44 protein-coding genes, 1 rRNA gene and 1 other RNA gene (1 of these 46 running past the window's edge) are annotated in these 57,671 nt (G+C 24.2%); 17 read left to right on the top strand and 29 right to left on the bottom strand.

Going from position 1 to position 57,671, the window contains the following annotated elements:
- The 6 genes in view from ACR34G_RS00230 to ACR34G_RS00205 are tightly spaced (at most 24 nt apart) and all read right to left on the bottom strand, a layout consistent with a single transcriptional unit that may run on beyond the window.
- Nucleotides 1–868: the 5' portion of an ABC transporter ATP-binding protein gene (locus tag ACR34G_RS00230; protein ID WP_436358780.1), read on the bottom strand. 332 nt of this gene lie to the left of the window's left edge; 868 of the gene's 1,200 nt are visible here — the first part of the coding sequence; its start codon is at nt 866–868; the stop codon falls past the left edge of the window.
- 1 nt (nt 869) lies between these two features.
- Entirely contained in the window at nt 870–1,823 is a 954-nt protein-coding gene (locus ACR34G_RS00225; RefSeq protein ID WP_436358779.1) for a sugar ABC transporter permease, read from the bottom strand.
- A 1-nt stretch (nt 1,824) separates the two neighbouring features.
- The gene (locus ACR34G_RS00220; protein ID WP_436358778.1) at nt 1,825–4,959 is read right to left on the bottom strand and encodes an ABC transporter permease subunit; all 3,135 of its coding nucleotides are present in this window, start codon (nt 4,957–4,959) and stop codon (nt 1,825–1,827) included.
- The gene (locus ACR34G_RS00215; protein ID WP_436358777.1) at nt 4,959–5,447 is read right to left on the bottom strand and encodes a hypothetical protein; all 489 of its coding nucleotides are present in this window, start codon (nt 5,445–5,447) and stop codon (nt 4,959–4,961) included. The genes ACR34G_RS00220 and ACR34G_RS00215 overlap by 1 nt, the downstream gene beginning before the upstream one ends.
- A gap of 2 nt (nt 5,448–5,449) precedes the next feature.
- Nucleotides 5,450–7,780: a hypothetical protein gene (locus ACR34G_RS00210; RefSeq protein ID WP_436358776.1), complete on the bottom strand. Its 2,331-nt coding sequence runs from the start codon at nt 7,778–7,780 to the stop codon at nt 5,450–5,452.
- 24 nt (nt 7,781–7,804) lie between these two features.
- Nucleotides 7,805–8,200 carry a hypothetical protein gene (locus ACR34G_RS00205; protein WP_436358775.1) on the bottom strand — a complete coding sequence of 132 codons (396 nt, stop codon included), beginning with the start codon at nt 8,198–8,200 and terminating at the stop codon, nt 7,805–7,807.
- Nucleotides 8,201–8,536: 336 nt separating this feature from the next.
- On the opposite strand from ACR34G_RS00205, the gene ACR34G_RS00200 reads away from it, so the two are divergent.
- The 7 genes from ACR34G_RS00200 (at nt 8,537) to ACR34G_RS00170 (ending at nt 14,563) form a co-directional block, all read left to right on the top strand.
- Entirely contained in the window at nt 8,537–9,526 is a 990-nt protein-coding gene (locus tag ACR34G_RS00200) for a DHH family phosphoesterase (RefSeq protein WP_436358774.1), read from the top strand.
- Nucleotides 9,513–10,484, top strand: a complete 972-nt coding sequence (locus ACR34G_RS00195; protein WP_436358773.1) for a DHH family phosphoesterase — start codon at nt 9,513–9,515, stop codon at nt 10,482–10,484. Before ACR34G_RS00200 ends, ACR34G_RS00195 begins: the two co-directional genes overlap by 14 nt.
- 45 nt (nt 10,485–10,529) lie before the next feature.
- A complete protein-coding gene (locus ACR34G_RS00190) occupies nt 10,530–10,934 on the top strand; it encodes a hypothetical protein (RefSeq protein ID WP_436358772.1) in 405 nt (134 codons plus the stop codon).
- 1 nt (nt 10,935) lies between these two features.
- Nucleotides 10,936–11,547, top strand: a complete 612-nt coding sequence (locus ACR34G_RS00185; protein ID WP_436358771.1) for a 3'-5' exonuclease — start codon at nt 10,936–10,938, stop codon at nt 11,545–11,547.
- A 254-nt stretch (nt 11,548–11,801) separates the two neighbouring features.
- Nucleotides 11,802–13,181 carry an FAD-dependent oxidoreductase gene (locus ACR34G_RS00180; protein WP_436358770.1) on the top strand — a complete coding sequence of 460 codons (1,380 nt, stop codon included), beginning with the start codon at nt 11,802–11,804 and terminating at the stop codon, nt 13,179–13,181.
- A 72-nt stretch (nt 13,182–13,253) separates the two neighbouring features.
- Entirely contained in the window at nt 13,254–13,574 is a 321-nt protein-coding gene (locus ACR34G_RS00175) for a hypothetical protein (protein WP_436358769.1), read from the top strand.
- A gap of 5 nt (nt 13,575–13,579) precedes the next feature.
- Nucleotides 13,580–14,563, top strand: a complete 984-nt coding sequence (locus ACR34G_RS00170) for a lipoate--protein ligase (protein WP_436358768.1) — start codon at nt 13,580–13,582, stop codon at nt 14,561–14,563.
- A 44-nt stretch (nt 14,564–14,607) separates the two neighbouring features.
- Here ACR34G_RS00170 and ACR34G_RS00165 read toward each other — a convergent pair whose 3' ends face one another.
- The 3 genes from ACR34G_RS00165 to ACR34G_RS00155 form a co-directional block, all read right to left on the bottom strand.
- Complete coding sequence (locus ACR34G_RS00165; RefSeq protein WP_436358767.1) at nt 14,608–20,586, bottom strand: beta-N-acetylglucosaminidase domain-containing protein; 5,979 nt, start codon at nt 20,584–20,586, stop codon at nt 14,608–14,610.
- Nucleotide 20,587: 1 nt separating this feature from the next.
- Complete coding sequence (locus tag ACR34G_RS00160; RefSeq protein WP_436358766.1) at nt 20,588–25,813, bottom strand: MGA_1079 family surface serine endopeptidase; 5,226 nt, start codon at nt 25,811–25,813, stop codon at nt 20,588–20,590.
- 142 nt (nt 25,814–25,955) lie between these two features.
- A complete protein-coding gene (locus tag ACR34G_RS00155) occupies nt 25,956–26,561 on the bottom strand; it encodes a hypothetical protein (RefSeq protein ID WP_436358765.1) in 606 nt (201 codons plus the stop codon).
- Between the two features lie 139 nt (nt 26,562–26,700).
- On the opposite strand from ACR34G_RS00155, the gene ACR34G_RS00150 reads away from it, so the two are divergent.
- Nucleotides 26,701–27,525 carry an alpha/beta fold hydrolase gene (locus ACR34G_RS00150; RefSeq protein ID WP_436358764.1) on the top strand — a complete coding sequence of 275 codons (825 nt, stop codon included), beginning with the start codon at nt 26,701–26,703 and terminating at the stop codon, nt 27,523–27,525.
- Nucleotides 27,526–27,554: 29 nt separating this feature from the next.
- On the opposite strand, the gene leuS is transcribed toward ACR34G_RS00150, so the two are convergent.
- The 3 genes from leuS to ACR34G_RS00135 are packed head-to-tail and all read right to left on the bottom strand — an operon-like array spanning nt 27,555 to nt 32,724.
- Nucleotides 27,555–29,933 carry a leucine--tRNA ligase gene (gene leuS, locus ACR34G_RS00145; RefSeq protein ID WP_436358763.1) on the bottom strand — a complete coding sequence of 793 codons (2,379 nt, stop codon included), beginning with the start codon at nt 29,931–29,933 and terminating at the stop codon, nt 27,555–27,557.
- A 39-nt stretch (nt 29,934–29,972) separates the two neighbouring features.
- Nucleotides 29,973–31,118 carry a tRNA uracil 4-sulfurtransferase ThiI gene (thiI, locus tag ACR34G_RS00140; RefSeq protein ID WP_436358762.1) on the bottom strand — a complete coding sequence of 382 codons (1,146 nt, stop codon included), beginning with the start codon at nt 31,116–31,118 and terminating at the stop codon, nt 29,973–29,975.
- Between the two features lies 1 nt (nt 31,119).
- Nucleotides 31,120–32,724 (bottom strand): hypothetical protein, encoded by a 1,605-nt coding sequence (locus ACR34G_RS00135; protein ID WP_436358761.1) that lies wholly within the window; start codon nt 32,722–32,724, stop codon nt 31,120–31,122.
- A 184-nt stretch (nt 32,725–32,908) separates the two neighbouring features.
- On the opposite strand from ACR34G_RS00135, the gene rpsD reads away from it, so the two are divergent.
- The 3 genes from rpsD to ACR34G_RS00120 all read left to right on the top strand — a co-directional run bounded on the left by rpsD (nt 32,909) and on the right by ACR34G_RS00120 (nt 36,280).
- Nucleotides 32,909–33,508 carry a 30S ribosomal protein S4 gene (gene rpsD / locus ACR34G_RS00130; RefSeq protein ID WP_436358760.1) on the top strand — a complete coding sequence of 200 codons (600 nt, stop codon included), beginning with the start codon at nt 32,909–32,911 and terminating at the stop codon, nt 33,506–33,508.
- 332 nt (nt 33,509–33,840) lie between these two features.
- Nucleotides 33,841–34,875 (top strand): Mbov_0400 family ICE element protein, encoded by a 1,035-nt coding sequence (locus ACR34G_RS00125; RefSeq protein ID WP_436358759.1) that lies wholly within the window; start codon nt 33,841–33,843, stop codon nt 34,873–34,875.
- Between the two features lie 106 nt (nt 34,876–34,981).
- Nucleotides 34,982–36,280: an IS3 family transposase gene (locus ACR34G_RS00120; protein WP_436358758.1), complete on the top strand. Its 1,299-nt coding sequence runs from the start codon at nt 34,982–34,984 to the stop codon at nt 36,278–36,280.
- Nucleotides 36,281–37,213: 933 nt separating this feature from the next.
- Here ACR34G_RS00120 and rrf read toward each other — a convergent pair.
- Nucleotides 37,214–37,319: ribosomal RNA gene (gene rrf, locus ACR34G_RS00115) — 5S ribosomal RNA — on the bottom strand.
- A 166-nt stretch (nt 37,320–37,485) separates the two neighbouring features.
- Between rrf and ACR34G_RS00110 the strand changes: the two genes are divergently transcribed.
- Nucleotides 37,486–39,240, top strand: coding sequence for a ribonuclease J (locus ACR34G_RS00110; protein WP_436358757.1), 1,755 nt, complete (start codon nt 37,486–37,488; stop codon nt 39,238–39,240).
- Between the two features lie 31 nt (nt 39,241–39,271).
- Here the strand turns inward: ACR34G_RS00110 and ACR34G_RS00105 are convergent, their stop codons facing one another.
- Genes ACR34G_RS00105 through ACR34G_RS00095 form a run of 3 tightly spaced genes read right to left on the bottom strand, consistent with a single transcriptional unit; the run spans nt 39,272 to nt 40,634 of the window.
- Entirely contained in the window at nt 39,272–39,658 is a 387-nt protein-coding gene (locus ACR34G_RS00105) for a hypothetical protein (RefSeq protein WP_436358756.1), read from the bottom strand.
- Nucleotides 39,659–39,660: 2 nt separating this feature from the next.
- Complete coding sequence (locus tag ACR34G_RS00100; protein WP_436358755.1) at nt 39,661–40,143, bottom strand: DUF4231 domain-containing protein; 483 nt, start codon at nt 40,141–40,143, stop codon at nt 39,661–39,663.
- Nucleotides 40,143–40,634 carry a hypothetical protein gene (locus ACR34G_RS00095; protein WP_436358754.1) on the bottom strand — a complete coding sequence of 164 codons (492 nt, stop codon included), beginning with the start codon at nt 40,632–40,634 and terminating at the stop codon, nt 40,143–40,145. Before ACR34G_RS00095 ends, ACR34G_RS00100 begins: the two co-directional genes overlap by 1 nt.
- Before the next feature lie 99 nt (nt 40,635–40,733).
- Between ACR34G_RS00095 and ACR34G_RS00090 the strand changes: the two genes are divergently transcribed.
- Together ACR34G_RS00090 and ACR34G_RS00085 are read left to right on the top strand one after the other, a co-directional pair.
- Nucleotides 40,734–41,837 (top strand): AEC family transporter, encoded by a 1,104-nt coding sequence (locus ACR34G_RS00090; protein ID WP_436358753.1) that lies wholly within the window; start codon nt 40,734–40,736, stop codon nt 41,835–41,837.
- Entirely contained in the window at nt 41,837–42,835 is a 999-nt protein-coding gene (locus ACR34G_RS00085; RefSeq protein WP_436358752.1) for an NAD(P)-dependent oxidoreductase, read from the top strand. The genes ACR34G_RS00090 and ACR34G_RS00085 overlap by 1 nt, the downstream gene beginning before the upstream one ends.
- A gap of 34 nt (nt 42,836–42,869) precedes the next feature.
- Here ACR34G_RS00085 and ACR34G_RS00080 read toward each other — a convergent pair whose 3' ends face one another.
- From ACR34G_RS00080 to ACR34G_RS00070, 3 genes are read right to left on the bottom strand one after another with little or no spacing between them, the layout of a single operon-like run.
- Nucleotides 42,870–43,790: a hypothetical protein gene (locus ACR34G_RS00080; protein WP_436358751.1), complete on the bottom strand. Its 921-nt coding sequence runs from the start codon at nt 43,788–43,790 to the stop codon at nt 42,870–42,872.
- Nucleotides 43,771–44,163 (bottom strand): hypothetical protein, encoded by a 393-nt coding sequence (locus ACR34G_RS00075; RefSeq protein ID WP_436358750.1) that lies wholly within the window; start codon nt 44,161–44,163, stop codon nt 43,771–43,773. The genes ACR34G_RS00080 and ACR34G_RS00075 overlap by 20 nt, the downstream gene beginning before the upstream one ends.
- Nucleotides 44,153–44,839 (bottom strand): hypothetical protein, encoded by a 687-nt coding sequence (locus ACR34G_RS00070; protein WP_436358749.1) that lies wholly within the window; start codon nt 44,837–44,839, stop codon nt 44,153–44,155. Before ACR34G_RS00070 ends, ACR34G_RS00075 begins: the two co-directional genes overlap by 11 nt.
- A 158-nt stretch (nt 44,840–44,997) precedes the next feature.
- Here ACR34G_RS00070 and ACR34G_RS00065 point away from each other — a divergent pair, with 158 nt between their 5' ends.
- Complete coding sequence (locus tag ACR34G_RS00065; protein WP_436358748.1) at nt 44,998–45,645, top strand: hypothetical protein; 648 nt, start codon at nt 44,998–45,000, stop codon at nt 45,643–45,645.
- Nucleotides 45,633–46,241 (top strand): transposase, encoded by a 609-nt coding sequence (locus tag ACR34G_RS00060; protein ID WP_436358747.1) that lies wholly within the window; start codon nt 45,633–45,635, stop codon nt 46,239–46,241. Before ACR34G_RS00065 ends, ACR34G_RS00060 begins: the two co-directional genes overlap by 13 nt.
- Nucleotides 46,242–46,417: 176 nt before the next feature.
- On the opposite strand, the gene ACR34G_RS00055 is transcribed toward ACR34G_RS00060, so the two are convergent.
- The 3 genes from ACR34G_RS00055 to ACR34G_RS00045 are packed head-to-tail and all read right to left on the bottom strand — an operon-like array spanning nt 46,418 to nt 49,004.
- Nucleotides 46,418–47,095 carry a hypothetical protein gene (locus tag ACR34G_RS00055; protein WP_436358746.1) on the bottom strand — a complete coding sequence of 226 codons (678 nt, stop codon included), beginning with the start codon at nt 47,093–47,095 and terminating at the stop codon, nt 46,418–46,420.
- Nucleotides 47,096–47,130: 35 nt separating this feature from the next.
- A complete protein-coding gene (locus ACR34G_RS00050; protein ID WP_436358745.1) occupies nt 47,131–47,970 on the bottom strand; it encodes a hypothetical protein in 840 nt (279 codons plus the stop codon).
- Between the two features lie 23 nt (nt 47,971–47,993).
- Nucleotides 47,994–49,004 (bottom strand): TMEM164 family acyltransferase, encoded by a 1,011-nt coding sequence (locus ACR34G_RS00045; RefSeq protein ID WP_436358744.1) that lies wholly within the window; start codon nt 49,002–49,004, stop codon nt 47,994–47,996.
- Nucleotides 49,005–49,079: 75 nt separating this feature from the next.
- Here ACR34G_RS00045 and ffs point away from each other — a divergent pair.
- An RNA gene (ffs, locus tag ACR34G_RS00040) (signal recognition particle sRNA small type) lies at nt 49,080–49,176 on the top strand.
- On the opposite strand, the gene ACR34G_RS00035 is transcribed toward ffs, so the two are convergent.
- From ACR34G_RS00035 to dnaA, 7 genes are all read right to left on the bottom strand, one after another.
- Nucleotides 49,174–50,532: an aldehyde dehydrogenase family protein gene (locus ACR34G_RS00035; RefSeq protein WP_436358743.1), complete on the bottom strand. Its 1,359-nt coding sequence runs from the start codon at nt 50,530–50,532 to the stop codon at nt 49,174–49,176. The genes ffs and ACR34G_RS00035 overlap by 3 nt on opposite strands.
- Nucleotides 50,526–52,433 (bottom strand): M13 family metallopeptidase, encoded by a 1,908-nt coding sequence (locus ACR34G_RS00030; RefSeq protein WP_436358742.1) that lies wholly within the window; start codon nt 52,431–52,433, stop codon nt 50,526–50,528. Before ACR34G_RS00030 ends, ACR34G_RS00035 begins: the two co-directional genes overlap by 7 nt.
- 15 nt (nt 52,434–52,448) lie before the next feature.
- The gene (locus tag ACR34G_RS00025; protein ID WP_436358741.1) at nt 52,449–52,883 is read right to left on the bottom strand and encodes a 23S rRNA (pseudouridine(1915)-N(3))-methyltransferase RlmH; all 435 of its coding nucleotides are present in this window, start codon (nt 52,881–52,883) and stop codon (nt 52,449–52,451) included.
- A complete protein-coding gene (gene mnmG, locus ACR34G_RS00020; protein ID WP_436358740.1) occupies nt 52,883–54,700 on the bottom strand; it encodes a tRNA uridine-5-carboxymethylaminomethyl(34) synthesis enzyme MnmG in 1,818 nt (605 codons plus the stop codon). Before mnmG ends, ACR34G_RS00025 begins: the two co-directional genes overlap by 1 nt.
- A 61-nt stretch (nt 54,701–54,761) precedes the next feature.
- Entirely contained in the window at nt 54,762–54,971 is a 210-nt protein-coding gene (locus tag ACR34G_RS00015) for an RNA-binding S4 domain-containing protein (RefSeq protein ID WP_436358739.1), read from the bottom strand.
- An 11-nt stretch (nt 54,972–54,982) separates the two neighbouring features.
- Nucleotides 54,983–56,083 (bottom strand): hypothetical protein, encoded by a 1,101-nt coding sequence (locus ACR34G_RS00010; RefSeq protein WP_436358738.1) that lies wholly within the window; start codon nt 56,081–56,083, stop codon nt 54,983–54,985.
- A gap of 133 nt (nt 56,084–56,216) precedes the next feature.
- Nucleotides 56,217–57,614, bottom strand: coding sequence for a chromosomal replication initiator protein DnaA (gene dnaA / locus ACR34G_RS00005; protein WP_436358737.1), 1,398 nt, complete (start codon nt 57,612–57,614; stop codon nt 56,217–56,219).
- Nucleotides 57,615–57,671 lie beyond the last annotated feature (57 nt).

Below are 57,671 nucleotides of genomic sequence, written 5' to 3'. Positions count from 1 at the left end.
TATTATTGTTATTTGTTCCATTTAATAAGTTAATTGTTGGTGAACCAATGAATTTGGCAACAAAAACGTTTGCTGGTCTAAAATAAAGATCTTTGCTTGTTCCGTTTTGTTGAATTTTTCCTTCATTTAAAACAACAATTTGATCACCCATTGTCATCGCTTCCAATTGATCGTGTGTTACGTAAATTGATGTTGTGTTTAAAAGTCTATGAATAGAGACAATTTCTCTACGCATTGATTCTCTTAATTTAGCATCTAAGTTAGATAAAGGTTCATCCATTAAGAAAATTGAAGGTTTTCTAACAATGGCTCTACCAATTGCTACCCTCTGTCTTTGTCCTCCTGATAAATCACGAGGTTTGTTATATAGATAATTATCGATTTTTAAAATTTTTGCTGCATCTTTAACTCTTCTATCAATAATGTCTTTTCTTTCTTTTGCAATTCTTAATCCAAAACTCATATTATTATAAACATTCATATGTGGATATAAAGCATAAGATTGGAAAACCATAGCAATATTTCTTTCAGATGGTGAAAGGTTATTAAATCTTTTACCATTAAAAAGTAAATCACCTTTGGTGATTGAGTTTAATCCTGCAATCATTCTTAATAAAGTTGTTTTACCACAACCAGATGGTCCAAGGAAAATACAAAATTTTCCTGCTTCAATTGTCAAGTTAATGTCTTTTAAAGTTCACTTATCGTTTCCTTCGTATTTTTTAGATAAATTAACTAATTCAATTTTTCCACCAGCTGTTTTTTGACCAACTTCTCCAATTTCGTTTAAGAATTTATCAAATTCTAAATCATATGAATTAATATCATCAAGTTGATTATCTAAAATATTATCAATTTCTTTTTTCATTTTATCCTTTCACCGCTCCTTCAGAAAGACCACCAACAATGTGTCTTTGTGAGAACATAAATAGTACAAATGGTGGTATAGAAGCAAGTAAAGCACCTGCTGAATAAGCACCAACGTTAATTTCTTTATCTTCTGCTGTAATAAAACTATCTAATCCAACAGCAAGTGTAGTTTGATCTCTGTTTGTAATTGCAAATTTTGGTAAAATTACATCTCCAAAAGGAATTAAGAATGATCATAAAGCAATAATAGCAATCATTGGTCTAGCAACCGGTAATAAAATTTTTGTAAATAATTTTCAGTTTCCACAACCATCTATTTTTGCAGAATCATCTAATTCTCTAGAAATAGAATCTAAATAACTTTTGAAAACAAAGGTATTTCCTGCAATTGCTCCACCAGAATATATGATTGTTAATGTGATTCTAGGATCTATTCCAAGTGAATCTCTACCAAGAGCAACAATAATATAAAGTGAGATTAATGAAGCTGTTGATGGAATCATTTGTAAAAGCATAATTACAGAAAGAGAATGTTTAGAACCTGCGAATTTAAATCTTGAATATGCATAACCATTAAAGGCAACAAATACTACAGTTATAAGCATTGTGCTTACTGCTATTGCTAAAGTATTTATATATCAATTTACATATTTACTTCTTACATTTGTAAATAAATAAGTAAAATTATCAAAACCAAATTTATATAACTCTGGTGATAATGATAAATATTTTTGGTTAAATGTATTAAATGAAGCTAATATCATTGAAACAACAGGGAATAAAATAACAAATGTTCATACAATTAATATTAAATAATTGAAAAATAAGAATATCCCTTCTGAAACAGTTAAAGGTTTGGAGTCTGAAGTATGAATTCTAGTTTGTTTATTTTTAAAATTTTGGAATTTTATTTTATTTTCTGGAATTCTGCTTTTTAAAGAGTATTTTCTCATTTTATCTTCCTCCTTTTGCTGCGTTTTTAGCAAATCCATAAGCTGCAATAGATACTGAAAATACTGAAGCTAGAATAACAAGAGCTGATGAGAAAGCAACGTTTCCATCTATTTGTACTGTTGTTGTTAATTTATAAATTCAGGAAATTATAATATCTGAACCTGATTCACTAAATGTTGTTTGATCTGCATAAGCAGGTCCACCATTTGAAAATAGTGAAATAATTGTGAAATTATTGAACATAAAAGTAAATTGCCCAATTAATAATGGAGCTAATGAAGAAACTAAAATTGGTAGTGTAATATGTCTAAACAATTTAGAACGTTTAGCCCCATCAATTTCTCCAGCTTCGTAAATATCTTTTGGAATTGACTGTAAATTACCTGTAATTAATAAGAAAATGTAAGAGTGCCCAAGTCATGTTTGAATAACAATTAACAGGAATCTTACTCAATGAACACTTCCAAAGAAGTTAATACTATTTTCAATAAGACCTAATTTAATTAAAATATAGTTAATATATGAATTGGCATCTCCTTGGAAAGCAGATTTTAAGAAAATTATTGTAACAAAGGCAGGAATAGCTCATGGAATAATATAGATAAGTCTAAAGAATTTTTTACCTTTAATTTTTTCCATATTTACTAAAACAGCAAATAATGTTCCTACAATTATTACGGAAAATGCTGCTGCGAAGGTTCAAATCAATGTTCAAGAAATAACCCTTGATAATGAAGTTAATAATCCGTTGTTTCTAAATAATCATCATTTTCCATATTGAGTAAATCCTACTCAATCAACTGTTTGTGAAGGTGGTGTATGTTGAAATCCTGTATTTGATAAAGAAATGAATAATGAAGTAATTAAAGGAACAACAACTATAAATGCAATTAAAAATCACCCCGGAATTGATATTAATCAAGGAAAACCTTGCTCTGAAAGTCATTTTTTAGTTTGTGTTCAGTTTTGAGGTCTCATTCCTTCTTCTAAAAATTTTCCTCTTCTATAAGCGCCTATAGCACTAGAAATAACATAAGCAATAGTTATTCCTAATAAGATAAACGACGCTGCTGCTCCAAACATCCAGAATCTTGCATCGGGTAAAATTCCAAGATCAATATTGTGAACACTTTTACCTAAATCCACAATTCCTTGAATTCCCCCTATTTTATTTCATGTAATACCTAAAGAAAAGGGTACAAATACTAAATATAAAAAGGCACTTAGTAAAGTTAATAAAATTCCTTTTTTGTATTCTTTAAATAAAATAAGTTGTGCTAACCCCGGAAATAGTAAATTCAAGAATAATCCTTTATATTTAGCACCTTTTTTATTTTCAGTAGGTACTTGTTTAATAGCTTCAACAACTTTTGATTCATAAATCTTTTTAGTGATTTTAAGTTGAGAAGAAAGTCTACTATATTGAGTTTTTACTATAACTTTATTTTTTTCTTTTTCGTTGTGTAATTTAAGAGTAACTAATTTTTCTTTATAAAGGATTTTCTCTTCTTTTAGTTTAAAAGCAAAAGCTTTTTTAGTTAAATCTTTATTTTTGAAACGTTGTTTTAAAATCACGATTTTTTCTTTATATTCTTTTTTTAAAGATAAAATTTGATTTTTATATTTAGTTTTATCTTCTGCTGTTTCATTTAAATTAATTTTATGTAATTTTAATTTTGCATCCTTTATTTCACTTGCAGAAGAATTTAATTGTTTATTAGAATCTTTAGCATATTCATATAATGCTTCAGATTTTTTAAGTAGAAAATCACCATCGTAAGAATATTCTTGCTGTAATTTTCCTAATTTTTTATAATAATTAGCTTTAACTAAATTTTTAACATTTCTGTTTTTTTGATTTTTTAAAATTAAAGGTAAATTAGTATTTAAAATTATTTTTAATTTTGAGTTTTCTTCTTTATTTAAATCTTTAGTTTTATTATTAATTTCTTGTACTAAAGAATTAAAGTGATTTTGTATTTTATTTTCAATATTTTGTCTATAGTCTTTTTTATTTAAAAACTTATTAATTAATTCTTTTTTATATAAAGAATAAATAGTTTTTAAATGTTTTTCTTCTTCTAATTTTAAAAATTTACTGATTAATAAAACTTTATTGTATTCGTTATGAATTTTAAAGAGAGCTTTTGCTAATTTTAATTCTTGTTTATATTCTTGCTTTAAAATTTTAGCTTGCTCTTCTTTTGTTTTAACATACTGAGCATATTTTTCTTCTTTTTCTTTACTTAAAGTAATTATTTCTTGTTTTTTCGCTTCTATTTTTTCTTTTTTAGTTTTAAATTCTGCTTTTATTAAAGCTAATTGCTCATCATATTCTTTATTATAAGAAAATTCAGCTTCTAAAATTCTTTCTTTGTATTCTTTTTTAATTCTAGATACTTCTTGTTTATATTCTTTTTTAGATTCTTCTTTTATAATAGGAAATTCTTTTGTAATTTCTGCTTTTTTTGTTTGAAATTTTTCTTTTTTAGTTTTTAATGTTTTAAAAAGATTTTCTATTTTTTCTTTTTCTTCTAAAACTGATTTAATTTCTAATTCTGAAAACATTCCTGTGCGTTTTTGTACAAATTCTTCTAATTCAGAATAAATTAAATCTTCCTTTTTAGTAAATAATAAATATTTATGTAAAATTACTAATTTAGCTTTATGTTTGAGTAACTTATTTTCATCTGCTTTTGCTTTATTTATAATAGAAGTCATATTCTTTTCTTTTACTTCTACTTCATCAGCTGTTTTTAAAAGCATTGCATAATAATTTTTAACATAATTAGCAGATTCGTTATTTTGCTTATCTATTTTTTTAATTTCAAAAGCAATAAAAGAAGTTAATTTATCTGAAATTTTTAATTGTTTATAAGTTTCTTCTAAAACTTGTATTTTATTTTTGCTAGATATTTTAAGTGTTTCTAATGCTTTTTCTTGTTCAAATTCTAAATTTCTTTTTGCTTTAATAAAAAGTTCTTTATTAATTTTTTTCTTTAAATCTAATTCTCTTTTTTGTCTATCAAACACATTTTTTGCTTGATTTAAAAAAGAAGAATAATTTAATTTAGAATCATTGACTTTTCTATCAAAAGATTCACCATATCAATTTCACATCTTGACTTTTTCCATTATCTACCTCCTTTATGTATTTTTATTTTTTCATAATAGTAATTTTGTCTTTTTAATCTTAATTGAAACATCAAATAGATATTAATTAATATTAAAAACGGGAAAATTATGCTTCATATAATTACTAAAGTTAATCTAATTCAATTTTCAGTAATAAAACCGCTTGAAAAATAAGGAACTAGTAAAACTCCTATAAATAAAGTTATTCAAACAAAACCAAAAAGATAAGCTACACCGTTTCTTCGAGAAACTAATATATTTACTAAATAACCTACTAAAATTAATGAATTACTAATATAACCAACATACCTAAGTGTTAAGAAATTATTTATACTTTCTTTTTGTGAATTAATTGCTAAATTATCATATGCATTGGTTCCTAAAATTAAACCATCTAATAATCATAAAAGTAACAATATATTAGAAATAGAAAGAAGAATAATTAATGTGTAAAAAATTCTTCTTTCTATTTGTATTTTGGGTTTCATTATTATTTAATGTAATCTAAAGCTTTACTACTATCTAGAGCATCAACTGCTTCTTTGAATTTTTTACTAAACTGATCTTTTAATTTAGTTTGGAAAGCTTCTAAAGTTTTAACACCTTCAGTAGCTAAATTTTTATAAAATTCTTGGTTTCCTAAAATATTGTCATTTCATGTTCCTCAGAATTTACCAAATTGTGGATTTCCTCTATCTAATCTTTCTGATTGTAATTTAAGAATTCCGTATCCACCATCTTTTAATTCTGTTGTTGAAGAAATAACATCAACAACTTTTTTAGCAACTGATGTACCTGTAGCTTCTAAAATAATATCTTCTACTTCTTTGATTGTAGCTTCTGATTTAGTACCTGATAATTGTTGTCCTTCTGCAGGGAATTTTTCTGTTGCTTTTTTCTCGTTAAACACTGCTTTATATTCATCTTGTCATTTTAATCAATCTGCTTCATTGAAGAAGTTATTCATATATAACTCTACTGCTTTGTTAATAATATCATCTGAAACTGTTGTTTTAGCATATTTATTTGAAAAATCTTTTGCACGTTTTTTAGCTTCTTCTAAAGCTTTTGTTTGTGCTTCTTTTTCTTTTCATTTAGAAGCTGTTTCAATCATTATATTTTCTGTTGATCCACCAAAAATATAATTTTCTACTTTTCTAACATGTGCATTTCCTGTTTGACCTTCAAGTCAAGATTTGTCAAATTCAACACCATCCTTAACTAAAGTAGGAGCAATTTGTCAAGGTTGTCCCCCACCTTTTAGTAAATCAACATTTTGAATTCCTAATAATGCAGAAAGAGCATTTCTTAAACCAGTAGCTTCTTTTAATTCTCCTAATTTTCCTATTAATCCATCACTAACAAAAGGATATTTGGTTTTATCTTTAACATATTCTTCTTTATATTTATTTTTATCTCCTAAAGGATTTGTTTTATCTGTTTCTTGACTTCAAGATTTTTCAGTTCCATAAACTTTAGCTAAGTTTTTATTAACTTCTGATAATAAATCATTATATGCTTTTAATAATTTTTCTTCACTTGTATAATGTGTTTTTGTAACTAAATCTTTTAATTTTTGATTTCCAGCTGCTGCATCTCTATCTGAAAGAACTCTTAAAGCTTTTTGTGATTCGGTAAAGTAAGGAATTTTTGTATCTCCTTTAAAGTATCCATAGTATGAATCTGTTTTAAAAATTAATTTTAATACTTCTTCAATAGCTGCTTGTCTATCAGCAACTGCACCATTATTTCTTGAGTTAATTGCTCATGATCATGTTCCTGGAGCTTGTGTATATTTAAGTTCGCCTTTTAATTTTGGAGCATTAAAGAAAGTAGTAATTCCTTGTTTAGAAACTGTACCAAAATCTCATGAACCTACAAATGCATAGTCTAATTTTTTATGACTTAATAACTCAACAATTTTATTTTGAACAACACCTTGATCATTTTTTAAAAGATCTTTTAAAGCACCTTGGTCAATTCCTTTTGTAGCTCATTTTGTAGTTTTAAATTCATCAGCAGTTTTAACAAAAGCTGCTTCATAAACTGGGAATAATAATTCTCCAACAACATCTAGTGCTTTAGAAAAGTCGCTATTATATTGATCTCCTTTCATAAATCCAGAAGATCATTTGTTTGCTGTTGTATCTTTATAAATGATTTTTCCCATTTCCTCTGTGCTAAGAATTGATGCTAAAACCCCATTACCATATCAACCATCTTGAATTCTAAAGAATGCTTTACCTTCTTTTACTAATTCAACCATTTCATCAGTTGATGTATTAGCTAATTCAGTTTTCACTTCATCAAGTGTTTTGCTTGACATTACAACAATACCTTCTTTATTGTGGGCAAAGTTATAGAATTTTCCATTATCTTTTTTAGATCTTCCTTTAAATGTACCAAAGTCATTTACAAATGCTTTTTCGTCATCTGTTGCATTAACTTCATTTAAAATAGCATCTTTTAACTCTGGTTTTCAAGATGCAAGTGTTCTTTTACTTAATAAGTCTGTAATTCTATCATTTGGTGCATAAATTAAGTCAGGTGCATTTTTATCTGTGTTACCAATATTTGTAATAGTATCGATTGCTCCGAAAACATCTTTTTCTACAAATTTAATTTTGTAACCTTTTTTTGCTCATTCGGTTTTGTTAAATTCATCTTCAACTGCTTTTCAAAATTGATCTTGTTTTCCTTCTTTTGCAACAATAATTTCTTTAGAATCTGCAAATTCATTTGTAGCTCCACAAGCAACAAATGCTGCTACTGGACTTGCAAAAACAGTTAAACCTAAAAATTTCATTAATTTTTTCTTCATAATATATATTATATTTCTCCTAAGTTATTCAAAAACAATTTCATTATATTTTAAACATGCAATGGAAACAACTATGTTTAATGGTGATAAGACAAAAAATAATAAAAAAGTGATTTCAATCCAAACTAAGGCATGTCCCACTTCAGTTTTGGGTAAAATTCTAATTAACCTAATAACATAAATAACATTAGCAAAAAATACAAAAACAAAAGCTGCTATTGTTAATCTAAATTCTGTTTTTAAAAGCAAATCAGAAAATTTCTCACTTATATTTTCTTTATTATTTAAAGTTATTAATAAAATAAAACTAAGTAAAGAAACACTAAATACAATTGCGCTAAAAAAAGAATATAAATGTTCTATAACTTTTGGTAAATATTTTCTATCTAATGGTTGTTTTCCTAAAAATAAATTTCTCATTGTTTTTTAATTTCTACATAAAATATTGAAAGTAAAATAACTTCCAATAAAATTATAATACAAATCTTCAAAAAATTTCCATTTTTTCATTATTTTTTTGAATAAAAAGCAAAAAATCAAAACTTTTTCCCCTTAAAATAGGGAAAAAGGCTTGATATATAATATTTTTATATCAAAAAACACGCTTTTTTACTTATTTTTAGAATTTCCTTTTTATTTTGCTTGATATTAATAGAATTTTAATTTTTGGCATTTTTTTAATAATTTAAGCAACTCAAAAAATATAAAATTATAATTATTTTTCAAAAAACAAATTATTAAAATATAATTAGAATTATGAAAAAAGGAACATATAAAATAATAAAAGAAGCGATTGAAAAATTTGATAACATTTTTATTTTTCATCACATAAGACCAGATGGTGACTGCCTTGGTTCTCAATTTGGTCTTGGACAATTAATCAAAGATAATTATCCAAACAAAAAAGTTTTCTATATTGGAGATTCAACTGGCATTTTAAATTTTCTTGAATTTAATCATTTTGACGAAAATCAATTAAAAGAAGAAGATTTTGAAAATTCATTAGGAATTGTAGTTGATGCTTCCAGTTCAGATCGTTTAGAAAAAAAAGAAATTATACTATCTAACAAAATTACCAAGATGACAAGAATTGATCATCATCCAAATGGAGCAGATATTAACTATGAATTTAACTGAATAGATTCTTCTTATTCTGCAGCAGCTGAAATGGTTGCTTATTTAGCTAAAATGGCTAAATGAAACATTTCTTTAAAAGCTGCTCAATATATTTACACTGGAATTTATACTGATTCAGGCAGATTTTTTTATAGCAACACAAGTAAAAGAACTTTTAATGTAGTCGAACATTTAATAAAAAAATCTAATTTAGATATTCACTTTATCCACAAAGCACTTTCAGGTAAAACCATGAAAGAGATTAAATTCCAAGGAAAAGTACTCTCCAATTTTAAAAATCAAGATAAAGTAATTTGATTCCACGTTACTCAAAAATTACAAGATGAACTTAATTTAAGTTATGAAGAAGCAAACCAAGTAAATATTCTCTCAAATATTGAAGATAATAGAATTTGAATTTTCTTTATTGATCAACCAGATAAAACAATAAGAGTAAGACTAAGATCTAATGGTCCAAAAGTAAATATAATTGCCAGAGAATATAATGGTGGTGGTCACGATAACGCTTCTGGAGCAATGATAAAAAATAAATCCAAAATCCAAGAAATAGTTAATAAAGCAATTAATCTTGTTAAAGAATTTGAAAAGGAAGAAAATGAAAATAGGTAGTTTAGAAACAATCATAAACGAAATTGAAAATCATAATTCAATTGTTATTTTCCATCACATTCGCCCAGATGGTGATTGTCTTGGTTCTCAATTTGGTTTAAAAACACTAATTGAAGAAAATTTTCCAAACAAAAAAGTTTTTGCAGTTGGTGATTCTAAAAATACTTTAAATTTCTTGGATTTTTCTTTTAATAATGATCTAAGTGATGACATTTTAAAAGAGTCTTTAGCGATAATTGTTGATGCAAATTTTAAAGAAAGAATTGAAAAAAGAGAGTTATTAGACAAAAATATTTTTAAAAGTGTAATTAGAATTGATCATCATCCAAACGAAGATGATTTAAATACAACAACTAGATGAGTTGATTCTTCTTATATCGCTGCAGCTGAAATGGTTGCTGACTTAGCTTTTAGCAGTAATTGAAAGGTTTCAACAAAAGCAGCAAAATACATTTATACAGGAATTTACACAGATTCTGGACGTTTTTTATTCTCCAATACAACACCAAGAACCTTATCTCTAGCTGCTAAACTTTGAGAAACAGGCTTAAATATTGATGAACTTCATACAAACCTAACAAAAAACAGTGAAAGCGATTTACGTTTTCAATCATTTATTTTTAGCACTTTTAAAACATTTAAAAATGTTATTTACTATTCAATAACTCTTGAAGAACAAAAACAATACAACAAAACTCCTGCTGAAGCAACTAGACCAAATACTTTAGCTAATATAGATAATTACAGAATTTGACTTTCTTTTACAGAAGAAGAAACAAACAAATGAAGAGTAGAATTTAGATCTAATGGCCCAGTTGTAAGAAATGTTGCACTCAAATGAAATGGCGGTGGTCATGAAAGAGCTTCAGGCGCTATTATAAACAATGCAAAAGACATAATAAAAATAGTTGAAGATTGTCAACAAGAATATGAAAGATGAATCAAATTAAATAATTAAAGTCTTTATTAATTAATAATTATTTAAAGATAGGAGAATAATTTTATGAGTAAGTATGATGAATTCATTAGATCATTAATAGATCAAAAAGAAAAGTTAGAAGACAATAGAACTTTTACAATTAAATTTCCAATAAGTTTACATGAGTTTTATCTAAATATGTTAGTAAATGATGACATTAATGGATATAGTATAAATTCTAAAATTGCTAAATGTTTGAAAATTTATATGTTAAAAGATCATTATGGTAAATATAATTCAACTAAATTAAAAAATTTATCAACTAAAATAATAAGAATTAATAAACCTATTATTGATTATAGTAAAAAACGAGAATTTATAAAACAATGAATAATTGAACAAAAGATTTATTTATCTTTACATAAAAATTTTACTATAAATGAATTTGAAGAACTTATGAGACAAGGAGAAATTTTAGTTAGTGAATAATATGATAAAAAGTTTAGAAGAATTTAATAATAAAACAGATGAGCAATATAAAAACAATTTTATGAAAAATTCTTTTGTTATTTTTGATTTAGAAACTTGTGATAATAATAAATCTATTATTGAAATCGGTGCTATCAAAATAAACAACGGAGAAATAGTTGAACAGTTTAACGAATTAGTAAAACCAAAGAATTTTGAAATTAATAAATGAGAGCGTTTTAACAACATTCCTACGAAGTTAGTCAAAGAAAAAGGTAGAGATACAAAAGCAGTTTTAGAAGAATTTAATGCTTTTATAGGTGATTTAGACTTATATGCACATAATGGAGAAACTTTTGATTTTGTTGCATTAAAAAGAGCTTATAACCAAGTAGAACTACCTTTTCCCACTAATAATTTTATTGACACTAAAGATTTTTTTCAAAACAGAAGTTTTTATTTATGACAGAGTGAAAAATGAAGTTTACAATTTCTTTCTTCAATGCTTGGAGTAGATTATTTAAAAGCACATAGAAGTGTTCAAGATTGTAAAATTTTATATGAAGTGTATTTAAAAATACAAGATAAAAAATATATTTTAAACTCTTTTAAAAAAAGAATAACCCCACTATAATAACAAAGAAAATAAGATAAAAGAATATAACACAAAAATAATTAGTGAAGCAGAATTTTTATTAATAATTAAAGAAAAATTAGAAAAAAGTAAGTAATTAAAGTCTTAGCAGACTTTTTTTATTTTTCCAAAAAGTTGATTTTTATAACAAATTTACCCCTATTTTCAATTTGTTCCACAAAAAATGAATTTTTATAAACATTTAGTATAAAAATATTATAATTATAATGTTAATTAAAAAACGGAGGACATTAATGAAAATTATATCAATAGGAGCAAATCACGCAGGAACTTCATTTTTAAGAACAATGAAAAAAGTTGCTCCAAACGCTAAATTAGTAGCATACGACAGAAATACCGATATTTCCTTTTTAGGTTGTGGTATTGCTTTATGAGTTGGAGGAGAATTCCAAAACCCAGATGGTTTATTTTATTCAAGCGTTGAAGAATTAAAAGGACTTGGAATCGATGTTAAAATCGCTCATGAAGTTATCGAAGTAAACAGAAAAGAAAAATATGTAGTTGTTAAAGACTTAAGTACAGGAAAAACTTTTAAAGACACATATGACAAATTAGTATATGCTGGTGGTACATGACCAATTATTCCACCATTTGAAAACATTAACTTAGAAAACATTTTAGTTTCAAAAATCTTTGCACATGCTAAAGAAATTAAAGCAAAAGCAGAAGACAAAAATGTTAGAAATGTAGTTGTTATTGGTGCTGGATACATTGGAATCGAATTAGTTGAAGCATTCCACAAATACGGAAAAAATGTAACACTAATCGATATGCAAGACAGAATTATTCCTAACTACTTTGATGAAGAATTTACTAAAAAAGTTGAATTCTCAATGGAACACCACGGAATTAAAATGCAACTTGGTGAAAAAGTTCAAAAATTTGAAACAAAAGATGGTAAAAAAGTATCAGCTGTTGTTACAGACAAAGGAACATATGAAGCTGATTTAGTAATTTTAGCTATCGGATTTAGACCAAATACAGAATTAATTCAAGGTGTTGAAAAAACAGCTAACGGTGCTATAAAAGTAGATAAATTCCAAAGATCATTAAGTGATGAAAACTTATATGCAATCGGTGACTCTGCTTCAATGATTAATAGTGCTACAAAAGAATATGCACATATTGCTCTTGCTACAAACGCAGTTAAAACAGGAATCGTTGCAGCATTCCACTTAGCAGGAAACGAAGGAATTCCTTTCCCAGGATACTCAGGAACAAATGCAATTAATGTATTTAATTTCAACTATGCATCAACAGGTTTAACAGAAGTTGTTGCTGCTAAAACAGAAGGAATTAAAGAAAACTTTGCAGTTGAATACTTTGAAGACAATGACAGACCAGAATTTATGAAATACCACTTTAAAGTTTGATTTAAAATTACATATGACAAAAAAACTTTAAGACTATTAGGGGCACAAATCGGTTCTGAAGGTAGAGCAGCAAATCACACTGAAGTAATTTACATGTTATCTCTTGCAATTCAACAAGGATTAACATTACCACAAATCGCTTTAATGGATTTCTACTTCTTACCACACTTCAACAAACCATTTAACTTTGTAATTCAAACAATTTTAAATGCATTAAACTTAAATTACAGCAAAAAATAATTAATTTTTAATTTTTTCCCGATTTTTTCGGGTTTTTTTATTTTCCAATTTTAAAATTGTTATAATTAAAAAATGGAAACAATTTTTCAAATTAAAACAAGTAAAGAGTTAGATTTATCTTTTGACTTTCAAATTTTAAATCATGAAAATAGAATATTAGATATCAAAGTAAATGGTCTTTTAAGAGATATTCAATATAATGATAATTTTTTTGATTGATTTATTGAAGATTTATTATTCCTATTAGATAATAATAGATATCAAAAAAGATGAGATTATGGACAAATAAACATTTTAGGTATTAAAAATTTAAATCTTAATGAAAAAGATTATCATTCTTTTATAAAACTTTTCAAAAGTGTTACAAACTTTGATTTAGTAGTTAAGGAGTAAAATATATGAAAATTTATATTAGTAAAAATTATTCACCTTTTTATAATTTAGTTCTTGAAGAAATAATGACAAAAGATGAATCAAACACAGAAGACATTATCTTTTTATATCAACACGAAAATGCTGTTATTATAGGTAGAAATCAAAACGCATATAAAGAAGTAAAGTTTGATGTTTTAGAAAAAGAAAACATTGAACTTTATAGAAGACTTTCTGGTGGTGGTGCTGTTTATCATGATTTAGGAAATTTAAATTTCTCTTTTATCACAACAAACAAAACAGAAAGAAGTTACACTAAATTTTTAGAACCTGTTTTAGAGTTTCTACATACTTTAAATTTAAATGCTGAATTTAAAGGAAGAAATGATCTTGTAGTAAATGGTTTTAAATTTTCAGGAAATGCACAATTTATTTATAAAAATAAAATCGTTCATCACGGAACTATGCTTTTTGATGCCAACTTAAGCAAACTTTCAAATGTATTAAATCCAAGCAAACTCAAAATGGAATCAAAGGGAATTAACAGTGCTAAACAACGTGTAACAAACTTATTAGAACAATTAGAAAATAAAATTTCTATTAATGAATTTATAGATAAATTCGCTTTATTTTTAAAAGAAAAATATAACGGAACAATAGAAGAAATTCCTTCTAAATATTTAGAACAAATGGAAAGTATAAAATCAATTCGTTCTTCTAATGATTGAGTGCTTGGAAAAAATCCTGAATTTTCTTTTTTTAGTGAAAAGAAAACCGAAGGAGGAATTTTACAAATAAGTGCAAACATAAAGGAAAATAAGATAAATTCAATCAAATTTGAAGGAGATTTTCTTGCCAAAGTTGGAATAGAAGAAGTTGAATCTAAATTAATAAATCAATCTTTTGAAAAAGAAACAATTATTAAGATTTTAAATTCTATTAGTAATCTTGAAGAATATTTTGGAAACATCTCAGTCAAAGAAATTATAGAAGTCTTATTTGGTACTTAATCTACATATAAAGAAAAACACAGAAATAAATCTGTGTTTTCATTTTATCTTTTGCTTTTCTTTTTCTTTAAAATCAGTAATATTGCTAAAATAATTAAACCAATTACAGAAATAGATGATATTATTGGAACTCCTATTTTTAAAAAAGGATTAGTTTTGTTTTCTTCTTTAATTTCATCATTAATTTTTAATTGAAGTTCTTTTAATTCTTGTTCTGATTTAGCTTCTTCTTTTTGATTTGAAAATTCTTGTTGTTTAATTGGATTTTTTAATTTAGAAATTAAATCTTCTGTTTTGTTGATTTCTTCTAATATATTTTGTTTTTTATCTTCAAGTTCTTTAACAAAAGAAAGAAGATTATCTTCATTTTTATCTAATGTTTTTAGTTTATCTTTATAAAAAGCAATTTCATTTATTAGTTTTAAATCATTAATTTTTTTATTAATAGATATAAAATCAAATTGTGATTTCAACTTTGTTAAATCTGCTTTTATGCCCGAAATTTCTTTATATTCTAAAGTTTTATTAGAAATTTTTTCATCAGTACTATTAATTATGTTATTAATGTTGTTAAAAACTTCTTCGCTATAAATAGGCTGATATTTTACATTAAAAATTAATTCGCTTTTTAATAATTTTAATTCTTTTGCTTTTTCTAAACTGAAAGAGTCAAATAAGTTTTTTAAGAAATTTAAATTAGTTTCTTTATCTCTTAAATTTATATTATCGCTCATTATAATTTCATCTTTTTTATTAAATTCACTTTGTAATTCTTTAGATAATTCTTCTCATTTAACTCATTCATTAGTTAAAATATTTTCAAAATTAGGTCTAATTTCATTTATGTATTTTTCATTAAATTCACCTAATTTGTTATATTCTAATTTATTGTAATTATCAATAAAATTTAAGTTTAGTTCTTTATATTTTTCTTCATCATTTAAATTAATAGTTAATTGATGTTTAATTGCTTCACTAGAAGTAGCTAATCTATCAACACTTTCTGTTGTGTAAACACTTTTGTAAAGAAAATGGAATTTTCTTACATTTATTCTCGCTTCTTCTAGTTGATAAATAGAAGCTTCTAAATCAATTTTTGCTTCATTATATAAAGAAACTAACTGTTCTAAAGTTTCTTGAGTGATATCTTGGTTTTCACTTATGATTTTATTTATATAAGAATAAATTCTATTGTATTCTTGATATGAAAGTGATGTATACTGATGATTACTATTATCAATTTTTTCTGAAATTAAATTAGATAATTGACTTAAATCTGCTTTTAATCTCGCGCTTGCTATAACACTGTTTATTTCTGCAACAATGCTATCAATGGTGCTTTGATTTATGTTTGCTGAATCTTTAGTTAATTGCCCTTTTGCAATAACTTTGTCGTACAATTCTTTATCTTCTTGAATTCAATTATTGTAGTTATTGTTTTTTTGCAATACTAAATTATCTAGTTCTATTTTATTTGTTTCTGAATTAGTGTGTGCATTATCTAAAAAGGTAATTTCCGCTATTTTTGGTTTTTTATTAGTTCACTTAATTGATAAAGAAATTATTTTATTTTGATCATCTATTGGCAGGTTAAAACCTGAGTTTAAAGCAACTAAATGTCCTAATACAACTTCTTTTGTTTGATGAGTCTCTTCACTATAAATAGTTGCAGACACTTCTGCTAAACTTGGTTCTTGTACACTAACAATGTTTAAATATTTGTTGTTATATTCATTTTTAGCAAATGAATATTTTAAAGTACCATTTTCATTTTTAGGTTCATAGTATGTTCTTAATTTTTCATCAATAAGATTTAATACAGAAGTTTCTGGATTTTTAGATTCAATATTAGTTCCGCTAAAACCTGCAATGTTATTATTTGTTTGATCGTTACCATCATTAATTAAAATTTCATTTATAAATAAACCTCTATTGTTAGGATAATTGTGATTAATGAAAATTTTTAAATATCTTGCTTTTTTATTTTCTAAATCACTAATTCCTCAATATCTATAATTTGGATATTTAGAGTCATAGAAACCAAAATTTGTATCAAAAAGTTTTTTGTAACTAAATTTTGAACCATAATCATCAACAGTATAAACAGTTTCTCAATTCGTGTTATCTTGTGATATTTGAATATCTGCACTTCTTAGTCAATTTATATTATTAATATCTGAAAAGATTTTAATTGAATTAATGTTCATTAGTGAACCTAAATCATAAGTTAAAAAGTCTCTAGGTCTTAAACTTTTACTTATTTTAGAAACTGTTGTAAAATCTCCATCAAAAGCAAAATTTTCTTTAAAATTATCGTTTTCTAAAGGTGTAATATTTGTATCTATTAATTTACCAAAAACTGTTTGTTTTTCTGTTTGTATAAACATCTTATTAAAAGTAATATCTAAAGCATTTACTGATTGATTTCTAAAAATAATATATCTTGCCTGAGTTGGCGAACTTGCAATTGAATCAACATTTAAATCATATCAATTAACTCCATCAATTGAACGGAAAATACTGATGTTTTCAGTTTTTTCTCAATCTAAATCAATACCATTTATAGTTTTAGTTTCTTTTAAATCAATACCAATAAATTCACCAGAATTCATATGATATTGATTTTTAGAATTTTCTTTATCTATACTAAACAATTTATAAAGATTATCAACATGAGAAGTGGTTAAATTTTCTTTATTTGCAATATTAGATAATAAAAATTCATTAGTGTTAATTCCATCGAATTTAAAATTCACACTTTTTACTTCTCAATAACTTGTAGTATCTTGATTAGAAAGAATTTTAATTCCAGTGAAAACTCCGCTGTTTTCAGGTAATTTAATTGTGGTTCAATCATCATTTAACTTAACATCGCTTAAAAGTTCAAATGTTTCGTCATTAACTAATTTTAAAATTTTTACAGAAGGTATTTTATGTTTATTAGATTGTAAAATACTGATTTCACGAATAGCTCTTGGGTATTTGAAATCTACTTTAAATCCAACATTATTTTTTACAAAACTATTATCACTTGATGCTATAACAGTTGATGTGTAATCTGTATTATCAACTACATAATTTATAGAATTATTATATTCTGAGGCCCTAATTTCTTCTCTACCAAGAATTCTTGCATTATCCAAACTTGCTGTATATTCTTGTTTTTTCTCATAATCATCATAACCAACTCTTAGTCCTGCTATTCTTCATCAAGAACTATTAACCGTTGCATTATTATAAAATCTAAATTTATCTGTAAAAGCATAACCATGAACAACATGATTAAATTGATTTCCTAAATTATTTTTAGAACCAAATAATTTTCAACTAGAACTTGTGTAATCATAATATTCAATTTTAAAATTATTAAGTCTATCTCTTCCGTTTTCTTGACCTTGATCTAATTCTATTCTTGTAATTAGTCTTTTAGATGGAAATTTAAAGGCTACAATTTTATCTTGTGAAATTTTAGAACTACCAGGACCTGTTGCACTATCTGAGAAAGTTCATTGCGTAGCGTAATTATTATCTTTTACTGATTCAATACTTCCAGCACGTACTGCAATTCCTGCTGTTGAATCTTCCATATTTGCCTGTAAATCGGTGTAATTTAATTTATTTGTAGCAATTTCATTTTGATTAATTAAAAAATTAGTAATTCTTAATCAAGCTGCTTCTGGATTGCTTCTATTTGCAATCAATCTTACACCAGTTACATTTTTTATATTTAAATTATTTACAGTTATTGGTCGAATATTATCATGAAATCTTTCATAGATTTCTCCGTTTAAATCCTTTCAAACCTCATCATTTTGCTTATATTGAATACGTGAATAGAAAAAATGATCTCTTCCACCACCCATTTTTATATAAATAGAATTTAATTTTATTGGTTCTGAAAATTCAACACCAAAATAGTCATCTTTAACTATGGCATCTGGATTTGTAAATAATTTTTCTTCCCTATTATTAGCAAGGAAAATATTTCCTTTATCACTTTCTGGTGTATCTCTTCTATTGCTAATAAAGGTTAAATTAACTTTATTAATATCTACTTCTGAAAAATTTAATTTTTTAGTTTGTTCTTCTTCTAAAAAACCAATAACCTGTTCTATAAAAGGTTGAATATATTTTGTTCCTACTTCTGGTTTAACAAGAAAATTCTGAAAATCAATTGAATGATTTTCTTTTGAATTATTAACATTAAATTTTCCTAAGTATAAATTATCACCCAATTCTCCTACTTGATTATTTTGAAGATTATTTAAAGCATCCAGTAAGTAAATAACTCCTTGAGTTAAATCGTAAAAAGAATCAATTCAAGGGGAAAATTCCTTTACAAAAGAATTTTTAAAATAATAATTTTTAAGTTTTAATAACTTATTTTTTAATTCTATAAAGTCAGTTTTAAGCGAGTTAACTTGATCAATAGTATATGTTTTAGAATTAAGTATGCTTTGTAAATTTAATATTTTATCTTTAATGTTTAGTGATTCATCAATTTCATTTGGAACTGGAATGTTTTGATATAAAGAATGAGAACTAAAATTCTTAAATACCTCGATTAATTCTTTATATTCAATCTCACTACCAATTAAATTTTTGAATGATTCATTATATAATCTTTCTCTTTCTTCGTCTGATTTAATGTTATTTCACAAATAAGAGCTTAAAACATAAAGTGGTATTTGTGAATGTTCAAAAAATAAAGAAGGATTAAGAAGGACTCCATCTATTTTAGTTTCATCAAAGTTGATATCTAAATTCTCTTTAACACCACCTAAAATTAAGTTATTTTGCTTGTTTGACAAATTAATTCAATTGCTTCATAAATTAACTTTATTTCTTCCTGTAACTTCAATAAAATCACTTAAAAACTGATTGTTAACTTTATTAAAAGTTTTCCCTGGGTTAGTAATGATTTCGAAAGTGTTTGGAATAGTGTTGATAAATTCTTTTAATTTATTAACACTTTCTGCTTGATTTTTATCAAAATTATTTATAATTTCAAAATTATTTAAAGCAATAAAGATTTCTTTGTTTTTTGCTGGTAAATTATCAAATCATTCTTTAAATTTAGTAAAAAACTTTTCTTGAATAGATAAATTAATATCACTATTTTCGTTGAATATGAATCCAAATTTAGAAATTTTTAAATTTATTAAATCTAAAACTTTTTGTTTAAAATTCTCTAAATCACTATCAAAAGACTCAACCCTAACTTTGTTTGTCTGAAAAATATTAAACATAAAAACAGGTTCAATATTATTTTCTAAACTTTTGTTTATAAAAGGAACAAGAAAGTCTTCTTTTTCTTTGTTAGAATATTTTAATTTTCAATCTGCGTTTGTTTTTTTATCAAATCAGTTTCAATAAAAATATTTATTTAATTTTTGTTTTTTAGCATAATCAAGATATTTAAATCTTTGCTCGTTGCTTCAATTTGTGTTTTGTGAACCTTCAATAATTCCTCTATTTTTTGTTAAAGAAAAGTCCTTAATAATAAATTCTTCTATTGTTCTGTTTTTAAGTTGATTAAAAATTTGTTTAAATGTTTCTGATGCATAAAATTCGGAATTTTCCTTTAATCCAAAAGCACCAATTACATTATTTTTGCTGGTTAAAATGTAAGAATCATTTTTTTGAACAATATCATTACTTCGATTTATTTCAGAAAGTAATAAATTATCCACTGTTGTATCATTATTCAGTTTATTTCCAATAAGAATATTGGTTTTACTTTCTATAATTTTCTTTTGAGAAGTAAAACTATAATTTTTGGCAGATAATATGTTTTTAATGTTATTTACTGTATTTTCAGAAATTCCATCTTCTATAACTAAATTGATTTCGGAACTCAAAACATAATTTTTATCCAAATAATTAATGTTTTTTACATAAGGATTTATATTGTAGTTTTCGTGATTTTGCGAAACACTATTTTCAAAAGAAACTGATACAAAAAATGCAGGAGATAAGGTAATTAAAGGTATAAATTTCTTTATTTGTTTATTTTTTTTCATACTATTTCTCCTTTATTTCTTTCATAAATCATGGTAAGTCGTATTTATTTGGATTTACTGCATTTGCCCTTATTATTTGTGAAGCAAAAGAGTGTTTATTTTTAAGTTCAAAAGGGTGCTCTCCTTTTCAGTTAACACCAAAATAGTTATAATCTTGCCCATCATAGTTTCAACTTATAGAATATTGAAAACCAACTCCCGAATTTCATAATGATGCTAATGAATTATCGTCTATGAATCTCCCTGTTCCTGAAGCTCCCGCCCCAGAATAAAAAGGTGCATAATTAGTTTCATTTGCTATTATAAACCCTCATTTTCAACCACTTCAATAATTGCTTATTGGTCTATGATCAAGAATGGCAGTTTGATTTCCGCGTGGATAACCAATAGAAACAATGTCTTTTACTGTTGGTGAATTCATATCATTATATCTTCAAGTATAATCAATATTTGAATTACTTAATTTAAATCAGTTTTCTAAATAAAGTGCTAAATCAAATTTCCCTTCTTCTCTTGCTTTTGCAATTCCTGGATTAATATCAATAATTATTATTGATGAATCCAGTCTTTCTGGAGTTTTTCCTGTATTTTTTAAAGGATCTCCATTTAAATTGTATTGTTGAATCCCTATTCAAATAGTGGTTGATTCATTTCCCGATGTACTTGTATAATCTGTTCAACCATATCTACCTCTTGAAGCATAAGTTCTTGCTTGTAAAAAAGGTGCTGATATTGTTTTATCACTTGATTTAAAGAATAAATTATCGCCAGATATAAGGGAAAAATCGTGTATACTAGAAGATTCAGCATGGTGATTAGTCATTACATAAAATCTACCATCATTTGGATCATCATTTACTTTCCCTATCATAGAAGCGGTGGCAATTGCTCCACCTGGACTATAGGCAATTGCTCTTCCTATTACATTTCTAACAGATTGACTATATTTTCCATATTCTCTAAGTCTTAAAGGTTCTAGTCTCATTTTATAACCTTCATGGAATTTAAAAGCAACATTAGAATTAGGATTATAAATGCTATGATCAAAAAGATATTCCGGTTTATTAAAGAAAATGGTTGGTTGACTAAAGGTGTTAGGTTCCACTTTAGAATAATCAAAGAGATTAGTTTCTCAACCAAAATCTTCAGTTTGTTTAGTTGAATCATATTTAACTTTTAAAGTAGCGGCTCCAGCAGCAAATAAAAAGTTATAATTACTTAACTCATGAACTACTGATTTTGCTTCTTCTCTTGGATCAATAACTATTTTGATTTCAGGATTTTTAGGTCATACACTAAATTCAATATCTTCATTTTCCATTCATCTTGCTTGGATTTTAAAAGTAAAATCAGTATTATTTTTTGTTACTATTTTTTCTATATTAATTATTTTTTGATCTTTAATTTCATCATAATCTAATTCTATATCGAAAGCAGGATTTGGGGAAATTGTAATTTCTGTATCTCCGTGATTTATTGCTCCACCATTAAAACTTAGATTTAGTTTTCTGTTAGATGTATATGAGTTTTTAAAAAGAGGGTCTAAAATCTTGTGTTGTAGAGTTCAAGAAAGAATGTTTGCTTCTTTATCTACAGATCATAGTGCATCTTTTCAATATAATTCTAATGTTCTTTCTCTATGGATTTCATTTTCAGAATTATAAATGGTTCTTAACGAATTTGTATCTCTTCTTTCATCATATGAAGGAGCTGTTCGTTTATTTGTTATTGAAGATGGTTTAAAACCAGTGATTTTGTATCAACTATTTGCATTTTTATTTCAAGGTCTTACATATTCTGGGTCTTCTACTCCAAATTTTACTAAAGAAAATCTTATATAAGCTGATGTTTCATCAATTTGTTGAATTTCGTTTATTTTTATTTCACTAACAGCTAAATCATAGTTTTTATACGAAATAAAACCATCTTGATTTTTTATAGTAATTATTTGTCTAAGTTCGTTTTTGTGACTATTAAAATAACCAACTGTATTAGTTGCCAGTCTTTCTTTATCAATTTGCAAATCATCTAAAGTTAAATTGTTCAGCATAATTTCAGGATAGTGAAGTTGTTGATAATCATTTACAAAATTAACCATAGAAAATTTTTGTTTAGTAGAAAATCTTTTATTTTGATGTTCTTTTTCAATAAAACCAATTTTGAAATTTAATCCTCTTTTACCAACAAGTTCAAAATCATAATAGTAAATGAAATATTTATTTTTAATTCTACTTACATCACCACTACTAATAGAAAACGGTTGTACATCCTTTGAATAGTTTCCTGTTCCAAAAGGAATATAAGCTAAATTATCTTTGTTATCTGTTTTATTGTTTGTTCCGTTTGTAATTTGAAAGAGATAACTTGCTTTATAAAACTGTTGTTGCTGCACAAAATCTTTAGCATTTATAATACTAAAATAATTTGAAGGGTTACCATTATCTTGAATTTGCCCATTAACTCTTACTTGTTGAATATTGGATTCATTTAATTGTCTTAAAATATTTAAATCATTTTGATCAATTTGGTCAAAACCATCAAAGTCTGCCTCAGTTAAATTATTTCCTGTTTTAGGTTTTATATCTTCTAAATCAAATAACCTAAAATTTATCATTTTAATTGGGTGATTATATAAATCACCTAATGCTTGTATTGGTGCTTCTTCTCCATTTATTTTATATCAAAGAATTAAATCTGCTGATCCATTATAGTTATCAATATTATTAACATCTTTAACAAAAATTTGATATTTACCAAATTTAGGTAGGTCATAAATTTCTTCCATTGCTTTTTTAGCATCTGCTGCTAAAAACTCAGAGTGTGTATAAAATATTCCTGGTTTAAATTTTAGTAAACTTCAGAAATGCTCTTTAGTTCCTTTTAGTATATTTTCAATTTGAGCAAAATCTTTAGCATCTTTTTCACTTTGAGTTGCATCTGTGTTTAAAAAATCTACAGGATTTAATGTTGGTAGAATTTTAGACTTAATTATTTGTTTGTTAAATAGAACATTAAATTGGAAATATAAACGATTTTCTTTATATGTTTCAAAAGAAGTGATGTCAAAACTAAAAAAGTTTTCTATCCCTTTTGTTCTTGGTTTGAAGAAAATTTTCTTATTTTCTATTAAATTAAATTCACTATAAGATAGTTTAGATAATGCTTCATAATCGACTTCATAAAATTGATCTAAATTATTTAAAACTACTTTATTTATAAAAGGCATTACATCCTTTTGAAAAGGAATTTCCTTTTTAATAGTGGATTTTAGTTTTCTATTACTTTTCAAAAATACATCTAGTGTTAATACTAAAATGTTTTTATTGTCTTCTTTTAACTCCAAATTAACTACATCAAAATCAAAAGTTTCATCATCTCCTTCATTTATAAATACTTTATAATTATTTAAATTTATAGAAGCAGAATGTAAATAACGTTCTACATCATAACCATTTGGATCTTTAGAAAGGGAAACGGTGTTGTGTTTTTGAACTTCTGACAATAAAGAAGACTTAAGCGATGTTTCATCATTTGTAGTTGTTGTAATATTTTGTTCATTAAATTCTTTTAACTTACTATAAAAATCATTAATTTTTGTCTTAATGGCAGGTAAATCTTTTATGTCAAAATCTAAAAGTTTATATTTTTCATTATCATAAATCTTGCTAAAATCCAATGCTTCTTGTTTTAAAAAGAAAGGAAGAACAGCATATGCATTTATTTTATTTTCATCAATTGCTAAATTAGTTTTTAAAAACTCTTCTTTAACTTTGTTTAGCAGTTCAAAAAAACTATTTATTTCATTTTTAAAAGAATTAAAATCTTCTAAATTTTCTTTTGTATATGTCTCTACTTTTAAATAATTTTTAAAACTTTGACTAATTGATGAATTCTCATTCACAATATCTAAAAAAGATTTAATTTCATTTAAAAATTCACTATTTTTTGACTTAAGTTCTTTTTCAAAAGAAGAAAGTTGATCTTCTGTTATAACTTTATTTACTCCAGAAATTAAATCGGTTTTTTGTTGTTGACTTAAATGTTGATTGCTATTTATTTTTTCAATTAAGTTATTAATTTGTGAAGATAACTCATTTGAACGATTATTGTTAGAAATTATATGATTAGTTATGTCTTCTATTAAATTTATAACCGTATTTTCTATATTGGTTAATGAATTTAAAGTAGAAAAATTATTATTTTTAATGCTTTCAAAATTATTAATTTTTTCTTTAATTTCAGTGCTTAATTGATCATTATAAATTTCTTTTATTTGGCTAATTTCCTTTATTTTTCCGTTTATTTGTTGAATTTGACTCAAGAAACCATTTTCATTTTCTATAGTATTAAAAACATTTTCTATATGGTTTTTTACAAAAGTAATTAAATTAACATCAAATTCTTGATTTTTTGATAATTGCTCAATTAAATTTTTGAAATCTTCTAAATCAAACACGAAGATTTTTTCTTTTTTTTCTAACACTTGTTTAAGTTGATTATTTAAAGTAGAGAATTCATTATTAAAGTTTTCAAAAGAATAATTTTCTTTATTTAAAAATTTTAATAATTGATTATTTATGTCAATAATATCAGAATCTTTTTCGTATGTATATTTACTCAATTCTTTTTCTTTATCTTTGTTTTTGTTAAATGACTTTAAGTTGTTTAATAATTCACTTTTAAAAACAGAAGAAGAAAATGTTTTATAGTTTGTTTCTGTTTTATTTAAAATAATTTCTTTAATGTTTGCAAAAGCAGAATTAATATTATTCAAAAAAATATTACTTATCTCTTTTTGTAGGTTTTCTACATTATTTTTATGCATTTTTTTTGCAGAATCTATATATTTTTTTAATATAGTTATATAGTTATTTAAATTTGTTATTAACTCTGAAAAGTCAAAGTTTTCTGAATTTAAAAAAATTTTTAAATTCTTTAAGCCTTTGATTACAAAAATATCATTTTTTATTTCTTCTTTTTCTAAAGAGGGTTTTAAATCGGCATATAAATTTAAACTTTTAGATAAAGAATCTATAAAGTTTTTATCAGAAAACAAATTTTTATTGTTGCTAAAATTCTTATTAATTTTTTCTTTTAAATTTTTAAATTCTGGCAAGTTTAATGCTTCAATTTTAAAATCTTCTGTGGATTTATACTCATTAGAGCATGATGCTAAAAACATTATAGGAGTTGCTCCTAATATTATTGTTGGAAATCTTTTTTTCATATTTACTCCTCACAATTTATTTTGATATTATTTTCTTATATAGAATTATAGATTTATTTTTTTTTTTTTTTGTAAAAAAGGCAAAAATAACACAAAAAAAGAAAAAACTGCATTTTTTTATGCAGTAATTTTTTTGCTTTATTTATTTAAAATAAATTATTTGTTGCTTTGATGGTAATTTATTTTTGTAAGTTAAATATTTATTTCTTGTTCTTATTTCATTAATATTAATAGTTTTAATAACAGGAATTTTAGTTTTTTCTATAAAAATAATATATTGTCTTGGATAAACGGCTTTTGTATTGATATTGTAAGTTATAAAATTAATATCAAGATTTTCAGAAGTTACTTTAATTGTGTCTAATGATTCACCTGAAGAGTAGTTAGAGTAGTAAACAACATGATATTTTTTAAATGTTTCTGAATTAAATATTTTTGAATATGTTTTGATAAAATCATTTCACTCTGTATTTATTTTGTTTTTTACTTGTTCAATTTTTATTTGAGATAGTAATTCTTTTTTGAAGGAATCTCCATCTTTTATTTCAAATGCATTCTCTCTTTTTTCAAAGTCTGAAGGACTTCATATCTTGTTAGAATTTAGTAAAAATACATTTTCTTCTAATTCATTTTCATTATTAAATTCATTGATTTGTTTATTTTCAATAGTTTGACAAGAAACAATTGAAAACACAGGTATTCAAACACTAGAACTTAATAATAGATTATTTACTATTTTAAATTTCACTTTTTTTCCTTTCTAGAAAACCAATAAGTATTATTTTCTTGTATTATCTGTCCTTATTATAATATATTTTAAAAATAAAATCTATTAAAATCCGAAACATAAAATGTGATAAAATAATTTAATAAGATATAGGAGTTATATGCAAAAAAAAGAAATACTAATAAAAAATGAAAAAATATTTTATATAGAAGAAAATAGTGGAAAACCAAAGGTTCTTTTTCTTCATGGCTTTAATTCATCACATAGTTTTGCACAACAAGTTTACAAAATAACAGATAGAAATTATGATGTTGTTGCTTTTGATTTTCCTGGTTGTGGATTGAGTTCTAATAATGAAACTATAACCATTGAATATTATCAAGAAATTGCAGCGGAATTTGTTAAACAAACGGGAATTTCCTTTAATTTAGTAATTGGTCACTCTCTTGGTGGAGCAAGTGCTCTGCACTTATTAAATAATAATTTAATTCCTAAAGCATTACTTGCTGCTCCAATAAATTATAATATTTTAGGTACTATTGCTAAAGAAACTTTGAAACAATCAAAAGAAAGACTTAATAAATGACTTTTGCCAAAAAACTATGAAGAAGCATACGAAAGTTCAAATAACTTAGTTTATGAAAATAAAAATAACTACAAAAAGAATTTAGAAAAAATAGCAAATGTCTTTTTAACTGTGACTAAAAATAAATTCGCTGTTTTCAATAATTTAGTAAGAAAACAAATTATTAATCCTTCTTATTTACAAAAAGATATTAAAAATCTTTACTCTGTTAATAAAGATTATGAATTCATAGTAGGAACCAAAGATATGTTTGTTCCTTTTCTTTCTGTTGCTAAAATAGCTAGTGATTATAATAAAAATTTTATAGGATTAAAAAATTGTGGCCATGCTTTATTCTTTGAAAAACCTTATGAAATAAACAAGAGAATTGAAGAAATTATTAAAACACAGACTAATTAACTTTATGTCTGTGTTTTTTTATAAAAATACTATACATTAAAAATTATTATTTTATCTTTTATGTAGATTTTCTTTTTAATTTCTTTATTATCAATATTTTTTATTACATTAGGTTCGCTTAAAGCTTTAGTAAAAAGAGAATCTTCTGTATCGGTTTCTTCTTTTTCTATTACTGCTCTAACTTTTCCATTAATTTGAATCGGTAATTTAATTTTCTTATTTAAAATTAAATTCTCTTGCAAAATTGGTCATGATTGCTTGCTTATTTCATTTGCTTGTAATCTGCTTAACAATTCTTCTGAAAGATGTGGTGCTAAAACAGAAAGCATTATACAAAAATCAATTAACATTTGTTTGTTGGAAATTTTTTCAATTTTATATAAACCATTTATGAAAACCATAAGTTTACTAATAGCAATATTGAATTTTAAATTTTCAATTGCGATTGTAACTTCTTTAATAGTTTCCTGTCATAAAGAAATCATCTCTGAATCATCAAAATTTGCATCAATTAAATCATTATTTGCGAATTTATCTAAAATAACTTCAACTCTATCTAATCATCTTCTTATACCTTGGATTGCATCTGTACTTCATTCTTTTGTATCAGTTAATGGTCCCATAAACATTTCATAAACTCTTAAAGTATCTGCACCATATTCGTTTACGATATCATCTGGGTTTATAACATTTCCTCTACTTTTAGACATTTTTTGCCCATCTGTACCTAAAATCATTCCTTGATTTACAACCTTAAAGAAAGGTTCATCATTAGGTAAAATCCCTATATCATAAAGGAATTTGTGTCAAAATCTAGAATAAATTAAATGTCCTACAGCATGTTCTTGACCACCAATGTATAAATCTACAGGAAGTCATTTTTTAAATCTTTTATATGCTTCTGGACTATCTATATTTAAATATGATCCATCTTCATTTTTAAGAATAAAAGCTAAAAAGTATCAAGAACTACCAGCTCACTGTGGCATTGTATTAGTTTCTCTTCTGTATTTTTTGCCATTTTTTTCAAAGTATAATCACTCTTTGTTATTTGCTAAAGGAGACTCTCCTGTTTTAGAAGGTTTAATATTTTGCATATATGGTAATTCTACAATTCCTTCATCTATGTAAATATTATCTTCTTCATCAAAATAAACCGGGAATGGTTCACCTCAATATCTTTGTCTTGAAAAAATTCAATCTCTTAGTTTGTAACTTATTTCTTTTTCAGAAATTCCCTTTTCATTTAATAATTTATAAATTTCTTCTTTTGCTTTTAAAATTTCTAAACCATTAAACTCTTCCGAATTAATTAATTTATTATCTTGCACAACTTTAATTATCTCTAAATCATATTTTTTAGCAAAATCATAGTCTCTTTCGTCTTCTCCAGGAACTCCCATAACAGCACCCGTTCCATAAGAATTTAAAACGTAGTCAGCAATTCAAATTGGAATTTTCTTATTATTTAAAGGATGGATAGCATATAAACCTGTAAAAATACCGTGTTTTTCTTTATTATTGGAAACTCTATCTCTTTCACTTAAAGTTTTAGTAAAGTCAATAAATTCTTTTATTTTTGGATTATTAATAATCACATCTACTAATTTGTTTTCTGGAGAAATAGCAATAAAAGTAACGCCAAATAATGTATCAATTCTTGTTGTAAACACTTCTATAATTTCACTATTATTTTCGATATGAAACTTAATTGTATGACCTTCAGATTTTCCTATTCAATTTTTTTGTAATTCTTTTAATGAATCCGAAAATTCTAAGTCATTTAATCCTTCTAACAATTTATCTGCATAATTAGTAATTTTTAAAACTCATTGTTTCATTGGTTTTCTAATAACTGGAAAACCACCTCTTTCACTAACTTTATTTCCTTCGTTATCAGTTATCACTTCTTCATTAGCAAGAACGGTCCCTAATTCTTCACACCAATTAACATCAACTTCTTTTATTTCTGCTAAATTATGTTCATATAATTTTTTAAATATTCATTGTGTTCATTTGTAAAATTTAGGATCAGTAGTATCCACCTCTTTAGATCAGTCATATGAAAAACCTAAACTTTTTAACTGTTTTTTAAAAGATTGAATATTACTTTGTGTAAAAGAAGCAGGGTGATTTCCTGTTTTTAGTGCATATTGCTCTGCTGGTAAACCAAAAGCATCTCATCCCATTGGATGAAGAACATCAAAATTATTTAGTCTTTTATATCTTGCTATTATATCTGTTGCTGTGTAACCTTCTGGATGTCCAACATGCAAACCTGAAGCGGATGGATATGGAAACATATCAAGAACATAAAATTTTTTTTCTTTATTTTCTGTTGTTTTAAATGAATTATTAATTTCTCAGTGTTTTTGTCATTTTTTTTCTATTTCTTTGTGATTATACATAATATTATTATTATATAAAAAAAACAATTTTGAAAAAATTTATTTTTGTGTTTTAAATCTTTTCAAAATCATTTCTTTTTCAATTGCACTTATTTCCATTTTTTTAATTTCAGATAACTCTTCTTCATATTTTTGTGCAAATTCTGAAGTTGGTTTTATAACTGGTTTTTTAGGAGCAAATAATTCACAAGCTTCATTTGCTTTTTCAATAGAAATTTCATAAGTACCTATTTTGTTAGCTAATTTAATAGTATCATTTTTGTTAAAAGTTAATAATGGTCTATATATTTGTAAACTTGTTTGACTACCAATAACATCCATTGATTCCATAGTTTGAGATGCAACTTGCCCTAAATTTTCTCCATTAGATATAGCTATGTAACCAAATTTTTTAGCTAAAATATCTGCTATTCTATAAAAACTTCTACGCATTAGATTTATTTTATAAGACTGGTCAGAAACTAAACCGATGTAATTCATTAAATCTGTATAGTTTATTTGAAATAATTTAGAACCACCTTGATAATTAGATAACAATTGAATAATTTTATCTACTTTTTGAACTGTTTTTTCATCAGTGTGTGGTGGTGTTATAAAAGACAAGAAATCAATATGCACACCTCTTTTCATCATTTCAAAAGCTGCAACTGGAGAATCAATTCCTCCAGAAATTAAATGTAAAACTTTACCAGAAATACCAACAGGTAAACCATCTAATCCTTTATAAAATTTAGAAAAAACATAAGAATATTTTTCTCTAACTTCAATATTGATTTGTTGATCAAAATTTTCCAAATCTACCTTTATTTCCTGTTTTTTTGCAAATAATTCGGTAGCAACTTCTTTTATAATTTCTTGTGAATTTAAAGGGAATTTTTTTCAGTTTCTATGACAATTTAATCTAAATTTTAAAAGATTATCATCAAATTGTCTTAAAACTTCTTCTTTTATGCTTTCTATATTAGTTTCTACTCTTTTTACAGGAGAAAAAGAAGAAATACCAAAAACTTTAGATAAATTTGCTAAAGTTTTTTCGCTATAAGGTAAATACATTCTATCAAAACTTACTTCTGGAATTTCCCCTGTAATTTTTATTATGTTTTGCTTCAAAGTGTTTATAAATTGTTTTCTATTACCACCTTTTAAAACTAATTCACCATATCTTATTAAAATTAAATCATACATATTATATTATTTCCTTTTCTAAAAATTTTACTATATTTTCTAATGCTTGTGGATAGTTTCCTTGTCTATGCATTTCTTCTGCTATTTTAAAACTGGCATCCAGTTTGTTTTTAGAACTCCTAAAAACATTCATATTTTTATATAAAAAATTTAATATTTCTTTGTATAAAAAATCAGTAAATATTTCTATATTATTTGTCAATAAATCATTTAACTTTTTAATATAAATTATTTTTTGGTCATTTTTTTCTTCATTTTCTATCAATAGAAACAAATTCAATATTTCTTTTTTGAAATTTTCATTTATATTTTCTTTATGTTTATTTACCAAAAAATCAGTAATTATTTCTTTTTGTAAAGAAAAATTGTTTAATAAATTCTTTTCTTTTAATTCAAAAAAATAAATATTTTTTAAAGCGATTAACTTAAAATCTATAATTATGAATTTTTCAAAAATACTTTTTATTTTTTCTATTTGTTCAAGATAAGTTTCCTTGTTTAATAAAATATTTTCTAATAATAAATTTATATTTTCTAATTCTTGTTTTGCTTCTATAAATGCTGTATTTTCTTTATTTTCTATGAAAAGAAGTAATTCATTTTTTTTGCTTACTATTCTATTTTTTATAATCAAAATGTTTTCTATTACTATTTCTTTAGATCTTTTTTCTTTTTCTATTTTTTCTTTGTTTTCTAATGTTAGTTTATAAATTGATTTTAAATTAAAATTAACTTTTTCAATATCAATTTCTTTGTGTGCTTTCTTGACATTATTAAAAAGAATTTCTACTTGCTTTTTGTATTCTTCAAAAGAAAAAACTCTTTCCAATTGAAATTCTTCTTTGTTTTCAAAATAAAAATTTTTTAATGATTCAAAAATATTTGTCAAATTGTTGTCTATTTCGTTAGTAAATTTAACTACATAATTTAAAATTTTAAATAAATGAATTATATTTTCTTTATTTTCAATTAGTTTTTTGATATTTTCTTCTTTTTTATAGTTTAAATAATAATTTTGAGAAATAAAAACATTGTTGTTTGATATTTTTTTAATTAGTTTATCAATTTTTGCATGAATATATTTTATTTTGTCTTCATTGTTTTTAACAAATGTATTAGCTTTATGAAGATCTTGAGTCATTTTATTATAGTATCCTAAAAAAAACTTATTATTCTCAAAAATATAGTTATATTTTTCTTTTAGTTCTTCTAATATTTGAACTCTGTCTGTAAAATAACTGTTAAGTTTTAACTCTATTGCTGCATAAGAATGATTTATAATATTTGCTTTTTCAATTCTGCTTAAAAATTTAGTTTCTTCTTCGTTTTTATCTTTATGTTTTTTAATTATTTCTTTTAATTCAACTTCTTTTTGTTTTTCTTCTTCGTTTTTTAAATGTTCATGCTTAAAATAAATTTTTATTTGATTTATTAAAATATCAATTTCATTTTTTATAGAATTGTTTCTTTCGTTTTTCTTAACTTGTTCTTTTTTATTTATTTCTTTTTCTTTTCTTCTTTTTTGCAAAACAAAAATAAGGATAGTTAATCCAGTTATTAATAATAAAACTAAAAATCCTAATAAAAAAAATAAAAAATATTTCATTTGCTATTAAATTATACAAAAATGATGTAAAATATTAAAGCAATAAACACAGCTAAATAATATATATTAATATTTTTTAAATTTGTTTTAAATTTGGAAGTAAACTTTGCTGGATGTCGAAACCATTAAATTTAAAAAAATAATATGGAATTATTTCTTAACGTTTTTTGCAGAAAGAGGAAAAATGTCAAGATATACTGGTCCAATTTTCAAAAAATCAAGAAGATTAGGATTTTCAATTTTAGAAACTGGTAAAGAATTTGCAAAAGGTAAAAAAAGAACTTACGCTCCTGGACAACACGGACAAAAGAAAGTTAAATTATCTGATTATGGATTACACTTACACGAAAAACAAAAGGTTCGTTTTATGTATGGTTTAAATGAAAGACAATTCAAAAACACTTTCTTTAAATCTTCAAAACGTAAAGGTGTTGCTGGAACAAACTTCTTACAAATGTTAGAAACAAGGTTAGATAATATTGTTTACAGAGCAGGATTTGCTACAACAAGAAGACAAGCAAGACAATTAGTAAATCATGGTCACTTTACTTTAAATGGAAAAAAAGCAGATATTCCTTCAATGCAAGTTTCAATTAATGATGTAGTTGAACTAAAAGAAAAATCAAGAAAAAACGTTCAAATTACTGCAGCACTTGAATTAAAACAAAAAGCAGAATGAATTGAATATAAAGATTTTAAAGCTACTTTAAAAAGATTACCAGAAAGAAGAGAATTAAGTCAAGAAATCAATGATGCTTTAATTGTTGAGTTCTACAACAAATAATAATTTCAACACAGGAATTCTCCTGTGTTTTTTTGTCAAAAACTTGCTTTTTTTTTTTTTTTTGTAAAATCTAATTGGTATCTAATAATTAAATTAGATAGAAATTAGATTTAATTAGTTAAGTGGCAAAATTAGCTAATTATAGTATTCTTTTATATATTTAAAATTATTAGATACAACTAAATGCTCCTAGTATTTATATTTGAATTGGAAAATAAGCACAATCTGTATGTGAGAAAAACAGGAACATAATTATTTAGTTCCTGTTTTAATATTTCTTTTTTTCACTTTTTACTATTAATAGCACTATAATTAAAATATAAGGAATTAAAATGAAAAAAGATAAAAATCACATTGACACAATGAAACCGTTTTTTCCGGAAGAATCAATAACATTTGATAGATTAGAAGATGATTTTCACAAACATCCAGTCATTATTTTTTATAACGAATGGGAAGAAATATATTATTACTTAAAATGTCGCAGTTCTATAAAACATAAAAATTTCAGACACGAACTTAATGGTGAATATCTAATTAAAAAGGCAAATAATGGATTATTAAATCACGATAGTTTTATAGATACTGCTCAAATTTATAAAATTTTTGAAAAAGATTTATTTAAAGTTTTTGATAAAAATAATTTACTTTATTTAGATACCAAATTTCTAGATTTAGATGATATTAAAAACATTTATTTTATGCTTTGAGATAATCTCAAACAAAATCCACCATATGTTTCTTTAAGTGAAATTTCTATAAAAAATGACCAAATTTATTCTAAAACACTTTATTGCCATAAAGATTTTTTAACTAGAGATTTTAATCACTTTAAAAATTCAAATAACAGTGAAGAGTCAATTTTAGAAAAGGAAAAATTGGTTTTAGATATCTTAAACAACAGAAACACATTAAAACAAACTTTATTAGAAATCAAAAATATTTATTTAGGTACAAATAGCGAATATAAAGAATTAATGGAAGAAATTGATTATTTTGAACAACACAAAAGTTCTATAATTAATAATCATAAGTCTTTCATTGAAACTAATAATTTTAATTGCCACCATTATTGTGCATCGCAACTAAAACAGATTTTTCTTGGTTTAGAATCAAAAATAGATGTATCTAAATATGCAACAAATAATTTTAATTGTTTTCAAATGGGACAAATTCGTTTAGGTTTAGAACAAAATTTAGATGTTTCTCTATATGCTAAACCAATTTACGATAATTGACAAATGAAAGAAATAAGAGAAGGATTATTATCTAATATAGATGTTCTAAAATATGCTGATCCAAAAATTTCATCTGAAGAAATGAAAAATATTCGCTTAACATTGCAAAAAAATAAAAATCAACATTAGTTGATTTTTTGTTTAGTGTTTTTGCTTAAAAATTTTACAAATTCATTATAATAAACAGGGACATAAATTTGGGACACCAAATTTATGTTTTTATTTAAGGAGAAAAATGTCAAAACAATTAAAACCAGAAGAATGAAAATATTGAATTAAAAAATATTTAGCTAATTGTGAGAAAATGAGAAATTTAGATTTATTTTGAACCGAATATTTTCATTTTAGAAAAACAGAACCAACTAATTTTAAAAAAATGTTTTTTAAAGAAAAAGTTAAACTTTATAATTTAGGTATGAATTTAGAATCTCAAACAGAAAAATCACCTAAGAAAAATAAAGGCGTTGGAAGAAAAAGAAAAATCTTAACACCAGAAGAAGAGAAAAAAATTTGGGATAGTATCCCAAGAGAAATTTTAATTAAATCCATAAAAATTTATCAAGATGTTTTACCTAAAGAAGTTTTTGATGAGATTTTTAATCGTGTTGTAAAAGAACATGAAGAAGAGCAAAAAAAAAAAAAAGAAGCAAGAAATTTTAGAAAATTTCTCTTCACTATGAAAATTTCTAAATCAACTTTTTACAGAAACAAGAATAAAAATGTTGAAGCAAAAGAATTGAATCAAGAAGAAAAATTGATTTATGAAGGTTTTACTGAAAATAACTGTTTGTATGGAAGAAAAAGACTTGAAGTTTTTATCGAAAAAAAACATAAAATAAAGATAAATTACAGGAAAATGGGCAGAATTATGAATAAATTAAATTTATTTTGCATAGTTAGAAAAAAATCCAAAAGAAGAGAAGATAAAAATACTTCAGTAAAATTTGAAAACATAATTAATAGAGATTTTCAAGGAAAAAACAACAATATTTTTGCAACAGATGTTTCTTATATAATCTCTCCTAAAGATGTATTTGATTCTAATCATGTATATTTTTCAGCAACAATTCATCACAAAACTAAAAAGATTGTTTCTTGAAATTTATCAAGAAATAATGATTTAAATTTGGTTATAGAACATAATAAAGATTTAAGTTTTAATGAAAAATGAATTATGCATACTGATCATGGAAGCGTTTATTCTTCTAATAAATTTGTAGAAATTATTGAAAAAAATAATGGAATAATTTCAATGTCAAGAGTTGGTAATTCATTAGATAATAGAGAAATTGAATATTTCTTTTCTAATATAAAGAGCGAATGTTTATCACACATTAAAATTAAAAATTTAACTTTTAATAATTTAAAAGAAATGATTAATAATTATATAAATTGATATAATGAAGAAAGACCACAATCAATTTTAAATTGAAAAACCCCAATGAAATTTGAAATTCTTGAATTTCAAAGTAAAAAAATTTTACCAGTGATATCACTGGTAAAATGTGTCCCAATAAATTGTCCCACTTTATAACGTAAAAAAGTATTATTTATTTTTAAGGTTTGCAATTGCTCTGGATTAAATAATTTTCTTGGAACTTCAAAAGCAATGTAACTAAAAGATGGTTCTACATAATTTGCTGTTTCATCTGTTGGTTCGCTTTCATTATTTTCTTTTAATTTAGCGTTTAATTCTAGATTGGTAGAATAAAAATTTAAAGCATTATTTTCTTTTTGAATAATTGAATATAAAGGAAATTCCTTTTGTTTTGAATTTAAATCATTGTAATTATAATCATTAGATTTAAATAGTGATTTAAATAAAGTATCTAACGATTTTGTATGAACAAAGTTATTTAATACATAAAAATTTTCTTTTAAATTTATTTTGCTTAAATAAAAAGCTACTTTTTGATAATTAAGCAAATTATTCATATGTTCTATTTCTTTAACATTATCATTTTTTTCATAATTTATAACATAGTAAAATAAAGTTTGTTTAAGATTATCTATATCTTTTTCATCTTTTATTAGATAAAAATCCTTAAGTTTTGTTTCATTTGAACTAACACTTGAATTACTTAAAAAGGTAAAAGTTTCATTAGATTTAACAATTTCTTTATCACCTAAATTATTAAACTCAATTTTATAATTTTCATATTGATTTTTTTCTTTGTCTTTTTCTGTTGTTGCACAAGAAACCACTGAAGTAGCAAAAATAGGAATGCTAACTAGTGAAGAAACTGAAAATAATAATTTATTTTTTAGCATAAGATTTCACCTACAAAAATAGTGTTTATAATTAATAAATTGAAATATTTTTTCTTCATTTTTTCCGTCCTTTATTTTTGTATTTACATAATAATTATATAATAATAATAATAATCTAATATATTCATAAAATAATATAAATTTATTCAAATAAATTCAATAAATACTTTTATAAAATTAAAAAAGGAATAAAAAAAAGCAGCAACTCCCTATTTTCCCATCTCTGGTATCTTCGGCGTAAAAGGTCTTAACTACTGAGTTCGGAATGGTATCAGGTGATCCCCTTTGCTATGGTCGCTTGTATATATATTACCATAAATTGTAAATTTGTCAAGATTTTTTTTAATTTTTTGTATAAATTTACAAAATTTAAAAATTAATTATAAAAAATTTTTTTTATTGTAAAATTTAAACAATTAATTAAATTTCTTTTTTTATTTTAACTTAAATTAATATATTAGGAGACATATGAAACCAACAAAATTATTTGCATTAGGTGGAATGCAAGAAATAGGTAAATCTACCCTTATAATAGAGCACGAAAATGACATAGTAATAATTGATGCAGGTATTAAATTTGCCGATACCTTTGCTACTGGAATTAAAGGAATAATTCCTGATTACTCTTATTTAAAAGAAAATCAGCACAAAATTAGAGGTTTATTTATAACTCACGGACACGAAGATCACATTGGTGGTGTTACTTATCTACTACAAGAAGTTCATATTCCTAAAATTTTTGCACCAAGAATTGCTATTCAATATTTAAAAGCTAAATTTGAAGATAGAGGTATTAGAAAAAAAGTAGAGTATGTAGAAATTGAAAGAGATGCTGTTCATACTTTCAATACACTAGAAGTAGATTTTTGAACTGCTCAACATTCAATTCCTGATGCTTTTGGAATAAGAGTTAAATCTCCAAATGGTTCCATTATGTGTACCGGAGACTTTAGATTTGACTATACACCCATTGGAAATCTAACCGATTTTAGCAAACTAGAACAAATAGGTAAAGAAGATTTAAGTGTGCTTCTTTCCGATTCTACAAATGCAATGAGACCTTTTCACTCACCAAGTGAAAAAGATATCTTAAAAGATATAGAAGCTCATATGCTAGATGCTAAAAAGAAAATAATAATTACTGCTTTTGCTTCTAACTTAACCAGAGTTAAAGTTATTATTGAACTTGCTGCTAAACTTGGTAAAAAAGTTGTAACTTTTGGAAGATCAATGGTAAATGGAGTACAAATAGGAAGAAAAATGGGATATATTGATGCTCCTAATGATGTTTTTATTGATAAGAAAAACATTTCAAAATACCAAGATAACGAACTTGTTATTTTAACCACAGGTTCACAAGGTGAACAGATGGCAGCTTTAACTAGAATGTCACAAGGAAAACATCCTCAAATAACCCTAAAACACGGGGATATGATCATTTTTTCTTCTTCTCCAATCCCTGGAAACAGAATCAAAATTGAATTATTAGTTAATAAACTATATAAAACAGGTGCTATTATTAAAGAAAATGGGGTTGATGGTTATCTCCATACTTCAGGTCATGCTTATAAAGAAGAACACGAAAAAATCTTTAGATTAACCAAACCAACATACTTTGTTCCTTACCATGGAGAATTTAGGATGTCAGTAGTTCATGGACAAACTGCCATTGAAAACGGAGTAAATCCTAATAATGTAATAATTCCAAGAATAGGTGAAGTATTACATTTAATAAACAAAAAACTCGTAACTACAAAGGAATTTATTAATCCAGGACCAATTTTTATTGATGGAGATGTGGTTTCCAAAGTTAATGTTTCTTTAATGAAAGAAAGAGTTGCTTTAGGTGAAAATGGTTTTGTTTATATTGCTATTGCAATAGATAGAAATAAAAACATTATAGTAGGAAAACCAAGAGTAGTTTCTAGAGGTTGCTTCTATGTTAAAACATCAACCGATTTTGTTGAAGAAATCAAGAGATTAGTTCATGGAGCTGTTTTATTTACAATCAAAAATAAAGAAGATTGAACAGTTCCTGAATTAAGACAGTTAATAAAAGATCGTTTAATTCCTTTCTTTTATAAAGAAAAAAGAAGAAATCCTATAATTATTTCTTCCTTCTTATTTACAGATGATAAGAAAAATCCTTTAGAAGGATTTGAAAGGCAAAAAGAAACAGAAGAAGATAATGAATTTGTTGATGAAGACGATTTAGATGAATAGAAAAATAACACTTTCTCAAGTGTTATTTTCTTTATTCTTCAATATCTATTTGTGCCAGTTCAACAACTAATTCATCTTTTGAAATTGTTAATGAATCATTTTTTAAATCTTGTTCAATTTGTTCTAAATATAAAGCTTTTTGCTTATTTGTTTCTCTTTTTTTAGAAAAAGCAAATAGTGTGGCTGCCGCTGTTAAAAATGCCATTATTGTAGTTATGATTGAAATGGTTACAAATAATCAAACTGCTGTTAAATTTGGGTTTTTAGCAATAGCATAAGCAGATAACAATCCATTAAATGCACTCATTAAAATTAAAGCAATACTTACAATTAAGAAAGTTCATTTGGATCTTAAATACTTAGTAGTTAAACTTTTCATACTTTTTTTAGTTCTGTTTATTTCATTTGAATAATCCATAATTATTCTTCTCCTTCGTTAAGTGAATATTTATTACCAAGTATTTCAGAAACTCTATCAAAAAATAATAAATCTTTATTTTTTGCTTCTGCATATTTTCCTTCATTTGCTTCAAAAAGAACTTTTTCTAAATAAATTAAATTATTAACTTTTTGATTTCTTATTCATTTTTTCTTTACAACAAATAAAGCTAATAATCCATTTAAAATAGCTAAAGAAATTCCTATTCACAATGTGAAAATTGGTCATTGATCTACTATTTTTCCATCAACTTCTGAAGTGAATAAAAGGGCAAATCCTTTAAATTCTTCTAATCTAGAAGAAGCTAGTTTTGCAACTCCCATTAAACCAGAAAAGAAAGTAAATAATAATGAAAATAGAGCAGCTACTCAAAAAATTATTTTATAAATTTTTGCTTTTATATTAGTTTTTAAAGTTATATAATCAATAAATTCTTTTGTAGAATCAAATAATTTTACATTCATTATTTTCCACCTCCTAAAATAAATTTCTTGATTAATTGCCCTTTTGAAACTTGTTTTTTAGCTAAAAAATCTTTTTCAATTTGATTAAATTCTTTATCAAATTGTTCTTTTGAATAATTTTCATCTTCTCTTAATTTATATGTTATATATGTTATTTTTCTCATTGCTTGTTTATAATCTTTAAATTTCATTACTTCTCTATAAATAGATAAAAATAAATTAAATAAAAAGGTTAGAACGATAAAGGAAGCAAGTACAATTGTTAAACCTAATTCATCAAAAAATGATTTTCTTGTTTCTGCTGGGATAGAATTATAACGATTTACTTCTATAACAATAACTGTTATCGCAATTGCAATAATAGTTAAATTTAAAATTATTAAAGCTCATTTAATAAAATTATCTAAAATAGAAGAATATTTTGCTTCTTTTGCTAATTTTCTTTTTTTGCTTTCTACATATTCAAGCAATTGAATATTAATATTTTTCATTTTTCCTCCGACGGCACATATTATACTTTATTTTTTAAAAATAAAATAGTAAAATATATATGAGTTTTAAACTCAAATTAGGAGAAATTTTTTATAAATATGGATCAATTTATCAAAACAGTGAGTAACCAATCCCTATGGGGAGCAATAATTGCTTCTATCGGGATTATTACAATAGGTTACTTATTCGCAAAATTTAAAATTTTAAAACAAGAAGGTAAAGGAATTATAAATCAAATTGTTTTATTAATTGCTTTACCTGCTCTTGCACTAAACGGTTTTATGAAAACCATTACAATTAAAAGTTTAATTGAACAAGCTGTAATTCTTGGAGTCGCTTTTGCTTTTTACATAGTGCTGTGTATCATAGCACTAGTTTGAGTTAAATTTGTAAAAGTTCCCAAATTATCCAAATCTAAAGTTGTCAAAACTTTAGGTGGCGAAAATGTTACAGAATCAAGAGCTTTAGTTATTTGAATGATGTTAATTTTTGGTTCAACAACATTCTTTGGACTACCTATTATTCAAGCAGTTTATGACAAAAATGGGGTTTTAGCAGCTAACATCTGAAACATTCCATACAGAATTTTCCTTTATTCTCTATGTTTTATGTTGATGTCTGGTCTTAAATTCAATAAAGCAAACTTTTCAAAATCAATTAAAACCGCTTTATTAAATCCAATTGTTATCGCTACATTTATTGGTTTAATTTTATGATTAAGTCAATTAATTCCTGGTGGTACTTGAAATGTAGTAGATAAAAACGGTAACAAAACAGGAGTTATACTAGGGTGATTTGAATTAAGTAAAACTCTTCCTGCGTTACACAAAATAATTCAAACTCTTTCTGGTTTAGCTTCACCATTAATTTGAATAACAATTGGTATGACTATTGCTACAGTTCCTTTGAAAAACGCAATACAAGATATATGAGTTTGAATATTTGTAGCAATTAAATTAATAGCAATACCATCACTAGTTCTATTAATAATGTTACCTTTAAAATATACAGGAGTAGTTACTAGTCATGTTGCAAGTTCAATGGTTATTTTTGCTGCAGTTCCACCTTCAACAGTTGTTATTGCTTATTCAATGAAATATAAAATGCATGAAACTTATTCAGCACAATGTTCTGCTTTAGCAACTCTTTGTGCTATTGTAATGATGCCTGTTTGAATAGTTGTTTTAGGATTGGTATTTTAATGGCAAATATAAAAGTTATTTGTTTTGGAGTAAGAGAAGTGGAAAAAGAAATTTTCCACAAATTCAATAAATACAATTATGAATTAGAACTTCGTTCTGACTCATTAAATGAAAATACTGTTGATAGTGTTAAAGGTTTTGATGCAGTTATCACAAGAGCAAGCGATAAAGTTAATGCTGCTGTTGTAGAAAAAATTCATTCTTTTGGTATTAAATACATTTTAGCTAGAATTGTGGGTACAGATCATATGGATTTAGAGAAAATGAAAGAACTAGGAATCAAATCAGCAAGAGTTCCTTCATATTCTCCAACAGCTATTTCAGAATTAGCATTTTCACTTGGTGTAATGTTAAATAGAAAAAGTCTTCACTTTGCTCACAAAGGTTATAATAAAGATTTTACCGTTGATCCTTTTGGTTTTGCAAGAGAATTTAAAAACACAACAGTAGGAATTATTGGAACAGGAAAAATCGGATATTGAACTGCTCACTTTTTTAAATCAATAGGTGCAAAAGTTTTAGGATTTGATCCTTTTCCAAATGACAAGGCAAAAGAAGTACTGGAATACACCAATTTAGATGACCTATTAGCAAAATCAAATATTATTTCATTTCACATCCCTTATATTAAAGGCCAAAATGATAAAATGATAAATAAAGATTTTATTTCCAAAATGAAAGATAATGCTATTTTAATAAATACGGCTCGTGGTCAAATTCAAGATGAAAATGCTTTATTATGAGCTTTAGAAACTAACAAATTAAGTGCTATTGCTGCAGATGTATTTAACAACGAAGGTGAAATTTTCTTTAAAAAACACCAAAAAGAACTTCCAAATGAAACAGTTCAAAAATTAATGACTTATTATCCAAGATTTGTTGCAACTCCACACATAGGTTCATATACAGATGAAGCAGTTGCAAATATGGTTGAACAATCTTTTGATAACTTAAATGAATTTTTAACTACCGGAGATTGTAAAAATAAAGTTTACTAAAAACAAAAAGTTAACAATTATTTGTTAACTTTTTTTATTCTTTACTTATAAATAACCTTATTATCCTATACATAAGTCATAAATTATCTAAATATTTTGTTTCTTTTAGATAAAGATTTTCTTTTAAATTAGAAGGTAATATTAGCTGTGATTTTGCTTTCATTATTTCTTGATCAGAAATTCAAGCGTCTTCTGAAACAAAATCTATTAAATTAATTTTGTCTACCATTTTTTTATAATTATTTTTGTTTAAATATAAAGAATTAATGAGTAAACAAAGTAAAATATAAAATTTTAAGGTTTTAAAATTATTAATTTTTTGAATATCTATTTTATCAACAAAAAGTTCTTGTGTATTTGCCAAAACTATTTCAATATCTTTATATTTATAAATTTTATCTCGTTCTATTTCTATACAAAAATCCTTTATTTTTGCTTTTAAATCATAATTTTTATCATCAGAAATTAAAGTAATACTTTTTATTATAAAAAAATCATCAAAATATAATTCTAAACCTTTTTCTCCTATAAAAATTACTTTATCAAAATCTAAATTAGATTCTATGAAATTTAGATTTTTTCTGTTTTTAATAAATTTAAATCCATTAATTACTGAACCAATTCTTAAAGAAAATAAATTTATTAATAATATTAAAGCAAAACAAATTAAATTACTTCTATTTTCATAATAAAAATATAATAGTCCAAAAATCATAACTCTTCTTAATGCTGCAAATAAAAAGAATATAGAAAATATAAAGCAAAAAACAATAATATATATAATCACTTCTTTATGTGGTGCTTCATTAATTTTGATTAAATAAAATATAGATAAAAATAAGGTTAAAATGAAAATAAAAGAATCTATAAAGGTAAAGAAAAATAATTTAAATCTCGAACTTAAATAAGTTAATTTTTCAACTTCATTTTTTAAACTAAAGAAGTTTGTCTTCATAATTTCCCCTCAATCTTTTTCAATTAAAATTCATTATAAAAAACATTTTTATTTTATTTTTATAGTCATTATAATCTATTTCTTTATTTTTTAAAATCTGTATTTTAATGGTTAAAATTAAAATGTATTTTATTAATATTCATAATATAAAAGGAAAAAATAAAATTGGTAACAAATAAAAAAGAAGTGAAGCAATTACACTACTTGCAGCTAACTTATTGTAAATCTCAGTTCTAAAAATTAAATCAATTATCAGTAAAATTAAAGGAAATATAAGGATTAAAAAATTAAAAGTTAAAAAGAATATAAGTCTAAAAAATGAATAATCATTATTTATTCATTTTAGTATTTTTTTAATTTCTTTATTTTCCATCATTTATTCTATTTTTATAAATTTCAGAGTAAGCATTTCTGGCTGTGTAATATTTAAAATCAAAAAGTGCTTTTTGCATATTCGACATCATTGTTTTTAAATCTAAATAACCTTTAAAAAAAGAAATAAAACTATTTTTTCCTAGTTCATTTTCTATTTCTTTCATTGTTTCTTCCATTATTTTTATATTAGGTATCACTTCTTGATATAAAGTTTCTATTAAATATCTGGATAAAGAAATAAATTTATCTGGAAGTATTCCTACTTGCAAAATTAATTGACTACTTAAAAGAGATAAACTACTAAGCAAAAATGATGAAGCTTTTAAAATTGTTGAAAGTGGTGTTTCGTTATCTAAAACATCCGCCGGATAACCTATAACTTCTGAAAAAGTTTCTAAATTACTTGAAATTTCTTTTTTTGTTTCGGTTAAAATATGATCTGATAAAATTTTTTCATAAAAAATGGTAACTTCTTTTAAAAGTTTTATTAAACTTTTTCCGTCTTTAAATTTTTGCAAATATTCTCATTTATTTTCATTCAAAAAGTCCATAATCCTATCTCATCCTGCATCAATATTTTTTCCTAATTTCGGATCTCACGGTTTATCATATAATAATTCCATAACAGGAATTACAGCTCTACTTTCTATTTTTATCGGTAAATCTATAATCATAATATTCCTTCTTTCCCTTCATTTTAAAATGAAGTTACATAATATATATAATTAAATTATAATACTTAAATAAAAGTGTACTATTTAAAAAAGCAAAAAATTATAAACAGGGACATAAATTTGGGACACCAAATTTATGTTTTTATTTAAGGAGAAAAATGTCAAAACAATTAAAACCAGAAGAATGAAAATATTGAATTAAAAAATATTTAGCTAATTGTGAGAAAATGAGAAATTTAGATTTATTTTGAACCGAATATTTTCATTTTAGAAAAACAGAACCAACTAATTTTAAAAAAATGTTTTTTAAGAAAAAAGTTAAACTTTATAATTTAGGTATGAATTTAGAATCTCAAACAGGAAAATCACCTAAGAAAAATAAAGGCGTTGGAAGAAAAAGAAAAATCTTAACACCAGAAGAAGAGAAAAAAATTTGGGATAGTATCCCAAGAGAAATTTTAATTAAATCCATAAAAATTTATCAAGATGTTTTACCTAAAGAAGTTTTTGATGAGATTTTTAATCGTGTTGTAAAAGAACATGAAGAAGAGCAAAAAAAGAAAAAAAAGAAGCAAGAAATTTTAGAAAATTTCTCTTCACTATGAAAATTTCTAAATCAACTTTTTACAGAAACAAGAATAAAAATGTTGAAGCAAAAGAATTGAATCAAGAAGAAAAATTGATTTATGAAGGTTTTACTGAAAATAACTGTTTGTATGGAAGAAAAAGACTTGAAGTTTTTATCGAAAAAAAAACATAAAATAAAGATAAATTACAGGAAAATGGCAGAATTATGAATAAATTAAATTTATTTTGCATAGTTAGAAAAAAATCCAAAAGAAGAGAAGATAAAAATACTTCAGTAAAATTTGAAAACATAATTAATAGAGATTTTCAAGGAAAAAACAACAATATTTTTGCAACAGATGTTTCTTATATAATCTCTCCTAAAGATGTATTTGATTCTAATCATGTATATTTTTCAGCAACAATTCATCACAAAACTAAAAAGATTGTTTCTTGAAATTTATCAAGAAATAATGATTTAAATTTGGTTATAGAACATAATAAAGATTTAAGTTTTAATGAAAAATGAATTATGCATACTGATTCATGGAAGCGTTTTATTTCTTCTAATAAATTTGTAGAAATTATTGAAAAAAATAATGGAATAATTTCAATGTCAAGAGTTGGTAATTCATTAGATAATAGAGAAATTGAATATTTCTTTTCTAATATAAAGAGCGAATGTTTATCACACATTAAAATTAAAAATTTAACTTTTAATAATTTAAAAGAAATGATTAATAATTATATAAATTGATATAATGAAGAAAGACCACAATCAATTTTAAATTGAAAAACCCCAAATGAAATTTGAAATTCTTGAATTTCAAAGTAAAAAAATTTTACCAGTGATATCACTGGTAAAATGTGTCCCAATAAATTGTCCCACTTTAATTATATTTTTTTATTTTTTTATTTCAAAATTCCTTTTTTTCATAATATATGTAAATATATTATATCACTTTTAAAAAAAGAAAAATACCTTTTTATATAGGTATTCTCTCTATAAAATTAATTTTTGTTTTTTGAAAAATACAAATTTAGTGTGTATCAAAGTGTTATTTTATAAAAATCTTTTTCTCTTCTATTTATATAGTTTTTATCTTTAAAAATATATGTACTGTTTCCAAATAAATAAATAACAAAACAAGAAAAATAAATATTAATTAAGGAATTAAATAATTCAGCATCAGTCATTTTTTCTTTTTTAATTAACTCAATTTGTTTATTTAATCTTTTTATTATAAAATCTTTTCTACTTTTGTTTTTTCTATAAAAAGTTAAGTTTTTGTATTTTTCTAAGTCTTTATTTTGTTCTCAAAAATTAATTAATTCTTGGATTGGATTTTCTGTTTTTTCTTTGCTTTTTGTTTTTCTAGAAAGTTTTATCTTATAAATAACAAAAATTAATATGAAGTAAATTATGAACAAAATACTAAAAATAATCGATAAGATTCAATATACATTATTGCTTTCTTGATTGTAAGATTCAATTGTAGACATTACTATAAAAAATATAAAAAAGGAAATATTAATAATGATTTCTCAAATATCTGTAAATTCAATCAAACTATTTGTATTTTTTGTATTTTTTTGCGCTTTTCAAATTCTTTTGTCTATTTTTTCTAAAAAAGTTTTTTGTTTATAAGACACAAAGAAAAACAATGAATTTAATAATGAAAAAAGCATAAATGCTAATAATATTAATAAAAATGATTTCATGATTAAAACAATAGAGATAAAATTGATGTTATTGATAATACAGCATTAAAAGCCGCAGGAAATCAATATGTTGATGCAGAAATAGTTGCACCGCTAGCAATTAAAATTGGTTTTAATATATTAGAAATGCTATGTCCTAAAGTATAAATAGATGATAATGAATAAGTAGCTTTTTTAATATTAGCCATTTCTTCTTCGTATTTAACTAACGCTAATTTTATTCCTGCCACAATAGAAGCAGAAGCAGTTGCTCCAACAGAACCAGCTATTGCTATTGGTAAGGTTCCAACAAAACCGAAAGAAGCAAGAGCAAAACTTAAAGCGGAAGTTCCGGCTAACACACCAGTAAAAATAGATAATGTTTTTTTAGCAGTTTTTAATTTTTCTATTAATTCTAATAATTTTTCTTTTTCTTCTCTTAATTTTATATTTTCTGCATAATTTTTATAAAAATCATAGTCTGTTTGTGTATAACTTTTTATTTCTTTTAATTTTAATATTTTAAATAAAGTTTCTCTATCTCCAGCTAAAATTAAATTTGTTATTGTCAATAATTCTTCTTTATTTTTGCTGTGTAAATCATTATCTAGATTAGTGTGAGTGAGTCTTGAAATAAAATCAATATGTTCTTCAAGTTCTTCTAGTGTTAATGGTTGTGCTTCTAAATTTCTAAATAATTTATTAGCATGTTCTAAATATTCTTCTAAAGAAGGTTCTACTTCTTTAGACAAATCTTCTTCTTCTAATAATTTAATATTTTTTTCTATTCTTATTTCATCTTTTATTAAAAAATTTGTATCTATAACTATAAACTTTATGATTTTTTTCTCTATTCTATTCATTTCTCTCCTTAAAAGAATAAATTTTATTTAGTTTCTTTTTTCATTATTTTTTTAAAGAAAGTTCAATCTTGTTGTTCTTGGAAAACTTCTCTTGGTTTTCTAAATTTAATTTTAGGATTTTTATTTTTTTCATTAAAATTATCAAATTCTATAGAAGATAACAATACATAAATAAAATATGCTAAATAAGTAAGTAAAGGAACTAAAACTGATAAAGTTACTATATTTAAAGGTCATCTTGTTAGTTTTCCCAAAGTCCCTATTCCAGTTCTACCAAGGTATAACCAATTAGGATCTAATGCTATTTTTAATTTAGGGTTGTCTATTTTTTGTAAAATTTCATACATTATTCAAGAAACAAAAAATATTACTATTCCTAAAATTAACATCATTACAAGTCCTTGTGTTATTACCGTAATGTTTATTTTTGCTTTTTCACCATATGCAATATGTGTTAGAACTGGGATAAAAATTACAAATCCATGAGTTAATATAAAATCTCAGTAAGCATAAGTGTCATATCCAGAGTCAAACCCTGCTCTTTCATATTCTATTGTCCCTGGTTGGAAAGAATTATAAATTCTGTCTTGATTAATAAATTCAGGAACAGGTCCTAAATTTACAAATAAAAATCCTACTATTCCACCTAAAAAAGCTAATATACTAATATATTTAATATTGTGTGCCTTTTTGAAAAGGAAAATAAATCCAAAATAAACTATATAAAATCTACATAAATGTAAAGGAATTAATTCTCATTTTCAAGGATAATCGCGAACCAAAAATAAAATTATTCTAAAAATATTAAATATTATTACAAAAGCACCTATCACCATAAATAATTGATCTTTGTTTAAATTTTTTAAATATTTTTTATCTGGGTTTGAATTAAAATGGTTATATATTTTTGATTTATAAATTCAAACAAAAGTAGTTGCTAAAAGAATTAATGCAAAAATTGAATAAAATAAAATCTTAGACTCTGCAAATGTAACTACATTTCTTCTTCAATTAAAAAAATCTAAAAATTGCATTTTTTCTCCTTTCAAATTTTTGTATATAAATTATAATACTATTTTTTGTTTTTAAAATCAAATATTAATATATAATATAAATGCCATTAAAACAAAAACCTTGTAACCTGGTCAGGACAGAAATGTAGCAGCCACATCGAGAAGTGTTGTGTTTAGTGGTTTTTTTATTTTACTTAAAAATCTTTTTCAGTAAAGAAAACTTTTTGTTATTAAAAGGTTTTTTTACCAAACTTAAAGGTTTAAATACAAATTTATTTATAAAAAAAGATTTTTGATGGCTAAAAGATTTAAAACCGCTATATCCCCTGTATTTCCCTAGTCCTGAATTTCCAATGCCACCAAAAGGTAAATATGAATTTGCCACATGTTCTGTTGTGTTATTTATAATGATTGCTCCTGCTTGTAATTTTTTTATTTTATTAATAATTGATTTTTGTTTACTAAAAAGATAAAGAGCAAGTGGTTTTTGTTGTCTTTTAACAATATCAATTGCTTCTTCAATAGTTTCAAAAGAAATAACAGGCAAAATTGGTCCAAAAATTTCTTCTTGCATTATCGTATCATTTAATGATGCTTTATAAATAAAAGGTTCTATTATTTTCATTTCATGATTAGTTTTTAACTCGGTTGAAATAACTAATTTCAATAGTCTATTATAATGTTTTTCACTAATGATTTTAGGTTCATTTTCGAGGTTATTTTTTAGTTGATTTTGTACATATTCTCTGTATTTTTGTATAAATTCATCTTCTATTTTTTTATCTATTAAAACATAATCATGAGTTGTACATGTTTGCCCTGAATTTAATGATTTACCATAATAAATTTTTTCAACAACTTTATCTAAATTTACATCAGAACAAATTATAGTTGGTGATTTACCACCTAATTCTAAAATAGTTGGAGTCAAAAATTTGGAAGTTTTTTCTAAAACAATTTTTCCTACATTTGTTGATCCAGTAAAGAATACTAGATCAAACTTTTGATCTAAAAGAAAATTAGATGTTTCTAAAGAAGAATCAGCACAATAAATGATTTTATGATCAAAATTTTCATTAAAAAATTTCATTAATCATTTAGATGAATATTCTGAAAATTCAGAAGGTTTTAATATTACCCTATTTCCTGCGCCAATAGCATTTATAATAGGTACAATAGAAAGCATAATCGGATAATTTCAAGGGCTAATAATCAAAGTTTGTCCATATGCTTCATATTTATAACTTGATTTAGATGGAAATAAATAAAAAGGTGTTTTTACTTTTTTAGAACGAGATCATTTTTTTATATTTTTTACATATAGATTTATTTCTTTATAAATTAATGCAATTTCAGAAACAAAGGATTCTAATTTATCTTTGTTTAAATCTTCTTTTAAAACTTTAAAAATTTCTTCTTCTTTTTCTTGAATGAATCTTTTAATTTTCTTTAAAATTTCAATTCTATCTTTAATACTTAAAGGACCAAAATAAAAAAAATCTTCCCTTTGTAAGTGATAGATTTTTTCTAATTCTTTTTGATTTATCAAATTTTTACCCTTTTTTCTTTTGATATAAACATTTTATCGGATGAAGAAATTTCATAAGTTTCTAAAAATAAATCATTATTTCCTAAAATAACATTAGCACGTACTTTTCCTGGTGAGTGAACATCTGATTCCAATTGTCTTTTTGCTGCACCTTCTTTTAAAATAATTCTTCAACTTGTTGCTCAGCTTTCAAAAAAGTTTTTGGCATCAAAATCTTTTTCTTGTTTTGCCGCTTCTAAAGCGCAGTCAAAACCACCTAAATCTGCAATGTTTTCAGAAACAGTCAACTCTCCATTAACTGGTCCAAAGTCTGTTTCTACTTTATCAAATAAATTAATTGTTGCTTGTGTTCTTTTTGCAAATTCTTCTCTATCTTTATCGGTTCATCAATTGTTTAATTTTCCTTTTTCATCAAATTGAGCACCGTGATTATCAAAACCATGAGAAATTTCATGAGCTATTACACAACCAATAGAACCATAATTATAAGATGATGGTCTATTTAAATTATAAAAAGGATCTGCTAAAATAGCTGCAGGAAAAACTATTTGATTTTTTAATGGATTATAATATGCATTAACTGTTGCAGGAGACATTGATCAATATCTTTTATCTTCTGTTTTACCAAATAAAGATAATGCATATTCAACTAAATATTTATTAAATTTAAGCGCATTTTCAAATAAATTTCCACCTTCTTCATAAGTTTTAACTTTAAATTTTGAATAATATGGTCTAATCACTTCTGGAAAACCAATCATAACTTGAATGGTAGATAATTTAGTTAATGCTTTTTGAATAGTTTCTTTACTTAATCAATTGTTATTATTTAATCTCATTTTATAAACATCAATCATATTAGAAACCATATGTTCAATATTTTCTTTTGCTTTTTTACCGAAATAATTTTCAGCATAATACATACCTAAAGGCATTCCAAAATATTCATTTGCCATATCAAAAGCAAAATTTTCTAAGTTTCTATAAGTTTCAATAGAATAAACTTTTCTACCAAATTCCCCAGCTTTAATTCTAATTTCTTCACTTAAAAATTTAGTTGTTTGTAATAAGTTTCTTATAAATAAAAATGATTTATAAAATTCAAAATTTTCATCGCTAAAAATTTTGTCAAAATTTTCATAAAGTTTTATATTAGAAACTGAAACTGCTTCCACATTTTGTGAAACTAAACTTTCTAATAAATCAGAAATAATAAACTGTTTGGTATATGAATTATATTCTTCTTTTGATTTTAGATTATATAAAGCAACATAATTTGCTTGTTCTATTGATGAAAGAATATAATCTTTATAAATGTCATCAAATTTAATAGCATTTGATATTAATTTATTTGCTTCTTCTTTTGTTTTACCATAGTCTTTTAATAAGAATAAAACCATTTCTTTTCAAGTGTTTAATAATTTTTCTGACTCTTCTTTGTTTGAATAACTTTCTTTGTTTGGCAAGATTGTTTTAAAATCTCCAAATCAAAAAATTCTTTTTTCATTATCAATAAAATCTTCGTATAAATCTTTTTCTAAAGGTAAAAATCCGTATAAAAGTCAAAATTCTTTATCTTGTGAAAATAAATCTTTAAAGGATTTTAAACTTTCTAATTTAGTTAAATATTGTTTAACCGGTTCTCAACCAAGTTCTTTTCTTTTGCTTTCATTCATTAACATTGAAAAATATTTAACATATTCCAACATCATTGAATTTTCATTTAAAGAACTTGTATCTTTAAGTCATTTTTTTGTTAAATCTTTTAAAAGTTTTTCTAAGTTTAAATCAAGTTCAGAAAAAACACTAATACTTGATTTATCTTCTGGTATTTTTGTGTTTTCTAATCATACTTTATTTATGTGACTGAAAAAGTCATCTTTTAATAATGTTTTTTTCATTTTTCCTCTTTCTTTTTATTTGTGGTATTTTATGTTGTTTTTTATAGCAAATGCTCTATAAATTTGTTCAACAAGTAACACTCTAAATAACTGATGTGGAAACGTTAGTAAAGAAAAATTTATTTTTTGAGCATCTATTTTATCTTCAATAACCCCGTTAGAACCACCAATTATAAAAGTTATATTACTTTTGTCAATTAAATTGGAAAATTCAAAAGAATCCATTTGTTTTCCTTTTAAAGAACAAAGAAAAACTGTTGAGTTTTTTGGAATTAATTCTAATATTTTATTTGTTTCTTTTTCCTTTTTTATTTCTATATTTTCTTCTTGTAATTCCTTTATTTCTATTACATCTATTTTTGAAAAAAAACTTATTTTTTTCTCATATTCTTGGAACAAGGTCAAATAATTTTTTTGAAGTTTTCCTACTGCAATAATAGTTATTTTCACTATTTATTTCTCATCTTTATATAGAACATTAACATTTGAATATCTGCTGGATTAATACCACTAATTCTTGATGCTTGTCCTATAGTGCTTGGTTTGATTTTAATTAATTTATCTCTTGCTTCATTTGCTAAATTATCAACTTTTTTATAGTCTATATCAGCTGGTATTTTTAATTTTTCAAGTTTTAACATTTTTTCTGCATCATGCACTTGTTTTTGTATATAACCATCCAATCTTGCTAATACAACAAGTTCATAAGCAAATTTAAAGTTTTTTAATATTTCAAGATAATCTACATCAGGTCTTGAAACTAGTTGAAATAAAGATTGTCCATTAATTGCGTTGTATTTAATTGCTAAATCACTTTTTGAAGATACAAAAGTGTTTTTTAATTCTTCAATTTTTAACTCTATTTGTTTGTATTTATCAATAACTAAATTATACCCTTCTTTGCTTATCATATTAGCTTTTAAAGCATAATCTTTCATTCTTCAATCGGCATTATCGTTTCTTAATAATAACCTGTATTCTGCTCTTGAAGTTAACATTCTATATGGTTCATTAGTCCCTTTTGTAACTAAGTCATCAATTAAAACTCCGATATAACCATCACTTCTGAGAATTTCAATTGGTTCCTCTTGTTTTAAATATTGAGATGCGTTTATTCCTGCTATTAATCCTTGTCCAGCTGCTTCTTCATAACCACTTGTTCCATTTATTTGACCACCAAAAAATAAACCATTAATATTTTTACTTTCAAGTGATTTTTTTAATTGTAAAGGATTTATGGCATCATATTCTATCGCATAAGCTCATTTAGCTACTCTTGCGTTTTCTAAACCAGGAATTGATTTAACCATTTCTTTTTGCACTTCAATAGGCATTGAAGTTGATAAACCATTTATATACATCAAATCACCTTTAGCAGTTTCTGGTTCAAAAAATATTTGATGTCTTTCTTTATCTTTAAAACGAACTATTTTATCTTCTACTGAAGGGCAATACCTTGGACCAACTCCATCGATTAAACCAGAATACATACTAGATTTATTTAAGTTATTCAAAATGATTTCGTGTGTTTTTGGAGTTGTATATGTTAAAAAGCAATGAATTTGTTTTTCGAGAACTACTTCATTTTTAAAACTAAAATGAAGGTTATTATTTTCTAAAATTTCTTCTTCTATTTTAGAAAAATCAATTGAATCAGTTCAAATTCTAGGTGGCGTTCCTGTTTTTAATCTAATAAGTTCAAATCCATTATTTTTTAAAAACATTGAAAGTTTATTACTTGTTCTTTGCCCATCGGGACCACTCTTTTGAATTTCATCTCCTCTTAAAATTCTTGAATCCATATAGGTTCCTGTTGTTAATACTACAGCGTTAGCATAATAAACATTTCCTTTTTCTGTTTTAACTCCTTTTACTGAATCATTTTCAAGAATTAATTCTTCAACAATATCTTCTAAAATATCGATATTTTCTCGTTGTTCAATATCTTCTAATATTACTTTTGAATATTTGTCTTTATCAATTTGAGCCCGCATTGCTCTTACTGCAGGTCCTTTTGATTCATTTAACATCTTAATTTGAATCATTGCCTTGTCAGCAAAAATACCTTGCATTCCGCCAAGTGCATCTATTTCTCTTGTTATAATTCCTTTAGCAGGACCACCAATTGATGGATTACATGGCATTGAAGCTAGTTTATTTTTATCTAAAGTTACTAGTAAAACTTTGAAATTTTGTTTTGCTAAAGCATATGTGGCTTCAATACCTGCATGTCCACCGCCAACTATTATTGCATCATATTTATTCATATTTTTATATTTTAAATTATTTAAGCAAATAAAAAAGAAGATTTTTTATTTTTTCTTCTTTTTATGCACTTACAATATGAAATAATTCATCATTTACTCAAACGATGTCTCCAACCTTAATTTTTGAACCTCTAGTTACTTCGCTATTGTCATTGATTTTAACTTGGTTAGTTGCTAAAAACTCTTTTGCTGCACCACCAGAATCAATAAAGTTCATTTTTTTTAATAGTTGGCTTAATTTTATAAATTCTCCTGTTATTTCTACTTTCATTTTTTTCCTTTCTATGTAGTTCCTATTAATTGTTTATTATTTTTATTAGAAGGTGAAACTATATAAACTTTTCTTATTTTTTTATCTACAAAAATATAAATCAAACCTTCATAAACTGAAATAGCATCTTTTAAATATCTATGATTTATAGAAAAGTTTAATTCACTATTAGAACTTTCAAACTTCATTTCTTTAGTTTTTACAGAAATAAACCCGGTTTCTTCTTTGTTTCCACTCATAGTAAATTCTTCTTGGTTTACACTAACATTTAATTTGAAATATTGATCATTGGATAAAATAGAAGCTTTAGATATTAACTCACTAAGTTCTTTTTTATCGATTTCAATTTTATAAACTAAATCATCTATATTTGGGAAAACATTAGAAATATCTTTATAAGGAAAATCAATAACTTTACATTGTATTTTTGTATTTTCAACAATAGTTTCTATTTTATTATCTTCAACATAAATTTCTAACTCTCCTTCATAGTCATTAGGAATGAAATTTTTCAAATTTCTAGCTATTATAGAAATATCGAATTCAATATGAGATTCAATAGGAAGTATTTCTGTTGATATTCTATATCTATCTGTTGCTGAAATTCTTAAATTACCATCCATAGCATTTATATTGATACAATCTAAAATAACTTCAGAACTATCGATTGTAGCAGCAAAACTAGTATCCTTAATTGCTTTTTTAAAGTCTTTTGAATGAATTGATATTTTTTGACCTGATAAATCGAATCTAATGTTTGGGAAATCTTCATCATTTTGGATATTAATTTTGTATAAATCATCTTTGTTTTTAATAGTTAAATTAGTATCTTCGATTTTAAATTCTAAAATTCCTTCAGTTTTTTTAATTATATTTTTTAACATTGAATAATTTATTAAAAAAGAACCTAATTCATTTATATTTTTTATGTTTTCAGAAGAAATATGTCCAATTATAGAAATTTCTCCATCTGAACCATATAAATATAATCCTTCTTGTCTTAATTCAATTTTAACACTTCTTAAAGAAGGGATAAAATTTAAAGTATTTATAGAAACACCAATTCTTTCAAATTCTTTTTCAAAATATTTTTTTTCAATTTTAAAATTCATTTTATTTTTCCTTTTATATTTTATTATTTTATATTTATTTTATTTTATTTTCTAATATATTATTATTAGCAATGTTAGTTTTAGTTAGTTTTATCTTTTTAACCTAAAAATAGGCAAAAAAGATGTTGATTAATTAAGAAACAGTTTTTACTTTGTTTGTTAATGAATTAACTGCATTTTTAAGTTCATGGGACGTTTCTATATCTTTTTCTATTTTTTTATAAGAAGCCATAATCGTTGAGTGATCTTTGCCACCTAAATAGATACCAATTCTTTCATAACTAAAGGAAAGCAGTTCTCTAATTAGGTAAATTATCATCGATCTAGCAATAACAATTTCTCTTTTTCTTGATTTACTTCTTACTTCTTCTTCTTTTACTCTGTAATATAAACAAACGCTTTCAATTATTCTATCGTGTGTTATTTCCCTTTCGAAATGAACGGTTTCGTGGAAAATATTATTAAGAAGGTTTTCATTGAAAGTTAAATCTTTTGGTGAGTTTTTTACAGAAAATTTAATTTGATTTAAAGCCCCTTCGATTTCTCTTATGGAGTGATAAAAATTTCTTGTTAAAAAGCTTAAAGCTTTGTTGTCTCATTTGTTCAAATCAAAGTTTTCTTGTTCGATTTTAAATTTTAAAATCTTGAGTAAATCTTCATTATTAGGTTTTTTTATTTCTAAAGTTAAACCACTTTGAAATCTTGTTATAAACCTATCTTCGAATCCACCTAAAAGTTCTGGTTTTTTATCAGAACAAATGATAATTTGCTTTTTATTATTTTTTAAATTATTAATAATATTGAATAAAAATTCTAGAGTTTTTACTCTTGAACCAAGCATTTGAACATCGTCTATTAAAAAGATATCAACACTTTCTAAAAAAGAAGAAAAATTGTTTATTTTTTCTATATCTTTTTCTTTTAATATTAAAGAAATTTGGTTAGTAAAGGCATCTGGGTTTAGAAAATAAGATTTAAGTCCTATTTCTTTTGCTGCGTTTCCTAAAGCGTTTAGAAAGTGGGTTTTTCCTAATCCTGATTTTGAGTGGATGAATATAGGAGTAAATTCTACTTTTTTAGTTTTTAACAAATTATCAGCTATTTTTATTAAATCTTCGTTAAATTTACCTGTTACTAAATTTTTAAATGTTAAATCTGGTAATAAATTATCTTTAAAATCTATGTTAGTGACAAAATTGTTAATATCTTTTGTGTTATTGTTGATAACTTGTTTTTCTTTTTCTTTATTCACAATAGTGTTTTCAAGAATGATTTCCACAGCTTTTTCACTTTTTAAAGTTTTAACAATAGCAGATGTTAAAAAACTCAAATAATTTTCTTTAATATCTTTAATAATCACATTGTTTTTAGCAATAAAAACCGCAGAAAACTCATTAATTTCTTTTAGTTTTAACTTAGAAAAATATGTGGAAAAAATAATAGAGTCATTAATCTCTTTTTCAATTTCTTTTAATATTTTTTTATTTGTTTTTAACAAATTTTCTTCATAGTTATTAACAATATTAGACATAGTTATTAAATAATAAAATAAAAAAATAAAAAATGTTAAAAAATAAAAAATAATTTT

Source organism: Mycoplasma sp. 480 (assembly GCF_051353065.1).
Taxonomy (GTDB): domain Bacteria; phylum Bacillota_I; class Bacilli_A; order Mycoplasmatales; family Metamycoplasmataceae; genus Mesomycoplasma_A.
This window is presented reverse-complemented; position numbering and strand designations above follow the sequence as displayed.